We start from the raw sequence: 57,671 nt of genomic DNA, 5'->3' as shown, positions 1-57,671 counted from the left end.
GATTTTGAAATGCGGCCAATAGCCACCCCAATTAAGGGTATAAGCAATAAAATAAATAATGTTAGTTGAGCACTGATAAAAAATAAAGTAGATAAAGTAATTATTATTGTTAGCGGATCTCTTATCCAGCCTTCCAATGTGCCTACTACCGACGATTCCACTTCGCCTACATCATTGGTAAGCCTGCTCATAATATCGCCTTTTCTTTTTTCGGTAAAATAGCCAATAGGCAGTTGCAGAATTTTGCTATAAATATCTTCTCTTAAATTATTTACTACTTTATTTTTTAATGGATTTAAAATGTAAATAGATAAATATAAAAACAGGTTTTTTAATATTATAAATATTATCATTAAAACACAAATAATACCTAATGTAAAAAGTTTACCATTACTATTTATAGAGTTTAGTAAACTTGTATTAATATAGTTTATTGCAGGATTAGAACTAACTGAAGTAATACTGCCACAATCGGCACAGGCAGGATTAGTATTTGTAAAAATCAATTGTAAAAAAGGCATTAACATACCAATAGAAACAATGGAAAAAACAATGCTTAATAACGTATAAGTAAAATATAATACAATCTGCTTTTTATAAGGAACGAGGTACCTGAAAACCCTGGAATATTTTTTCATTTTTTTAAATATGCAATTAAACGGCAAAGTAACTAATTTTACAGCTATTAAAGCGTAAACATTATGTTAGAAGGTAAAAGACAAAAGCAGGTGGCCGGGCTGCTTAATAAAGAACTGAGCGATATATTTCAGCGCCAGGGTTTAAATATGATTGATGGTGGTATGGTTTCAATTGCAGGCGTAAAAATTACTCCCGATCTTTTTGATGCCCGTATTTATTTAAGTTTTTTTAAAGTAAAGGATAATGATCTTGCCTTAAAAAAAATTGAGGAACATGCCCACGAAATAAAAAAAGAATTAACATCAAGGGTAAGGCACCAATTAAGAAGCATGCCCAAACTAACATTTTACATTGATGATACTTTGGAGTATGCGGAAAAAATAGATAAGCTGTTTAAGGAAATAAATGAAGCCCCCCCTATCTCTCCCAATGGGGGAAGAAATGAAAAAGAACAAAGCGCTGATTGAAGTTGCAGCCTATTGGATGAATTATTTTTTGATTCAACTAATTAACCATTTAACCAATTAACATTGTACCTCACTTTTGCCTGGAGATATTTTAAAGCAAAAAAAAGCGCTAATGCCATTAATATTATTGCATGGGTAACGGTGGGTGTTATTGCATTTGCCACCTGCTGCCAAATTTTAGTGCTCAGTGTTTTTAATGGTTTTGAAGGATTGGTAAAATCTTTATACGCATCTTTTTATACCGATATTAAAATTGTGCCCGATAAAGGAAAAACTTTTTTTATTACCCCTGCACAATTAACTCAAATTAAACAGCAGCCCTTTGTACAAAATTTTTCTTTAATTGCCGAAGAAAAAGCATTGCTGCAAAATGGAGATGGCGCACAAACAGTAGTGTATTTAAAAGGTGTAGATGATAATTATTCCAGGGTATCGGGTGTGCCAACTAAAATCAGTAAAGGAAAATTTGCTACCGGCACAGTTGATGAACCGGGTTTAATATTAGGCGCTGGCATTCAGTATGCAGTAGGTGTAAGTTTAAACCCTGCTTTTGAAAGTGATAAGCTTACTGTTATTCTACCAAAAAAATACAGCAGCGGCAGCGACCCTTTACAATCTTTAAGCGAAGGCAATGTACTGCCCACCGGCATCTTTACCATTCAGCAGGATTTTGATAATAAATACGCCATCACTAATATTGATTTTGTAAGACAACAGATGGGGTTAGCCGAAAATGAATACAGTGCGGTGGAATTAAAATTAAAAGATAAAACAGATGTAACTGATGCCAAAGAAAAATTATCAGCCTTAATGGGCAATAGCTATAAAATACAAACATTGTATCACCAAAACATGAGCCTTTACAATACCATGAAAATGGAAAAGTGGATTATTTATGCTGTGTTTACTTTAATATTAATTGTAAGTGCATTTACCATGATAAGCGCTTTAACCATGCTGGTGCTGGAAAAGCAAAAAGACATCAGCGTACTGCAAAGCATGGGAGCCAGTCAGTCTTCTATTTTAAAAATATTTTTAAGCGAAGGTTTATTGTTAGGTGCCATTGGGGCTGCATCGGGTATTGCGATGGCGGTAATTATTTGTTTACTGCAATTAAAATTTAAAATTATAAAATTAGGGGGGGGGTCTTTTTTAATAGATTATTTTCCGGTACAATTACTTGTTACCGATTTTTTATTAGTAGCTGCAACGGCTGCATTTATTGCTTTTATTGCATCGTGGTTTCCGGCACGTAAAGCAGCGGGGCAGGCTTTTGAATTACGCTAGCAAAGAAAAAGGGTTTCTAATATTCAAAAATATTATACAGATCTTAGTTCTCCTCCATGCCTAACCGCAAGGGTTTCAATAATCCCCCAGCGTTTCCGGCAATTGTGCCAGTGCTTTAGCCAACTGTTCATCATTAGGTGCAATGCCATGCCATTCGTGGCTGCCTTCCATAAAATCAACGCCTTTTCCCATGGAGGTTTTCATAATTATTACAATGGGCTTTCCTTTACCAACAAAAGTTTTAGCATTATTTAGTCCTGCAACTACGGCGTCCATATCATTACCTTCCATTTCCAGCACCTGCCAGTTAAAGGCTTCAAATTTTGCCCTTAAACTATCCAGGCCCATAATTTTTTTAGTAGGTCCGTCAATTTGCTGGCCGTTAAAATCAATAGTTGCAATAAGATTATCTACATTTTTATGCGCTGCAAACATTATGGCTTCCCAGTTTTGGCCTTCATCCAATTCTCCATCGCCATGGAGGGAGTACACAATATTGTTATCGTTATTTAATTTTTTTGCAAGAGCGGCACCAATAGCAACACTCATGCCCTGCCCCAGCGAACCGCTGGCAATGCGTACACCCGGCAAATGCTCATGCGTTGTAGGGTGGCCCTGTAAACGTGAATTTAATTTTCTAAATGTGGCCAGTTCTTTAACCGGAAAATAACCACTACGGGCAAGGGCACTGTAAAATACCGGTGATATGTGCCCGTTACTTAAAAAAAACACATCTTCGCCAGCCGCATCCATATTAAATGCAGGATTGTGTTTCATAATATTAAAATACAGGGCAGTAAAATATTCGGTACAGCCTAAAGACCCGCCAGGGTGGCCACTTTGCACACCATGAACCATACGTACAATATCCCTGCGTATTTGCGATGCTATTTCGGGTAAACTATTCATTTGGATGATTAATTTATTATTTAGAATTAAATTTTAAACTATTTTTTCGCTGCAAACCTACTCTAAATCAATTTACAGAAAAATTAAAAAATGGCTGTTTGATTAAATGGTTAATAATAAGTTTATAATTTTTCCGTTATTTTAAAAATAATCACGGAAAAACCTTTTTTCAGCAAATTTTCCTGAAATTATATATCAGGCAACTTTTTGGCACAAAGTTGGGTCTTACCTGAAAGTTATAAGTATTTCTTTAAAATATTAAGGTTACTTAAAACATATTTAATACTTTTGCAGCATAATAAATGCCATTAAATAAATTGAATGGATAATATCTTACTTAGTGCGGCCCTGGCTTTTTTAATAACTTTTTTTGCAATACCTATTATTATTCAGGTAGCCAAGGATAAAAAATTATTTGATGAGCCTGATGAACGCAAAGTTCATAAAACAGTTATCCCAACTTTAGGTGGCCTTGGCATTTTTGCAGGCTTTATTATTGCCACATTAATGGGTGTTCCTTCAGGCATTGGTTCCGAATTACAATATTTTGCAGCAGCTGCAACAGTAATTTTCTTTTTAGGTCTTAAAGATGATATTTTGGTTTTATCGGCCAGCAAAAAATTTATAGGACAGTTAATTGCAGCTGGCATTGTTATTAAATTTGGCGGTGTACAGTTAACTAATATGCATGGCTTTTTAGGCATTTACGAAATACCTCATATTGCCAGTATTATACTCACCATTTTTACCATTATAGTTATTACCAACTCTTTTAATTTAATTGATGGAGTAGATGGACTGGCTGGCAGCCTGGGTGTACTTACTACACTTGTATTTGGTACTTATTTTTTAATTGCAGGCCAGCTAACTTATGCTGTAATGGCGTTTTCACTTTCAGGCAGTATTATTGCATTTTTAATTTATAATTTTTCTCCTGCAAAAATATTTATGGGTGATACCGGCTCTCTTTTATTGGGATTGGTGAATGCCATTTTAGTGATTAAATTTATTAACATTGCCGGCAACCCTGCCGCTGCATATCCATTAGAAGCATCTCCTGCAATTGGTTTTGCTATTTTAATGATACCTCTTTTTGATACTTTAAGGGTTTTTACATTAAGGATTTTAGACCGCCGCTCTCCTTTTAGCCCCGACAGAACGCATGTACACCACTTTTTGTTAGATATTGGCTTCAGCCACCGCATGGTAACTTTTACTTGCGTATCGGTTAATATTTTATTTATCGCTTCGGCTTATTTTTTACGCCATTTGGGCACCACAACTTTACTCGGTATTTTATTAGTTTCGGCTTTTACATTTATTGGCATTATTTATTACAGCCGTCCTAAAAACAAAACTGTGGCAAATAATAATACTGTAGCCACCAATAACAATATTATAAAGCCACGCAAAATATTTTCGCTTGCCCCCGAAAGTGTGGAGGCCGATTAATTTTTTCTTACAACAATTACATCTTTCATTTTACTTACTGCTAAACAGCTTGTAAAATAAAATTCCGTTTATTTTTTGTGCCGTTAATTTTAAATGGATACCGCAAATAACGGTACTTTTTTATAGCTTTGCAACCACCTAATATTTACAAATATGGCCGAAGGATTAGATAAAATACTCAGCGACACAGAATCATCAATGAATAAAGCAATTAACCATCTGGAAGCAGAGTTGGTTAAAATACGTGCCGGCAAAGCCAACCCCACAATGCTTGATGGTATTATGGCCGATTATTATGGCAACCCTACGGCGATTAATCAAATTGCCAACGTATCTGTTTTAGATGCCCGTACTATTTCTGTACAGCCATGGGAAAAAAATATGCTGCAGGCAATTGAACGTGCTATAACGATGGCTAATATTGGTATTAATCCTCAAAACGATGGCACAGTAATACGTTTGTTTTTACCACCACTTACCGAAGAAAGAAGAAAAGAAATGGTGAAACGCTGTAACGGCGAAGGCGAACATGCAAAAATTGCCATACGCAACATACGCAGGGATAATATTGAAGCTATAAAAAAATTACAGAAAGAAGGCCTTAGTGAAGATATTTGTAAAGATGCCGAAAAAGAGGCGCAGGATATTACCGATAAATTTGTTGGGCTTATAGAAAAACATTTAGCCGCAAAAGAAAAAGAGATAATGGCGGTATAATAGCGAATATAAAAATATACAATGTCGAATGTGACGAACAGTTCAATAAACTGCAATAATCTTCTTTCTTAAAGACATTCGATATTCAACATTATAAAATTCAACATTCACTATGCAGTCTGCAAGGGAAACATGGTTTATACTTTTATCCGTTCCCTTTTACGCAATACTTATTGGTACCGAAATTTTATTGAGCAACTGGCAGCAAAAAAAATTTTATTCTTTAAAAGAAACATTACAGAATGTTTACCTCACTTTGGTAAATGCAGGGTTAGATATGTTACTGCGCTGGCTTTTTTACATCAGCATACTTACGTGGAGTTATCAGCATTATTTTTTTAAAATCGAAAATGCTTACCTGTACTGGTTTGCTTTATTTATTGCAGAAGATTTTGCATTTTACATAGAGCACCGCATAGACCATTACTGCCGAATATTTTGGGCAGTACATGTTACCCATCATTCATCAGAAGAGTTTAACCTTACTACAGGTTTTCGTTCATCGGTATTGCAGCCGGTGTACAGGTTTTTGTATTTTATTCCATTGGCATTATTTGGTTTTCATCCGCTGGATATAGTTTTTATGTATTCCATTACTCAAACTTATGGCATATTAGTACACACACAATACATCAACAAAATGCCACGGTGGTTTGAAACTATTTTTGTTAGCCCCAGCCACCACAGGGTGCATCATGCAAGCAATATTATTTACTTAGATAAAAATATGGGCATGTGCCTTATTATCTGGGATAAAATATTCGGAACTTTTCAGGAAGAGATAAAAGAAGAACCGGTAAAATACGGACTTGCAAAACCTGTAACAAATCATAATGATCCTTTTAAAATTATTTTTCATGAGTGGCAAAATATTGGTAAAGATGTTACGAAGAAACTACCATTAAGCACACGGCTTAAATATTTATTTATGCCACCCGGCTGGAGCCACGATGGAAGCAGTAAAACTGCCAGCCAAATGCGGCAGGAATTATAATTTTAAAAAATGAATTGTAAATTCCCACGCATTATTTTAAAGAAATTTAAGTTTATGTGTAATGTTATAACTCTATATAATGACAACTAAAACTCCAACAAAAAATATTAGTCTTAAAAATACAAATGCAATTACTCCGGCAAACTCATTTACTGCAAAACAGTTTATCGAAAAATTAAAAACTTTTCAGTCGGACGCAGAGCTAAAAAAAATTCAACGGTATTTTAAATCGGATAAAGGGCAGTATGGTGAGGGTGATAAATTTATGGGAGTAAAAATGGGGCAGCTATTTGCGTTGGCAAAAGAATTTAATGGTATGCCCGTTAGCGAAATTGAAAAGCTTCTTGAAAGCGATATTCATGAGGTAAGAGCAGGAGGCGTAAGCATAATGGATAAAGAAAGCCGCACTAAAAAGATTCCCGCCAGCCGCAGAAAAGAATTTTACGATTTATACATGCGCCGCCACGACAGAATAAATAATTGGGACCTGGTTGATCTGGGCTGTTTGTACATGACTGGAAGTTACCTGTTTGATAAGCCAAGAAAAATTTTATACCAACTTGCAAAATCTAAAAATTTATGGGAACGGAGAACTGCTATTTTAACCACCTGCTATTTTATAAGGCAAGGCGATGTTACCGATACATTTAAGATTGCTGAAATATTGTTAAAAGACAAAGAAGATTTAATACACAAAGCCACCGGATGGATGCTGCGTTTTGCCGGCGATAAAGAACCAAAAAAACTGTTGACCTTTTTAGATGAATATGCTGGAGTAATGCCTCGTACTTTATTAAGGGTTACTATTGAAAAATTGCCTGCAGTTAAAAAAAAATATTACGTGGATTAAAAAAAATAGTTATTATTTTATGCCATTTTAAAAGGTAGTAAAATGCTGCTTAACAACAAGGTTGCTTATACCCGAATACTTGCGAATATAAAAATTGGTAGCTTTGTGGCCTGCAGGAGTTTGAGAAAAAGAAGAAATAGTTACATCACCTAATTTTATATTTTTCAAATAAAGTGGCCGATAGATGAAAATGCCGTATACATTTTTAACATCAGGAATAAGCAAAATGAGGACGTATAAATTTGTTTTTTCATTACTTGTGGTTATTGCAATAACCACAGCTTCTGCCAATAGCCTGCTTATATCGGGCATTTCCAAAAAAGAGAAAGAACCTGAAACAGTTTCTCATTCTCTTTTACGAAAATCTTTAAAAACATATAAAATTTCTGGAAAAGTATCACAAACTTTTCCTTACTGCGGGGGTGCAAGGCCAACAAAAGAAATACTTGAACGATTAGCTACACCTTATGTTTTTGCAAATAAAAAATTTTATATACGGAGAGGTAAAATAAACAGCACAACTGCTAAAATAATAAAAAGCTTTATTACAGACAGCAGTGGGGCGTTTTCAATTCAACTTCAACCGGGAACGTATTCTATTATTTTAGAAGAACAACTATATAAAATTAAAGAAGAACATTATAAAAAGCCAAACCAGCGGGTTGATATAAAATGTTTAAATAAATGGTGGGCAAAACCATATTATTTACTAAAAGTAGAAAATAATAATATTGCTGATTTAAAATTTAATTTCCAGCGTCGCTGTTTTATAGATAGCGACATACCCTGCATTTATTATACCGGACCGCCTAGGCCCTGATGCGGATGCGGACAGGGAAATTAATTTCCTCAAAAAGTGCTTATATAAGTTTCTAAATCAATATTTTCATGTATATCTAAGCGCTTGCGCAAACGGGTACGTGTTTTTTTAACACTGTCTGCAGAAATGCCGAGAATAGCAGCCGCTTCTTTATTGGTAAGTTTCAGTTTTATAAAAAGGAATAACCTTTCTTCTGCTTCAGTAAGTTTAGGATGTGCATTACGTAACCGGAGCAAATAACCAGGAAAAGCTTTTTCAAAATATATTTTAAAGGCAGACCAGTCTGCAGGTGTCAATATGCGCTGGTTATAAATATTTTTTTCAAAGTCATTGACTTCATCAGGTTTTTCATACCTCTCACTTTCAATAACCTTCTCTTCTTCAATAACAACTGCTTGTTCAAATTTTTCTGTTGCTGCTGATGTCTGTTCAGCTAATGAATTAGCAGCAGCAATTATTGTAAACGCTGGTTTTGATACTTTTTCTTCCAACGCTGCAAGCAGGCTGTTCTTTTCCATTAAAATACGGGTGAGTTGTTCCAGGTTACCCAGTGTATGTGCCTGTTTTCTTTTTGCTTTTCTTCTTTGTGACAGCCACGTCAGTAAAATAAAAATCAATAGCAAGCCAACCGTAATAATAGTCCATGTTCTTTTTTGAATAGTATTTTTTGCAATGGATATTTCTAACAGGCTTTTCTCCAGTGCAAGTTCTTTTTCCAGCACTTTACGGCTTGTATTCAGATTAACCATCTTTATCTGCAATTCAGCACCCCTTATACTATCATTTATTGAATAATAATCCTGCAGATATGTGAAAGCAGCATGGTAATCCCCTTTTTTATTAAAGATGATACTCATGTTTGCATAGTTATGTGATAACTGCTCATACCATCCATGCTGTTTATTGATAACTATACACTCCTCTAAAATTTTTAACGCCTTATCATATTCCCCCATCTTAACCAATAAAGCCGCAAGGTTATTTTTAGCGCCTAATTGTTTGAAAAGATTTTTACCAGTCATTATAATAGCAATTGAACTATCGAGGTATTTTTTGGCACCGGGATAATCTCCCATTTCGCTTAACAGGTTACTATAGTTACTGTAATAGGCATATAACTTATTACTATCAGTATATTTCCTTATTAATGGGATAGCCAATGCATAATAATGTTTTGCGGAATCATAGTTTTGCAACCTTTGATAAGCCAGCCCTATTTCTTTAAGGTTGAATGCAAGACAAGAGCTGTCTTTTGTTTTACTGCATTCTTGCAAAGTGAGTATAAAATTTTTGAGAGCAGATTCAATATCATTCAACTCAAAATCAAGAATTCCCCTCTTGCCATGAACAGCCGCCTGCCAGCTTAGATTTCCTGTTTGCTGTGCAATACTATCTGCACTAAACAGTTGCAGTGTTGCTTCTTCATAATAATTTTTTTCTAAATAGTCAGACCACAAATACAAATGCCCATAAAATTGCTGTTCAACATTTTTGTTTTCAATTGCTTTTTGTAAGTAAGCCTGATGTATATCTATTTTTTCTTTTATTAAAATTGTATCCCCATGTTTTACAGGATTAGCGACTGAATATTCTTTTTCGAAATTAGTTTGACAATAGCCATTGTAACTATTGATAAAAAGGAAAATTCCCAGTGCAGAAAAAAATACTTTCATATATATATTACGCAAAATTAGCGTGCAAAAATAGTCCCCTTTTTTGTCCTTACCGAATTAATAAAAATTGTCCACCATATTGTCCCTGCTATTTAGTATTAAATAATCATTACCTCTTACTTAAAAGATAGTTTGTACCGTAACTTTATAATCTACTTTCCGCTACTAAATTCACATTACTTCATTACCAATTCTATTACAATTATAAATCTTTTAAACATGAAAATTTTACAAAGAATTACTTCCGTACTGGCAGTTTTACTGCTATTGAGTTCAATGCAAATTAATGCCCAAAATGTAAAATGGCAGCAAATGGGCAATAACAAAAATGCAAATTTTTACCAGGTGCAGCAAGATTTTAATAACTATTGGCAGGGAAGAAGAATTGAAAAAGGCAAAGGCTACAAACCATTTAAAAGATGGGAGGCATATATGGCTCCAAGGGTTTTTCCTTCGGGCAATATGAATTTGCCTTTGACAGAATACACTAATTATAACCAGTGGAAAGTTAATAACCCTAATATAATATCTGCCGCAAACTGGACAGAATTAGGCCCAATAGGCTCACCATCGGGTCCTTTACCCTATACAAGAACTGGCGCAGGCAGGTTAAGCTTTGTACGCTTTGATCCCACTAACACCAACATCATGTATGTGGGTGCTCCCGACGGCGGTTTATGGAAATCAACCAATGGCGGCACAAGCTGGACAACCAATACAGATTTTTTAACCATCATCGGTTGTTCTGATTTATGTATTGACCCAACCAATACCCAAATCATGTATCTGGCTACCGGTGACCTGGAAGGCAACAGAAACAGTAATGGGGTATTTAAATCAACTGATGGAGGAGCAACCTGGAATACTACAGCAGGAGCAAACTGGCCACCATCAAATTTCTGGAAAATCAGTAAGATGTTAATGAACCCCTCAAATCCTTTGAACATGGTTGTTTCTACCAATGTTGGTATTTTTCGCACAACAGATGGCTGGGCAACATCAAATTTTCAACAGGCAGGTGATTTTAAGGACATGGAGTTTAAACCAGGCGATGCCAATACGGTTTATGCTGCAGGAAAAGAGTTTTGGAAATCAACTGATAACGGAGTTACCTGGGCACAGGTTACAACAGGTTTACCGTCCTCCTCAACCGTATCACGTATTGCCTTGGGAGTTACAACCGGCAATGATGCTTATGTATATGCTTTAATTGGTAAGGCCTCTGATAATTCTTACTTGGGTATGTACCGTTCTACCAACAGCGGCACTTCTTTTTCTCTTCGTTCTTCAACTCCCAATTTATTGGGTTATGAAACCGATGGTTCTGATGCCGGAGGACAAGCATTTTATGATCTGGCTGTAGCTGTATCCCCTACTAACGCCGAAGAAGTAACTACCGGGGGTATCAATCACTGGAAATCTGTTGATGGTGGAACTACCTGGAGTAATCTTTCTTTCTGGGCTTCAGGCGAAGTGCATGCCGACATTCATGAAATCAATTATCTGCCGGGAAGTAGTACTACTATGTTCTCTTGCAATGATGGTGGTATTTTTAAATCAATTGACAATGGAGATAATTTTGTTGACATCAGCAATAATTTAGCCATCAGTCAGGTTGTTGGCATTGGTTTATCTGCAAATGTTGCCAACACAATAGTAGCAGGCACACAAGATAATGGCACCAGTATAAAGACAGCTACAAGTTGGGCAAATATTTATGGAGGCGATGGCGGAGAATGTTTTATGGACCCTACAAATAACAATACCGTCTATATACAATATGTACAGGGAGCATTTAACCGCTCAGACGATGGTGGTGCAACCAGTAACAGCATTACAACCGGTTTACCAACAGGGTTTGATTTTTATAGCACATGGATTATGGATCCTGTTAACCCTAACAGGTTATATGCAGGAGGCGTTCCAACACTTTACACCAGTGCTAACAAAGGCGATCTTTGGACTGCATTAGGCACGCCTTCAGGCACCGGTTCTATTAAAGGCATTGCAGTGGCAGCAAGCAATCCTGCTGTTATTTACACTATTAAAGAAGATGCTGTTTCCAAATCAATCAATTCAGGAGCAGCTTTTTCCAATATTACCGGAACACTTCCGGTAGGTAGTGCAGCTTTATCAAGTGTTACCGTTTCTAATACTAGCCCAGATAAAGTATGGGTAACTTTTTCGGGCTATAGTGCAGGTAATAAAGTTTTTAAATCCATTGATGGAGGAACTACCTGGACAAATATTTCTACCGGGCTTCCCAATTTACCCATCAACACCATTGTATCTGTAAATGGTAGCAGTAATGATGCTGTATATATAGGCGCAGATATAGGTATTTATTATTTAGATAATAGTGCAGCAGGTGGTTGGGCTGCTTACAATACTAATTTGCCCAATGTAGCGGTAAGAGATTTAGAAATATATTATCCCACCAATAAGCTTAGGGCGGGTACTTATGGCAGGGGTGTATGGGAAAGTGATTTAAACATCATTGTGTTGCCAATTGATTTGGTTAAGTTTTATGTAACACTTAAAGGCAAAAATGATGCCTTGCTGCAATGGCAAACAGCTACTGAAAGTAATTCCAAAGGCTATGAAATAGAAATGGCTCAAAATAATTTGTCTTCTTATAAATACATAAGTTTTGTAGCAGGCAAAGGCAACAGTTCTACATTAACTAACTACCAAACTGTGGTACCTAATCTTGCTCCGGGCACTTATTATTTCCGCTTAAAAATGATCGACCTGGATGGTAAGTTTAAATATTCGTCAACACAAATTTTAAAGGTTAGTGCCGATGATATTGTTCGCATTTATCCTAACCCCAGTAAAGACGGTTTTGTATTTGTTGAATTAGCTACTCCTGCTAATAAAAAAATAAATGTAAAAATTACCAACGCATCCGGGCAGGTAGTTAGCAACAAGGATTTTACTAATTATGTGAATCCATTAAAAATAAAATTACCTGCAATTTCAGGAGAATACTATATTCAAATCACTACAGTAGATGGTGATATTATGGTAAGAAAATTGGTAACTGTTAAATAAAGAGTTCCCTGATTTTACACAAAGGCAACCCCCAAATAAGGGTTGCCTTTGTGTATTTTACAAAACACTTTTATAAAAAAAATTAAATCTGATTAATATATTTAAAGCAATAAATCATTTTGTAAATTTATTATACATCCGCAGGGATGGTTACGGTTAAAACGCAACCCTTGCCCGTTTGAGAAACAAAACTGGCATTTCCATTATATGATACAGCCCTGCTTTTAATATTTTCAATTCCTATACCGTTTTGTTTTACTGCAGTATTAAAACCAATACCATTATCAACAATAATCAGCTCAATGGTTTTTTGTTTTTTTGCAATGCTTATCCATATTTCTTTTGCCTTTGCATGCTTTAAAATATTATTTAACTGTTCCTGCACAATTCTTAAAATATTCAGTTTAAATTTATTGCTTACACTATTTTCGGTAAATTTTTTTAAAGCACAATATATTTTTACCGGATTTACTTCCATCATATCCGCAGCAAGTTTTTCTATTGCTTCGGCAAGCCCCATATTTTTAATAATATCTGTAATAAGCCCTTTTGATAATTTTCTGATTTCTTCAATTGCAGAAAGTGTGTATTCGGTAGAACGGTTTAAATACATCTGGCTGTTTGCTCCGCCACGTTTTGCCATTTCAACATACATTTTGGATGCACCAAGCAACTGGTTAATATTATCATGCAGTTCTTTACCAATGTCTGATCTTTCAGTTTCCTTTGCATCTTCCGCAGCTTCTGCAATCTGCAATTCTTTTAATTTTATTTCCAGTTCCAATTTTTCTTCCAGTACTTTTTGCCTTGATAAATCCTGCATGGCGCCTATCATTCTGTAAGCTTTGCCATCGGCATACCTTATGATGCTTGCCCTTACATATACTTTAGCAATAGATCCATCGGCACGGGTAACACGGTAAGCATGTTCCCAATGTGTTGCTGCAGATGCAATAGCATTACGCAGTTCTTTTGTTATTGCATCTTTATCATCAGGGTGCAGGTAATTTACCCAGTCGGTAATCATATTCCCTTTATTATCTTTTATTACATAGCCAAACAATTCCTCAAACCCATCACCTAAAAAAACTTCATTGGTTTTTAAATCCCAGTCCCATATCACATCAAAAGAAAGTTTTGCCGCAAGTAAAAAATTTTTGCGCTGTTCTTCCTGTATTATAATTTCATCTTTCAGTTTTTTTTCCAGTTGCTGCAGCCTGCTGATATCCTGAGTAGCACCTATCAATCGCACCGCCTTACCTTTTTCATCTCTTACAATACTTGCACGGCTGGTAACTTCAGCTATTGAGCCATCTTTTCGCCTGAGCATATAAGAATCGCTCCAGTTATTTTTTGAAGAAGTGAGTGTTTTAAATAATTTTTTTTCAACAATATTTTTTTCTCCGGGCAGCAGGCAGTGCAGAAAATCTGAAAAGCTTACTGTATTGTTTTGCACTTTATAGCCAAACACTTCTTCAATACTGTCGCCGGCATAAATTTCGTTGGTGGCGGTATCCCAGTCCCACATTACATCGTACGATGTTTTGGCAATATGTTTTATCCATTTATTATTTTCTACAATCCTTGCATCAGATTTTGCACGGGCAAGAATAATATTACCGGCAACTTTTTTGGCCTGCTCAGTATCAATAGTTTTTTGTTTTGCTTTAGCAATTATAATATTATCTGCAATGCTCTTTTCTTTTTTTATATCAATCTTTTTTTGTGCAGATTTAGCAAGAATAATATTATCAGCAACTAACTTTTCTTTTTTACTGTCAATTTCTTTTTGCAACAAAATTCTGGGGCTGATATCTGCAACTGTAGTAATAGCTTTTTTAATTCCATACTCATCAGTAAAAACAGCAGAAGTAATTTCGCAGGTAAATTTTTTAGCACTCTTTTTTATTGCAGTTACAAACCCAACAGATTTTCCTTCCTCGGTTCTCTGTTTCAACAATTTTTTAAACCCACTTTCTCTTATATCAAAAATATCTGTTCGGTTTTTAGTTACCAGTTCTTTTTTAGAATACCCAAAAAGTTTGCAGGCAGCGCTGTTAACGGTTATAATTTTTCCTGTATTGGCGGTGGTAATAATATTTGCCTGTACTGCATTATCAAAAGCAAGATGGCGGAGATTATCAACTGGCAAAGCTGTATTTTTTTTAAACCTGCCGTTTGATTTTTTGCTAATGCTTTGTAAATTTTTATGCATTATAATAAGGGTTAATCAGAAAGGTATTTCAATAATATGTATACCTGTTATATAATTTTAAATTTTACTTATATAATTCACAGATTTGTAAATAAAAAAGCCCTGCTTTTTACAGCAGGGCCACACATACAAAACAATACAAATTTTTATAAAAATATTTTGAACATTAAAATGTTAATCAGGTTTTTTTCCTTCTAAAAAACTGTTGATGGTGCTGATTTCTGCCTGGTTATTATCGTCGGATTTTACAGTATAGTTGCTGTAAAAATTTTCTACTTCTGCAATAGAATTATGTAATTCCATATTGCGGCGAAGGTAAGCTGGAACCATTTCAAACTCATTATTCGGATCGGCTGCATTGATGTTGAATGACAAATTACGCAGCTTCGCAATGCGTTCTATAGCCCGGCGCCTAAGTTCCTCTGTTTCGTCCTGCGGTGCAAGCTCCTCAACATTGGACATCATGATGGGCTGAGTTTGTTGTACAAGTTGCTCTTCCTCCGCCGCTTGATGGGATTTAACTACCATCTGCATGTCTTCAATCTCGGTTTCGTCGGCCTTAATTGTTATCTGCAACGGCAGTAGCTCCTCTTTAGAATTGGATTTTGCTTCTGGCTGTTCCTCCACATAAATTTGTGCAGGCTTCGCCAATTTAACCCCCGACGAAGGGGCATTGCTAGCATTTTTATTTGTTGAAATAACTGTTTGAACGCTGGTTTTAATAACGGGTTTTTCGCTGGGTACCGGAGTTGTGGGTATATCAAACGCTATTACAGGTGTTTGATCTTTAGCCGAAGATATTTCAAAAAACACAGGCGCTTCTTCAATTTTTTCCCCAAGCTTTTCCCCAGTAATTTTACTTGGTGGTTCTACTTTTATTTTTTCACTTTTAGTTTCTACCAGCTTAGGCATCATGTCATCTTCAATAAATTGTACAGCGGGTGTTTCACTTATTTCTGCAATGGCTTTATCCTCCTCTTCTTCAAATTGCAAAGTGGGTTGCTGTATTGGTTTTACAACTTTTAAAACAGGTATTTCTTTTACCGGCATCTCCAGTGTCATCACAATTTTATCATCATCCTTTTTTATTTCTGTTGTTTCAACAGTTGCCTTTTTTTCAAACGGATCTTTATGTTCAAAACCTGTTGCTATTAGTGTAATACCAATCTGGCTGCCTAAACTGTTATCGTAACCCAAACCTAAAATAACATCAGTATCTTCTCCTGCATTACTCAATAAATGATTTTGAATTACTTCTACTTCATCCATGGTAAACTCGTGTTCGCCTTCAGCAGAATTAATATTTATCAAAATCCATTTTGCACCTTTAATATCGTTATCATTCAGCAATGGAGAGTTCAATGCATTTTCAATAGCATCCTGTGCCCTGTTTTCGCCTTCGGCAGATGCGCTGCCTAAAATTGCTACACCACCATTACTCATTACAGTACATACATCGGCAAAATCCACATTAATTTGACCGGTACTGTTAATTACATCCGTAATACATTTTGCTGCAGTGGCTAATACATTATCTGCTTTTGCAAAAGCTTCTTTCATTTTTAAATTACCAAACTGGTGGCGCAGTTTATCGTTGCTTATCACCAGCAAAGTATCTACATGATTTTTCAAGAGCATCACACCTTCTTCTGCCTGTGCAATTCTTTTCTTTCCTTCATAAGCAAACGGAGTGGTAACAATCCCCACCGTTAGTATGCCCAAATCTTTACAAATTTTTGCTAAGATTGGTGCACCACCTGTACCGGTACCGCCACCCATGCCGGCAGTAATAAATGCCATCTTGGTATTTACTTCCAGTATCCGTTTTATTTCTTCTAAACTTTCTTCGGTTGCCTGCCTGCCAATGGCAGGATTTGCACCAGCGCCTAAGCCTTGTGTTAAGTGCGGCCCCAACTGAATTTTGTTAGGCACTTTACTTAATGCAATGGCCTGTGCATCTGTATTGCAAATAATAAAATTCACGCCTTCTATGTTTTGCGAAAACATATGGTTAACTGCATTGCTGCCACCGCCGCCAACTCCAATCACTTTAATGATGGAGGATTGCTCTTTCGGCAAATCAAAATGTATCATAGTTGTTTGTTTTAAAGCCCCCTAAATCCCCCAAGGAGGACTTTGAAGAACTGTTAGAATTTATACAGCACCTAATTTTCGATTATTAAACAAGGAAAAATATGTACTGAACATTAATATTGGGTTAGTCAAGAATTTTTTTTAAACGGTCATTTAATCTTTAATCATCATTGTTGTGTCACTTCCCGATTTTTATCGGGATACTATTATTTCTTTATTCATCTTTAATTATGATATGCTATCCTATGCATCTTCGAAATAATCTTCTCCATTTCCCTCCCCTCCGGGGGAGGATAGGAGGGGCTACAATTTTGCATCCTCTTCTTCTTTAAATAAATCTATCAATCCAATTTTAAAAGAATCCATAAAGCCTTTTAATGTTTTGCGCTGTTTAACTTTTACAGTTTTAGTTTCTTCCACCACATCAAGTGTTTCGTCAACAGGCTGCTGCTGCAAACTCTCTGGCACTTCTATTTTTCTAAAGCTTTCTTCAAACTGTTTATTTTTATTTTCGTAATCGTTATAGCCTTTTAATATCAAACCAATACAGGTACTGTACATAGGTTTTGCCAGTTCATCAATATGGCCTGCAGCCAAATGTTCGTTAGGGTAACCAATCCGTGCATTCAATCCCGTTACATATTCTGTTAGCTGAATTAAATGTTTTAATTGAGAACCACCACCGGTTAATATTACACCGCCATTCAGCATTCTTGTATCCAGCCCAACCTGTTTTAAATGATACGTAACAAAATCCATTATCTCACTCATACGTGCCTGTATAATTCCTGCTAAATTTTTTACAGAGATTTCTTTTGGCGCCATACCACGTAAACCCGGAATAGTGATGAATGCATTTGATTTTGCTTCGTCGCTTAAGGCACTTCCAAACTGCACTTTCATTTGCTCTGCCTGAGTTTTTAAAACACCTAAACCGGTTTTAATATCGTTGGTAATATTTTCGCCACCGAAAGGGATAACCGCAGTATGTTTTAAAATACCTTCATAAAAAACAGCAAGATCTGTTGTACCACCACCAATATCCACAATGGCAACACCGGCTTCTAAATCCTGGTCGCACATTACGGCAGCTGCAGAAGCCAATGGTTGCAATACCAAATCTTTTGTTTGCAAGCCTGCTTTTTCAACGCTGCGATTAATGTTGCGAATAGCGTTTTTATCACCGGTTATTATATGAAAGTTGGCACCCACTTTTACGCCACTGTATCCAATGGGGTTAGGAATATTTTGAAAATTATCTACCGTAAATTCCTGCGGAATAACATCAATAATTTGATCTCCTGCAGGAATATAAGTACGGTATTGATCTGCAACTAAGCGGTCAATTTCTTCCTGGCGAATTTCTTCTTCAATACTTTGCCTTACAATATCGCCACGTGTTTGCAAACTTTTTATATGATGGCCAGCAATACCTACATACACTTCTCCAATTTCTAAATTGGGGTTACTGTCGTAGCAATTTTTTAATGCCATTTCAATGGCCTTAATAGTTTGATCGATGTTTAACACCATGCCGTGTTGTACACCGTTACTGTTGGCCCTGCCAAAACCAAGTATTTCTAATTTGCCGTATTCGTTTTTACGTCCGGCAATAGCAGCAATTTTTGTGGTGCCGATATCGAGTCCTACAATGATGGGTTGTTCGTGATGCATAGTTGTATGTTTTGTTTGTACCCTATCCCCTAAAAGCAGATAAGAATGTTTGTGTATGTTTATTTAATCTTTTCGAATAAAGTTATCTAATTTTCTTATTTATATTTTATTATAAAATCATTCCCCTTTTAAGGCACAGGAGCATAATCATTTTTATTGGGCATTACCACTTTTGGTTTTGCCGGTACTGGTTTTACAACATTTGGTTTTGCATTAATAACTGGGTTGATGATTGTTTTTTTAACAGGAGTAATAGTATTGCTCTTGTTAACTGGATTGGATTTTACAACTGCAGGTTTTGCAGCTGCTGGTTTTTTAGAAGGAATTGGATTGGATGCTGCAGGTTTTGTAACCGCAGGTTTTACAATGGGTAACGGATTAGTGTTTGCCGGGATTATTACCGGCTGAGTGGTTGTTGGCTGCGGAGGTAAATTATTTATTGGGTTTGATGTTTCGTAATTATCTTCCCTCTGTATTGATTGCTGAATCATACTGCTGTCGGCAGTGTTATTATTATTATCGGGTATAATTGTTTGTACAGAATCTTCTGACTGCCTTGCGGCATTAGCTGCAATAATTTGCATTATTTGTATTGTTCTTATGGAATCGGCTGTTTTTTCTTCTGCACCTTTTATTTTTGCCACCACCTGGTTTTTAAACTGCACATTAATTACACTGTATTTATTCCAGCCGGTTTTTACCATTACATTTTTATAAAACAACTGCAGCTTGTTAAATTTTTCTTCGGCATCAGTTGCATTACCAAATACAATTAGCTGATTACCTATTTTAGGAATCATTTCAAAATTTCTTTCCGGAGTAATATCTATCTGGTCAATCATCGCCATCCTAAATGTATCTTTTTGAATGGCGATACTGATATTTTTTATATCATTTAATAAACTGCTGTCGGCTGCTGACAAAACAATATTATCTGAAGGAAAACCAGTGAACACCGGCAGCCTTGCTGAAAATTTATCGCTCAGTGGTAACATTGTTAATGCAGTATCAATATAAAAAGATGTACTATTTGTTGTAAATACTCTTGCCACCGGTTCTCTCTCCCTCAGGTTTACTTTTAAGATATCATTATTATCAAAGAACAACTCTGCATTTTTTACCCACTTACTTTTTTCAAGTTCTGTTTCAATTTTTCTTAAATCGAAAGAACCTATTGCCTGGCCAATGGGATTTGTTTTACAAACATTTTTTATTGCATTTAAAATATCATCTTCATCAACAAATTTTGGGCCGTTAGTTTTTTCAATACCTGATATTTTTATTTCAACGTCTTTACATTTTTTTAGATCATTTTTTTTAATAGCAGCAACCAGCAGCACAGTTGTACCTGCGCTTACCATTACCCATAATATGGCTAAGAGGATTTTTTTAATGCTGTATCGTTTGTGTTCGCTCATTCCGGGCCCCTCTATCTCCCCTGAAGGGGGAGGAAAAGGAGAAGATTATGTTTTATTAATTACTGTTTGTTAATATTTTTTTTATTGGTTCTACTACTGTATCTATATCTCCTGCTCCTGCAGTTATCAGTAATTCTGTTTTACCATTTTTAATCCATTCTAAAATTTCAGTTTTATGCAACACTTTTTTATTGGTGCTTTTCATTTTATTCAAAATCATTTCGCTGTTCACTCCTTCCATTGGCAATTCTCTTGCCGGGTAAATGGGTAAAAGAATTATTTCATCTGCACTGTCTAAACTTTCTGCAAATCCATCTGCAAAATCTTTGGTACGGCTAAACAGGTGCGGTTGAAAAATAATAGTGCATTTTTTATCGGGGAATAATTTTTTTGCCCCGGTCAATAATGCTTTCAATTCATCAGGATGATGTGCATAGTCATCAATAAAAATTTGCTTTTCATTTTTAACTATATACTCAAACCTCCTTTTTACCCCTTTAAAAGAACTTACTGCAGCTTTTATTTTTTCGTCTTCAATATTTAAATGATGCGCTACTGCAATTGCTGCAATCATATTTTCTATATTGTGCATACCCCCCATGTTCAACTCTACCTCATTTAATTTCCAGCTTATAGCAACAGGATTTTTATATATTACATCAAACTGATAACTGCCGTTATTCATTTTTATATTAGCGCCACAAACATTTGCTTTTACATCATCTAAATGGTACGTTAAATGATGCGATGCTTTTAATGCTGCTGTTCTGCTTAAACCGAATTTGCTCAGCAACAAACCGCCTTCTTTCACCTTTGTACTAAAATCAATAAATGCCTGCTCTACATTTTCTGCTGTACCATAAATATCTAAATGGTCTGCATCCATTGCTGTAATGATGGCAACATCGGGACTTAATTTCAAAAAACTTCTGTCGTACTCATCTGCTTCCACCACACAAACATTTTTTTCACTCGGCCAAAAATTACTGTTATAGTTAACTGCAATGCCCCCAAGAAAAGCATTACAACCATAACCGCTGTGTTGTAAAATATGTGCCGCCATTGCACTGGTTGTTGTTTTACCATGTGTACCTGCTACACAAATATTAAATGAGCTGCCTGTAATTGCACCCAGTACATCGCTGCGTTTTACAACAGCGTAATTATGTGCCAGGTAATAATTTAATTCGGCATGATCTTTTGGAACCGCCGGTGTATAAACTATTAACTGTGCATCTGTATCAATGAACTAAATATTATCTTCGTAATGCACTTTTATTCCTTCTGCTGCTAATTGCTTTGTTAAAGCAGTTTCTGTTTTATCGTAACCGCCTACTATCACATTTTTAGCATTGAAGTATCTTGCCAGTGCACTCATACCAATACCTCCAATACCAATGAAATAAATTCTGCCCCCGCCCCCTGAAGGGGAGTTATTCATCGAGTCTACAATTTCTTTTACATCTTTCATTCTGTTACAATCCCTGCTGGATTTTTTAAATACAATTCAATATTTCTTTAGCAATAATTTCATCTGCATTAGTAATGCCCAGTTTGCTGATGTTAGTAATTAATTCATGTTGTTTATTTTCACTTCTAGATAAACTGACAATTGCTGTTACCAACTTATCTAACGCCTCATTATCTTTTACCATTATGCCAGCATTTATATTAACTAAACTTTGTGCATTTGCAGTTTGATGATCTTCTGCTGCATAAGGATAAGGCACAAAGACAGCAGGTTTTTTTACCACACCCATTTCTGCAATTGCCATAGCACCGCTGCGGCTTATCACTAAATCTGCTGCAGCGTAAGCGTATTCCATTTGTGTAATAAAATCGTTTACCCAAATATTGCTTTTGCCTTCAGCCCTTTCTTTTCCCTTTTCGGCGTAAGTTTTACCCGTTTGCCAAATCAGTTGTAACTCATTTTTTTCAAACTCGCCGATGTGTTTATGTATCGCTTCGTTAATGCTTTTTGCACCCAGGCTGCCGCCAACAGAAAGAATAGTTTTTTTTTGTGGATCTAATCCAAAATAACTGACACCTTCTGCTCTTGTTAAAGTGCTTTGCGATATGGCTGATCTTACCGGGTTACCCGTTTGCATTATTTTATTCCCGGGGAAAAATTTTTCCATTCCATCGCTGGCGGTAAAAATGCGGATGGCATTTTTACCCAGCAGTATATTGCTTTTGCCTGCAAATGAATTACTCTCGTGAATAAAAGTTTTAATTTTTTTTGACTGGGCATAACGCAATACCGGATAACTTGAATATCCGCCAACGCCAATTACCGCATTTGGATGAAACGAATTAAAAATTTGCCGCACCTGGAAAAAACTTTTTACCAGCTTAAATGGTAAGCCAACATTTTTTATCAAAGAACTTCTGTTAAAACCTGCTATATCCAATCCCTTAATTTCAAAACCTGCCTGCGGTACTTTTTCCATTTCCATTTTTCCTTTTGCACCTATAAACAAAAACTCTGTTTGTGGCTGCAATTTTTTTATGGCGTTTGCAATAGCTATTGCCGGAAAAATGTGGCCGCCTGTGCCGCCACCTGCGATGATAACCCTGATGCCCCCTCCGCTCCCTAAAGGGGGTACCGTAGCAGCTTTTTCACTTTTTACTTCATTCATTTATAAAACAGTTCAAGTCTATTTTTTGCATACCCTTCAAATACTCCGCACTAACCTTCGCTAAGATCAGTTCCCCCTTTAGGGAGCGGAGGGGGTTCTAACTGCTCCACATTTCTTGCCACACTTAAAATAATACCGATAGATAAACAGGTAAACAAAAAACTGCTGCCTCCCATACTTACTAACGGTAACGTAACCCCTGTATTGGGGAATGCATTTACTGCCACTCCCATATTTGCTATCGCCTGAATTACCAATGTAAAACTTAATGCCAGCGCCAAAAATGCGCCGAAGGCAAAAGGGCATTTTCGATATAACCTTATACAGCGGTATAAAAACAACAGGTAAATAAATACCATAAATGAGGCGCCAAAAAAACCATACTCCTCAATAATTATTGCATAAATAAAATCGCTGTAAGAGTGTGGTAAAAAATTTCTTGCTTCACTGTTGCCCGGGCCTCTGCCCAACCATCCACCATTGGCAATAGCAATTTTTGCCTGGTTAATCTGGTAGGTTTTTTCTGTTTCATCGTTTTTACTGCTGTACACAAATGTTTGTATGCGGCTAACCCATGTTTTTACACGGCCTGCATCAAAAATTGCAGGTAATTCTTTTGCTTTGCGCTCTGCAGTATCGTATGTAGTTACAGCAAGTGTAAATAAAAAGATTACCGGTATCAAAGCGATTGCTATTGATAACAGCATGTGTTTTGCATTTGCCCTGCCAATAAACATCAGCATAAAACTTGTTGCACCCACCAGCAAAGCTGTAGATAAATTTGCAGGGGCAATAAGAGCACAGATAATTATAACGGGTGTAATGATGGGTAAAAAACCTTTTTTAAAATCTTTAATTACATTTTGTTTGCGGCTAAGCTGAAGGCTTAGATACATGAACAACGCCAGTTTTGCCATATCTGATGTTTGCAAAGTCATGTTAATTACCGGCAATTTTATCCAGCGGCTGCCTTTATTAATTTCTTCGCCAAAAAAAGTTGTGTAAAACATTAATGGTATAGAAATTAAAAATAAAATTTTTGCTACCCTTGCATAAATCGTATAATTAACCCGGTGTGCAAAATATATAATCACCAATCCAATAATTATAAATGCAAACTGTTTAAATAAATAACTTTCGTTGCTCTTACTGTATTTATAAGCCAATGAACCTGTACTGCTGTACACCACTAATAAACTTACTAACGTAAGAATAACCACAATACCCCAAATAACACGGTCGCCTTTGGTTTTGCTAACCAAATTGTTACTGATGTTTGGTGTAAATAATTCTTTTATGTTTATTAAGTTTGCCATGCCCCTATCTCCGCCAGCTGGCGGAGGACTTATTGGTTTTTTATTTTTGCTTTATAATTATTCTTTTCAATTTTTTTTATACAGTTTTATCTTAACAAGGTCAGACGAGACGTCAGACCTTTACAATTCCTTCACCGCTTTTTTAAATTGATTGCCCCTGTCTTCGTAATTTTTAAACAGATCAAAACTTGCACATGCAGGGCTTAATAAAACTACATCGCCTTTTGCAGCAAAATGAAATGCAGCTTCTGTTGCTTCTTTTGCCGAGGTGGTATTTACAATCAGTGGCATAATATCTCCAAATGCCTCATGAATTTTTCTGTTATCAGCACCCATACAAACAATGGCTTTTACTTTTTCCTTAACCAATTCTTTTAATAAAGAATAATCGTTGCCTTTATCTACACCGCCTAAAATTAATACCACCGGTTTTTCCATGCTCTCCAATGCAAACCATGTACTGTTTACATTTGTAGCTTTACTGTCGTTAATAAATTCTACATTTTTTATTGATGCAACAGGTTCCATCCTGTGTTCTAAACTTTCAAAAGTTTGTAACGCTTCTCTTATTTTTTCCTTTCGAATATCAACCGCAGATGCTGCTAAACTTGCAGCCATACTGTTATACTGATTGTGTTTGCCTTTTAAAGCAAAGTCTTCAATACTCATTTGCATTTCTTCGTTCTTCCATTTCAAATGCATTTTTGCGTTCATCAGGTATGCACCCTGTGGCAGTGGTTTACTCATGGTAAATGGGGCTAGTATTGATTTAATGTGATAGTTGCTGATATATTTTTTTGTTGTGGCATCATCCAGAGAATAAATAAAAACATCTCCGGGTTGCTGATTCATTGCAATACGAAATTTGCTGCTGATATAATTTTCTATTTTGTAATCATACCTGTCTAAATGATCTTCGGTGATGTTGGTCAATACTGCAACATCGGGCCTGAAAGTTTTTATATCGTCCAACTGAAAAGAACTTATTTCGGCTACGTATAAAGGTTTAGGATCTACCGCAACCTGTTTTGCAAATGAATAACCAATATTACCCACCATGGCACAATTGCCGCCGGCATGTTTGCAGATGTGATAAATTAATGCAGTGGTAGTTGTTTTTCCGTTGCTGCCTGTTATAGCAATAATTTTACTGTTGCCTTTATAGCGGTAAGCAAATTCTATTTCACTGATGATGGAAATCCCTTTTGTTCTTATCTTCTTTACCAGCTCATTTTTTTCCGGTATGCCCGGACTCTTCATCACTTCATCTGCATTTAAAATTTTTGCTTCTGTGTGGGTTGCTTCTTCAAATTCAATTTTGTTAATGGATAATTCTGTACGGTAATTATCTTTTATTGTTCCGCCATCGCTTACAAAAACATCATAGCCCTGCTTCTTAGCAAGTATAGCTGCGCCAATTCCACTTTCGCCTGCACCCAATATGACTAACCGCTTCATCATTTTACAATGTTGTTTATACATTTCGTTTTAAACGAAATAAAAAAGGTTTTTCAACAGCATAGAATTTACCAAATACTTACCCTGTGCTTTTACATAAATAAAAAAAGGTTCTTCAAAAGCATAGAATTTAACGGGTATAGGGTTCTACTGGTCATACAAAGTTTTTTCACAGATATTGATTGGTCAAAATTGAAAAACATAGAATGTCAACTGCTGACAAATTCCAGGTTGCGGTTTTTCAACAAAGCATTACCCCAGCCGCAAGGGGTTATTATTATCTTAATTTCAATGTTGCTATTGCTACTATCATACTTAATATGGTTACAATCCAAAACCTCACTGCTATTTTACTTTCGTGATAACCTAATTTTTGATAATGATGATGCAACGGGCTCATTAAAAATACCCGCCGCCCCTCGCCATACTTTCGTTTGGTGTATTTAAAATAAGTTACCTGTATCATTACACTTAAATTTTCTACCAAAAACACAAAACAAAAAATAGGTATCAATAATTCTTTACGTACAATAATAGCGAGTGCTGCAATAATTCCACCCAGTGCAAGGCTGCCCGTATCTCCCATAAAAACCTGCGCCGGGTAACTGTTGTACCATAAAAATCCAATACATGCCCCAACAAATGCTGCAATAAAAATGGAGAGTTCGCCAATGTTGGGTATGTACATAATGTTGAGGTACTCTGCAAATTTTATATTACCACTGATGTAAGCAAATATGCCCAGCCCAATACCCATAACCGCACTAACCCCGGTGGCCAAACCATCTAACCCGTCGGTAATATTTGCTCCATTACTCACAGCGGTTACAATAAATATCACAATGATGATGTATAAAATATAGGTAAGCGACTCCCAGCTTTTGGGTAATAATTTTGCATAATTAAATTCATGAGTTTTTACAAACGGTATTGTAGTAATAGGTGTTTTTACAATTGCAAAAATGTGCTTCTTGCCGTCAATTATTGTTGTATGAAAAGAATCTGTTGCTAAATGTTCGCCCCGGTTTAAAACAGAATCTTTTACAAATTGTATGTTTGGATTATAAATTTCTCTTTCCACCACCACGCTTGGCGTAAAATATAAAGTGGCTCCAACAATAATACCCAGCATTACCTGCCCAAAAATTTTAAACCTGCCGGCCAATCCATCACTATCACTTTTTTTATATGTGCCGCCTTTTGCCAGCGCTATTCTTTTTGCTCTTATTTTTAAATAGTCGTCTATAAAACCAATGGCACCCAACCAAACGGTACACAACAACATTAATCGGATATACACTTTTTCTAAATTGGCAAATAATAAAGTAGGTATTAAGATGGCCAAAATAATAATGATACCACCCATTGTTGGCGTGCCTTTTTTTGCCTGCTCACCTGCCAAACCTAAATCTCTAACACTTTCGCCTAATTGCTTTTTTTGTAAGAACCTGATTAATTTTTTTCCATAAACTGTTGTAATGATGAGGCTTAAAACCATGGCAAGCATTACCCGGAAGCTCTGGAACCTGTACAGTTCGCTGCCGGAAAACTTAAAGCCTTCGTTTCTTAACCAATCAAATAAGTGATACAACATAGTTTGTCAACAGACGATGGTCGACCGACCACAGTCATTTTAGTTTATAAATGGTACAAACGGTTGTCAGTCGCCTGTTGTCCGTTGTCATTTTTCCAGCATTTCAAACATTTCATTCAATACCTTCTTATCATCAAAATCGTACTTCACGCCTTTTATATCCTGGTATTTCTCGTGCCCTTTGCCCGCTATTAAAACAATGTCTTCTTTTTGCGCCAGGCTCACTGCTGTTTTTATTGCTTCTCTTCTATCGGCAATAGAAATCACTTTTTTTTTTGCTGCCACGTTAACTCCTGCCTCCATGTCCTTTAAAATTTCCAGTGGATCTTCGCTGCGTGGATTATCCGAAGTAAGAATTACTTTATCGCTGTACTCACAGGCCACTTCTGCCATAACCGGTCTTTTTGTTTTATCTCTGTCGCCACCGCAGCCCACCACAGTTATTACCTGTTCAATTCCTTTGCGTAATTTTTTTATGGTGGCCAGTACATTTAATAATGCATCGGGTGTGTGGGCATAATCAACAATGCCAATTAATTTTTCATTGGCACTAATCATATAATCAAATCTTCCTTCGGCACCATCAAGGCTGCTGAGTATTTGCAGCACTTCATTCTTTTCTTCGCCCAAACAAATTGCTGCGCCATACACCGCTAATAAATTGTATGCATTAAATTCTCCTATCAATCTAAAATGCACTTCTATATCATTGATGGTAAGATGCAAACCGGTTAAACCATTGTCTAAAATCTTTCCTTTAAAATCAGCCATTGTTTTAAGGCTGTAATAATATTTTTTTGCAACAGTGTTTTGCAGCATCACCGCTCCTCTTTTATCATCAGCGTTGCTTATTGCAAATGCTGATGCTGATAAATTATCGAACCACATTTTTTTTACACGGATGTATTCATCAAATGTTTTGTGATAATCCAAATGGTCGTGAGTAATGTTGCTGAACAATGCGCCGACAAATTGCAACCCTGTAATGCGGTGCTGGTGAATAGCATGACTGCTCACTTCCATAAAAACATATTCGCAACCTTCATCCACTATTTGTTTTAATAAGGCATTTAAACTTATGGCATCGGGTGTGGTATGTGTTGCAGGAATAATTTTATCTGCAATTTGATTTTGCACAGTACTTATTAAACCACATTTATAATTTAAGCCGGAAAATAATTTGAATAATAAAGTAGCAATAGTTGTTTTGCCATTAGTACCTGTTACACCAACCAATTTTATTTTTGCAGAAGGTTCGCCATAAAAATTGTGACTTATTAAACCTGCAGCAGCTGCACTGTTCTCCACTTCTATATAAGTAATACTTTCTTTTAAAACTACAGGCAAAACTTCACAAACAATTACTGATGCACCATTTTCTGTTGCTTTATCAATGAATGTATGGCCATCAGCAGCAGTTCCCTTCACGGCAATAAAGCAACTACCCTTGCTGATCTTTCTTGAATCAATCTGCAAACTGGTTACATCAATATTGGTATTGCCCTTTACAGAGCTGATAGCAACTTTATATAGTATGTCCTGTAAAATCAATTTAATACTAACGAAATGGTTTGTCCTTTTTTAAAATTGGTTGCTGCTGCTATTGATTGATTTACCACTCTTCCTCTTCCGGCTGTGGTAACTTTTAATCCTGAGTTTTCTAATAAATACACTGCATCTTTCAATCCCATTCCCACAACGTTGGGGGTTACAGAAGCGGATGATACAGTTGAACTCCACGATGTATTTAAAAAAGAAAAATTGTTTTTCATACTCGATTTTCTAAAATCGCCATTGATTGCAGAATCGCTAAACGGCATTTTTAAAAATCCAAATACTGATACCAGTTCTTTTTTCATTCCAAAAAAATTATATTGAGTGGTATCAGTATTTGCTGGTGCAGTAAATTGTTTGTTACTTAAAAAACGGCCATAAATTCTGTCGCTTATTTCTTTAAACACCGTACCCGACACATCGGCACCATAAACTAATTTAGATTCGTTACTGTTTTGTATTACTACAGCCATTGTATATTTAGGATCGTTTGAAGGAAAATATCCTATAAAAGATGCCTGGTAAATTTTATTGCCTTTGTTGTATCCTTTATTATTTAAAGCAGTTACTGCTGTTCCGGTTTTACCTGCAATGCCATAAGTATTATCCGATAAAATTTTATGCCCGGTGCCATGTACACTATCTACAACAGCCCTTAAACATTCTTTTATTTGCACCAAAGTTTCATCACTGCAAATTTTATCTACGAGCACTTTTGGCTCCATTGTTTTTACATCCACGCCATAATCTCTTACCGAATTCACCAAGTACGGTTTCATCATTTTTCCATTATTGGCAACAGCGTTGTATAACATCAGCATGTGCAATGGTGTTACTAATTCTTCGTAGCCATGCGCCATAAACGGAATGGTAGTGTTGGCCCAACTGCGGTTAGTTGGTTTTTTTATTGTGGTTTTTGCTGAGGCGGCGTCAATGTCAACACCGGTCATAACATCTAACCTAAAACGCTGCAGGTGTGCAATAAATCTAGAGGGCTGGCTGTGATAATACTGATCGGCCATTTTTGCAAATGCCACATTGCTGCTGGTATAAAAAGCTTCTTTAACAGAAATATCATGTGCCCCCATGTGAGAATCTTTAATTCTTAATCCATAAAAAAGTTTTGCACCACCTTCGCAATCAACGGTAGAATTTATAGTTACATGTTTATCTTCCAGCAAACTTATTAATGTAGCCAGTTTAAAAATTGATCCCGGCTCTGTGGCTTTACCAATACCATAATTTAAATCTTCTGCATAACTGCCATCGCTTTGTTTTCCTAAATTAGCAATCGCTTTTATTTTACCGGTTGCAGTTTCCATTACAATAGCAGTGCCATGCAGTGAGTTATTACCCACCATCATTTTCATTAAAGCATTTTCTGCTACGTCCTGCATGTAAGTATCTAAAGTGGTGATGATATCTTTTCCATTTTCCGGTTCCAGCTGTGCACCTTCCACCGGCACGTATGCACCGGCGATATAGCGCATCAATCTTTGCCCCGATGAACCTTTAAGCAAACTGTCGTAACTCCTTTCTAACCCAACATTTTTTGTACTGTCTTCTCTTGATAAACCAATAGTTCTGTTGGCTAATAAAACATAAGGGTTTATTCTTTTGTCCCTTGTATCAAAGATGAAACCGCTTTTGTTTCTGCCCTGTCTTACCAATGGAAAATTCCTTAGCTCCTTATAATCAGCAAATGAAATTTTCTTCTTCAAAATAAAATACCGGTCTTCTTTTTTATAAGCCTGCTGCAATTGTTTTTTATAAGCTGCTGCATTTTTATCTTTAAAAAGATTAGCAAGGCTTATACTCAACGAATCAATATTATCTTTAAATCTTTTACCGTTTTTTTCTCTCAGGCCTTCTGCACCAAAATCAACAAACACATCAAATATGGGCACAGATGTACTCAGCATATTTCCATCTTCGCTGTAAATAGTTCCTCTTTCTGCATCAATGGGTAAATATTTTAAGTGCAAATTTTTTCCCAAATCTTTCCAGTAATTTCCTTCTATGCGCTGAATGTAAAATGCCCTGCCCAGTACCACTGCACCTAAAAGTATCATCCCTATAAAACAGAGATACACCCGCCACAATATGTCTTTTTTTATGTCCATTGGCCCAACCCCACCTATCCTCCCCCGAGGGGAGGGAAATATTAGAGATTATGTTTTATTTTTTTGTTACCAGCATTTGTTTTCTATGGCATCATCGTTGTGTCACTCACTTATACCGCATACCGCTATTGAACTTTAATTATGTTTTATTTTTTCTCTATTTAATCTTCGCTATTTTCCGCCTCCATTTCCCTCCCCTTGGGGGAGGATAGGTGGGGCTGTCAACACCACCGGCGGCGCCACCAATTCTTTTAGCCCCAATGGTTCTACTGCTTTTGCCAGTTCGCTTGCCTTGCTTCTAAAAATCACTTCGCTCTTTACTGTTTTATATTCGTACTCTAATTCTTTGATGTGCTTTTCTGTTACATTTATTTTTCTAACTAACTTATCTGCGTAATGGCCGTTATAGATGTACAATACCGCCAGCACTGACAAAAACAAAAAGAACGGGATATTTTTAACTACCCATTTATAACTCAGCAACCTCCGCCACTCAATTTTTTGAGTAAGTGATGGTTCAGTTATTTTTTTTTCGCCCTGCATTAATTTTTATATTTTTTTTTGAAACTTTTATTTTAATTCGGCCACCCTCAGCTTTGCACTTCTGCTGCGGGGGTTTTGTTTTTGTTCTGCCGCTGCAGCAACAATTGGTTTTTTGGTAATGATGATAAAAGGGCTTTCGGGTTTAATGCCATACACATCATCTGCTTCAGTTTCGGAAAAACTTCCGTAACGAAAAAATGTTTTCACTATCCTGTCTTCCAAAGAATGAAAGGTGATAATTGCTGCTCTTCCGCCGGGCTTTAACAGTGTGGGGGTTTGCTGTAATAATTCTTTTAATGCGCCTAACTCATCGTTGACTTCAATACGCAGTGCCTGAAATACCTGGGCAAAGTATTTTTGAGGGTTTCCTTTTACCGCAGTATGCACAGCATGTTTAAATTCGTTAATGGTACGGACAGGTGCTACTGCTCTTTGCTGTACAATTATTTTAGCAAGCGTTTTCGAATTGGTTACTTCGCCATACTGTTCAAAAATTTTATGCAGCTGTTGTTCTGTAAAATTTTTCAGCACATCGGCAGCAGTAATTTTTTCACGCTGGTCCATTCGCATATCCAGTGCAGCATCAAAGCGAATAGAAAAACCTCTTGCTGCTTCATCAAACTGGTGACTGGATACGCCAAGGTCTGCCAAAATACCATCTACCTTAGTAATTTTCTGCAATCGTAAAAAGCGTTGCAGGTGCCGGAAATTTTGCGGAATAAAAATTATCCGTTCATCGTCAGGCACATTATTTTTTGCATCAGCATCCTGGTCAAAAACATAAAGCCTGCCATTTTTATTTAGCTGTTGCAAAATTGTTCGGCTGTGTCCGCCGCCACCAAATGTGGCATCCACATAAATACCATCCGCTTTAATTTGCAATCCTTCAATGGCTTGGTTTAGCAAAACGGGCGTGTGATAGTTGATTGGTTGATTGGTTGATTGGTTAATTGGTTTTGATTCGTTTTCTTTTTTCATACTCATCAACTAATTAACCATTAAACTAATTAACTACCTTGTTCATCACCTCGTTAGCCAAATCGCTAAAGCTTTGCGGTGTAAAAGTTTCAAAGAACTGTGTATACTTACTTTTATCCCAGATCTCAATTTTGTTTACGGCACTCACCAGCACAATATCTTTTTCCAGGCCTGCATGTTCGCTAAGGTTTTTGGGCAGCAATAATCTGCCTGCCGAATCCAGTTCTAACTGAATGGCGCCGTTTAAAAAATAGCGGCGAAATTCTCTAACTTTAGGATCAAAATCGTTCAGTTTGCTTATTTCAGAAAATATAGGTTCCCAGCTTTGCAATGGGTATAACGTAAGGCATTTTTCAAACCCCCGGTTAAGCACAAACTGGTTGGCACTCTTATGCGTAAGCTGTTTTCTAAAACCAGCCGGCAGCAAAAAGCGACCCTTTAAATCCAATGTAGCTTCATATTCACCGAGGAAACCTATCATTTTCAATTATTTAGCACTGCTTAAACAGAAACTTACACAAAATAACACTTTTTCCCACTTCGCCACCATTTTTTAGATAAAGTTTTTTATCCACATGAATTATAGGCAAACAGGGCTTGGGTTTGAGAGAGCTTTATAAGGATTTAAATGTGCGTTGGGTGTGGATTGATGTGGATAGGTGTTGATAACCCAATTTTAAAATAATATTTTAGTTATGTCAACTACAGGATACTCAGGTACACCACTTTTAAAAAAACTGGGCATCAAACCCGAAATGAAAATTTTGTTGGTAGATGCGCCGGATAATTATTTTGATCTTTTAGAAAATAATATTGCTGCTCAAATAATTACTGGCAATCAAACTCCTGACTTTATTCACTTGTTTGCAAAAAATATTTTAGCTTTTGAAAATGGAATGAAAAAAGTTTTGCAATGCGTTAAAAATAATTCAGCAATTATTATTTGGGTATCGTGGTATAAAAAAAGCGCAGGTATAGCCACTGATATAAATGAAAACTTTATAAGAAATTTTGCTTTACAAAATAATCTAGTTGATATAAAAGTTTGTGCCGTAAGTGATTTGTGGAGTGGATTAAAACTGGTGGTACCTGTTGCAAAGAGATAAATTACATCGCAGCCAGCGGCATACTAATAACAAACGTACTCCCCTTTCCCAACACACTCTCTGCCTTAATTGTACCATGATGCGCCAGCACCATAATTTTTACATAACTCAGCCCCAGGCCAAATCCTTTTACATTATGGATATTGCCGGTATGGGCACGGTAAAATTTTTCAAAAATGCGGTTTACGGTTTCTTTGTTCATGCCAATGCCGTTATCTTCAATTTTTATTTTTAAATGGTTGCCGCTATTCTCCGTAGTTAGTTTTATCTGTAAATTTTCTTTTGAATATTTTACCGCATTATCTAAAAGGTTATTTATTAAATTGGTAAAATGTACTTCGTCGGCAAGTATCAAATCTTTTTCTGCATTTAACTTCACATCAAGTGTACCCTTTTTTTCTTCTACCTGTAAAGTAATATTATTTAATGCACTGGTAATTAAATCGTGTGCCGAAGATTTTTTAAGATTCAATTGCACTTCCTGCTTATCCAGCAAAGCCGCCTGCAGTATGGTTTCCACCTGCTTGTTCATGCGTTTATTTTCTTCTTTAATTATATGGGTAAAGTAATTGGTTTTTTCTTCGTTGCCTTTTACCTTATCATTTTTTAACGCATCTACTGCCAGCGAAATTGTAGCCAGCGGTGTTTTAAATTCATGCGTCATGTTATTAATAAAATCTGATTTTATTTCACTTAATTTTTTTTGTTTCAATAATGTTCTGATAGTAATAAAAAAAGCGGTGGTAATAATTAAAGTGAACAAAATAGCACCAATAATAAACCAGTACATTTCTTTCCAGATAATACTTTTTTGATTGGGTATAATTACACAAAGCAATTCTTCATTCACTAAATTTTCGTAGTTGCTGCCGCTGGGTGGTTGTAACGCAATTACATGGTTTATGTTATTGGCAGAGTCAACATAAAGTTTATAATAATTATCAGTAAGTAATTGCCTGCCGCTTATGGAGTTTTCGGTAATGGCAAATTCAAAAGGGTAATGCTTAAGATTTTTTTGGTTAAATGCATTTCTTATAATCTGAGAAATTTCTTCTTTTGAAAATCTTTGTATTACTGATGATTTAAAATATTGTAACCTGTCACCGGGAAAAAGCATATCGTTCCTGTTGGCAAAAGGTATAATGGTATTTTTGCCCTGCGATAATGTTTCGCCAGCTATTTCCAAAGCGTGGATAATATTTTCTTCCACCTGCTTATCCTTAGCATCTCTTGCACTTTTTATCCAGAGAAACTGAAAAAAAATCAGCCCCAGCAGTGATAAAAAAATCAGTATGGTTATAATAGGGAAAATTCTTTTCATCTATGCAAAAATATATCAGTTAGAGGGTGTAAAATATGGTAAAACTGCCAAACTGTAAATTTAACGAAGGTTTAGTTTTTTTTAGGTGCCTGGCGCTACCAGTTATCTGGAAATATAAAAGCTTATCCGTAGCGGCCTTACACCAAATATCTTCAATAAATTTTACTTTTCTCTTTTGTAATTTGCAATTAAACCTTACTTTAGGAATATGATTGACCCAGGCCCAGGCATATTATTAATTGCAGACCCGTTTTTAAAAGATCCCAATTTTTTAAGAACGGTAGTGCTGTTGTGCGATCATAAAGAAGAAGGCAGCTTTGGTTTTGTGCTGAATAAAAAAATTGAGCAAACACTTGATGAACTGCTCAATAATTTTGATGGCTTTCCTTTACCTGTTTTTTATGGAGGCCCGGTGCAAACAGACACTATTCACTTTGTACACCAATACCCCGATTTAATACCCGAAGCTTTTAAAATAGGCGATGGTATTTACTGGGGCGGCAATTTTGAAACTGTTACTGCATTAATAAAAAATAACAGTCTTGACCAAAAAAAAATAAAATTTTTTATTGGTTACAGTGGCTGGAGCGATGGGCAACTGAATGATGAAATGAAAGAGAAAAGTTGGCTAACAGTTGACGCCACAAAAAATTTAGTATTTAATACAAAAGATAACGAAGTATGGAAACGCAGCCTGATACATTTGGGCGGCGATTATGAAATGATGATAAACTTTCCGATTGATCCGCAATTGAATTGAGGTTTAGATGTTTAGAAAGTTTAGGAGTTTAGTAATCATTCTGCAAAATCTAAACTCTCTAAACGTCTAAACCACTAAACTTAAAAGCCTCCAATTACTTCAGCAAATAATTCACTCAACTTTGCATCAGCCTTACCAGCCACTGCAATTATTTCTGCAATATCAACAGGCTGCAAATTATCAGGGTCGCATTCATCAGTAATTACACTTATAGCAGCACAGGGCAAACCAACATGGTTGGCAACAATTACTTCGGGTACTGTACTCATGCCTACCATATCGGCACCCATATTTCTTAAATGCCTGTACTCCGCCCTTGTTTCTAAATTAGGACCTGCAACAGCAACGTAAATACCTTCTTTAACTGGTATAGATAATTTTTTTGCAGCAATCAAAATTTTATTGTTCAAATCTTTATTGTAGGGGCTGCTCATATCAACAAAACGGTTTCCAAAAGCGGCATCGTTCAATCCACGTAAAGGATTTTCGGGTTGCTCATTAATATGATCGGTCAATAAAACCAGATCGCCTTTTTTGTAAGCAGCATTCATACCCCCTGCTGCATTACTCAATAATAAATATTGTACACCTAATTCTTTCATCACCCTTACCGGAAAAGTTACCTGCTGCATAGTGTATCCCTCGTAATAATGAAACCTGCCCTGCATGGCAATTACCGGTACATTATTCAACAATCCATAAATTAAATTGCCTTTATGAAACTCTACCGTTGCTTCGGGAAAATTGGGTATTTCATTATACGGAACTGTAATTTTTATATCAATCTTATGTATAAATGCGCCAAGGCCGGTGCCTAATACAATACCTGCTAAAGGTTTTCCTATACCCTTATTATGTAAAAATGCCGCACATTCTTTTATCATTTTTAAAGAATACTCCATAACTAAATCTTTATTGGGTGAATGTACGTAAATTGGTTTTAAACTGTTTTACATTTATATATGAAATTTCTTTCTGCAATATTTATTTTTTTATCAATAAACAGCTTTGCCCAAACCGGTTACAAAACCGGCGATGCTGTTGCCGATCTGCAGGTTAAAAAAATTCTCAATTATAATACCCCTTCCTCTACTCTAAAAAATTTAAAAGGCAATATTACTATTATAGATTTTTTTGGTACCTGGTGTGTGCCTTGTATTAAGGCTTTACCTGAACTTACCAGTTTTAAAAATAAATTTGCAGCAGATGTAAATATTTTTTTGGTTTCAAACGAAACAGAGGATAAACTAAACAAATTTATCAGCAGCCGTAAACCTTTTGCTTTGCCCCTTGTTGTTGATGAAGGCAATATTTTTACCAATGCTTTTCAACCACCATCTTATCCTTACACTGTGGTGCTGGATAAAAATTTAAAAGTAATTTCAATTACCAATGCTGCAGACCTTACAGAAGCCATGCTGCAAAAATTTATTGAGGATGGAAAAATTACGACGGCAACACAAACTGTTATAGTTAAAAGTGAATCTAAAACTGAATTAAAAACTGATACAAAAATGCCTGTTTTTACTGTCAGTAAAAACACACTGATAAAACTTTCGCAGGATTTTATGTATGCTGCCAAATTAAATGAAGATGTTACAGCATTTATTGATCAGCTTAAAAATTTATCTTTTGATGAGCTGACAAAAAATATCAGCAATGATGAGGAGAAAAAATCTTTCTGGATAAACCTATACAATGGTTACGTAAATTCATCGCTGCATAAAAACCCAGATCTGTACAAAGACAGGGGCGAATTTTTTTCTGCAAAAAATATTATTGTTGCCGGCAAAACATTCAGTCTTGATGTAATAGAACACGGCATCTTAAGAAGAAGCAAAATAAAATGGAGCCTCGGGTATTTTAATAAATTATTTCCCAATAAAACCGAAAGGGCATTACGTGTACGCCACTTAGATAACCGTATTCATTTTGCTTTAAACTGCGGTGCCAAAAGTTGCCCGCCTATTGCATTTTATAATGCCGAAAATATTAACCAGCAATTAGAGCTGGCCACCAAAGCCTATTTAACCGGAGAAGCAAATTATAATGTAACAGAAAATAAATTATATCTTCCTGCAATTATGGGATGGTTTAGAAGAGATTTTGGTGGAAAGAAAAAAATGATCCGGCTTGTTAAATCATTAAATATTGTTCCCGAAAAAGCTAACCCCTCAATAGCATTTAAACCTTACGACTGGACACTGTATTTAGAAAATTATAAACTGTAACACATGAGCGACCATTATTACAATGCAGCCGACCTTGCTAAATTTGGTAATATCGGCGAATACCAAAAAGATTTAGCCGATAAATTTTTTGCCTGGTACGGTGCAGCCTTTGCCGATAGTGCCCTTACTGCAAAAGAAAAATCGTTGATCGCCTTAGCCGTTGCACATGCCGTGCAATGCCCGTACTGCATTGATGCCTACAGCAGCGATGCTTACGAAAAAGGATACAGCGAAGCACAAATGATGGAAGCCGTACACATTGCCGCAGCCATAAAAGGTGGCGCTGCATTGGTGCATGGTGTGCAAATGATGAATAAGGTTAAGGAGATTGCGATGTAAAACCCCTGTCCCCTAAAGGGGAACTAAGATTGTTACATTAAAATTAAATTTATAAAATAATAATTTTATAAATTTTTATTTTGCTGACAAGCGGCATGAATATTACCCAACATCGTTGTGTCACTCACTTGTACAGAATAACATTATTGAACTTTTATCGAAGCGATTGAAATAAACGAAGTAAAAAATAAATTATACACTAACAAATTAATTTTCCCTTTTGGGAACAGGGCCAATGAAATCATTAAAAGCACAGCACAATATTCTTGCAGATGCACATGAACAAATAGAAATATTAGAGCATGGTGTAAATCATGATGATGCATTCAGGTTAATTCCATTTCAACAAAAATTGGAAGCCATTGGATTGTATCCATTGCTGCCAACTGCATTAGAAGTTTTTCAAATTAACGTAGGCAAAATGTGCAACCAGGTTTGCAAACACTGCCATGTAGATGCCGGGCCGGACCGCAAAGAAATAATGACAAAGGAAACCATGCTGCAATGTGTAGAGGTAATAAAAAATAATCCTTCATTTACCACAGTTGATCTAACGGGTGGCGCACCCGAAATGAATCCTGATTTCAGGTTTTTTGTAAACGAAATAAAAAAAGCTAATCCTCAAATAAAAATAATTGTACGGTGCAATCTTACCATCATCCGTGCTAACAAAAAATATTACGACCTTCCCGAATTTTTTAAACTGCATAATATAGAAGTAGTTTCTTCTTTACCTTTTTACACCGCCGACAGAACAGATAAACAAAGAGGGGATGGTGTTTTTGAAGATAGCATTACCGCCTTACAAATGCTAAATGCCGTTGGTTATGGAATGGAAGGCAGTGGCCTTACTTTAAATTTAGTGTATAATCCAGCCGGTGCATTTTTACCACCATCACAAACAGCTTTGGAAAAAGAATTTAAAACTGCATTAAAAAAAGATTTCAATATTTCTTTCAATGCGCTTTTTGCCATTACCAATTTACCTATCAGCCGTTATTTAGATTATCTATTGCAAAGTGGCAATTACGAAAAGTATATGGAAAAATTGATTGCTGCATTTAACCCGGTGGCAGCAAGTAATGTAATGTGCCGCAATACGCTTTCCATTGGTTGGGATGGATTTATTTACGATTGCGATTTTAATCAAATGCTGGAGTTAAAAGTGGATTGCAGCAGCAGGCACATTGCACAATTCAACAGTACCACATTACAAAACCGTTCTATTGTGGTTAACCAGCATTGTTTTGGTTGCACGGCGGGTGCAGGCAGCAGTTGCGGTGGTGCGGTTGCAGAATAAATCCTGTTTCAACTTATTAACGTAAATAAAAAAAACATACGCTGCAACAAAATACTGTCATATTAATATTCAGCCGTTCGGCAAAATCAGAAAGCATTTGTAAAAAACTGCATACCGATCATAAAAAAAATATACAACTCCACCAGGCACTTTATAATAAAACGATTAGTATCACAAAAGAAACAAAGCTTCCATTTATTATAATAGACGAATTACAACAGCAGGGCAGCAATTTTGGAGAAAAATTTTGTAATGCTGCTGAATATTGTTTTGACAAAGGTTATACTAATTTAATTACCATTGGCAGCGATTGCGCCACATTATCCGCAACAGATATATTAACAGCCAACAGTCAATTACAAAATAATACCAATGTTATCGGGGCCGACAACCGTGGTGGATTTTATTTACTGGCGCTGCAAAAAAAATATTATCAAAGAGGTATTTTTTTAAACTTAAACTGGTGCAGCAGCCAACTCTTTAAAAATATTACTGCTCATTTTAAAGATAATTTAAACGCCTCTTTTCATATCCTGCAGTATAAACAAGATATAAATAATGCCGGTAACCTGAATGCTTTACGTAAACAGGCTCTACCTGATAATTTTATAAAGTTGTTAAGTCTTTTATCAATCAGCATTTATAACAGGTTTTATTCAACTACTCTTTTATTGCAACAGTTTTTTTACAATAGCCCGGCCTTACGTGGCCCGCCCACTTTTTCAATACTCTAATTATTACGTCAGCGTAAAATTACTTTCACTTTAAAGGTGAAAAATCAAAGCCTTTCACAAAAAAATCAGCCCGGATTAAATGCAAAAGTTTATCATTACTGTATCAGTATTTTTTATTGTTATTAATTTAGCTGCTCAAATAACAACTTCGGGTATTAAAGGCACTGTTGTTTTATCAACAGATAAAACAAAGTTTGCCAACGCTACCATACAAGCTGTTTTAGAAACTACAGGCGAAAAATATACTGCCATTACACAAACCAATGGCAATTTTATTATTACCAATATGAAAAGTGGCGGGCCCTACACGGTTATAACATCTTTTATTGGTTATACTACAGATACTATATCCGATGTTTATCTTTCTTTAGGAAACTATTATGTGGCCGAGGTGGAATTAATAAGCAAAACCACTTTGCTTAATGAAGTAATGGTAGCTGCAAATAATAAAAAGAAAATTAGTTTTGGTAACAATATTACCGGTACACAATTAGCACAGTTGCCCACTTTAAACCGCAGCCTGCAGGATTTTACAAGGCTAACTGCACAGGCTAATGGCAATAGTTTTGCAGGAGCCAATTACCGCTATAATAATTTAAGTGTTGATGGCGCATCGCTCAATGATGCTTTTGGTTTTACCGAGCCTGCAAGCGGAGCTGCCGGTTCATTAGCAACAGGCAACCCCGGTGGCTTAGCAAAAACACAACCCATAAGTTTAGAAGCCATACAAGAAGTACAGGTAGAGCTTTCGCCTTTTAATGTAGTGCTGGGCAATTTTACCGGCGGCAGTGTAAATGCAGTAACAAAAAGTGGTACTAATAAAACAAATGGCTCAATTTTTTTTAGTGGCCGCAATCAAAATATTACAGGTAAAAGTGCCGATGAGAACCGCACTAAAATTGAAAAATTTTACGATTATCAAACTGGTTTTAGAATTGGTGGCCCTATAATAAAAAATAAATTATTTTATTTTGCTGCCGCAGAAATTGCCCGTAAAAGTGAGCCAGTAGGTTTTGCACCGGGCAGTGCAGGTGCAGCTATTCCGTTTGCTGTTGCAAAAGCAATTTATGATACGTTATTAAAAAGATTCAATTACAATTCCGGCTCTTACGATAAAATAGATTTACAAAGCCAAAGCAATAAAATATTTTTAAAATTAGACTGGAATATAAATACCATTCACAAATTAAGTATCAGGCATAATTATGTAAAAGCCTTTGCCGATTATGGCGAACGAAGTGCCAACGTTCTCAATTTTGGCAGCCAGGGATTTAAACACCACAGCACCACTAACAGTACTGTTATGGAAGTACGCAGCAATTTTGCAAAAAATTTATCTAACAACTTAATAATTGGCTATACACAAACCGATGACTACAGAGAAACGAATGGTGTTTTTTTTCCGCATATTGAAATTACTTATAACACCGCTAACACTATTTATGCCGGCACATACAGAGAAGCGGCAGTGTATGGCCTTACACTAAAAACTTTTGAATTTACCAATAACCTTACTTACAACCGCGGCAAACACAATTTTACTTTAGGCATACACAACGAGTTATACAGCGTTAATTACAAATTTCTTACTGCGTTTAATGGCAGGTGGGCTTACAGAAACGTTGATGATTTTTATGCCAATAAACCAAGCCGCATAAGAGGCGTTTATAATTTACAAAACAACGATTACGAATATAACAAAGCCACACCGTCAGCAAATTTCAGGGTATTTTTATTAAGCCAGTACATACAGGATGATATTGCAGTAAATAAAAAATTACAACTTACTATTGGGTTGCGTACCGATGCAACTTTATACCCTGACAGACCGGCTACCAATTCAATTATTACTGCAACAAAAGAATTTGCAAATTATCAAAATAAAAATTATGCCAGGCCGCAGTTGGCTCCACGTTTTGGTTTTAATTGGGATGTGCTGGGCAATAAAAATTTAATAGTCAGGGGAGGGTCAGGTATTTTTAATGGCCGTATGCCTTTTGCATGGTTAGCGTATCCCTACTACAACACCGGTACCACTTATGGTAATATTGATTACAGGCCAACTGGTGTAGTGCCATTAAACAGCGATGTGGCACAAGTTGCAGCAATGTATCAACCCGGTATTAGAGAAATAAATTTATTGGATAATAATTTTCGTTTGCCAAAAGTAATGCGGAGCAGTTTGGGTATTGATGTAAAAATTAAAAATGATTGGAGTTTTACTATTGATGCAACTTACACAAAAACCTTATACGATATTTTATATAAAACAGTAAACTTAAGAGACAGTACGGCAGTATTAAAAGGTACGGGTGATAATCGCCCCGTTTATTTAGGCAACGGCAATCAACAAAAATATAATGCCGCATTTACCAATGTATTTTTATTAACTAATACAAAAGATGGCTACAGGTACAGCATTACAGCATCGGTAGCAAAACGTTATAAAACATTCAGGGCAAACACTGCTTATACTTATGGTGTATCAAAAGATAAAGCGAATGGTGTAAGGGTTTCGCCGCAGGCAAATTGGGAATTTAACCAAACCATACATCCAAATAATCCGCAGTTATCATATTCTAATTTTGATTTAAGGCACAGGAGTATTTCTACATTTCAATTTAATAAAAAATGGAAAAAGGCTGCCACCTTTTTTACATTGGTGTACATTGCACAATCGGGTAGCCCTTACACTTATACTTACATTGGAGATATAAACAGGGATGGTTCGCCAAATAATGATTTAATTTACATACCACAAAATATCAGTGAAAGTAATTTAGCCGATATTAAAGATGGAGCCGGTAACATAACTAATTCTGCTGCCAATCAATGGAGCCAATTAGATACCTACATCAGTAACGATAAATATTTAAGTAAACGCAGGGGAAAATATGCCGAACGTAACGGCGCAAGAACACCCTGGAATAATCAAATGGATATTAAAATTGTGCATACACTGATGATTGGTAATAAAAATAATGCACAGGCTGTAAGTTTTTCGCTGGATGTTTTTAATATTTCTAATTTAATTTCAAAAACATGGGGCAGGCAATATTATGTACCCAATGTATTAAACAGCAGTTATCAATTATTAACCGTAGCAAGAGCAAATACTGCAACTGCACCGGAACTTAATTTTAATAATACCACTACTGCACCCTGGCAGTACGATCCAATATTATCAAGAACGCAGGGGCAGTTGAGTGTACGTTATAATTTTTAAACTATTAATTTAATAAAACAAACAAAATGAGCACCTCTTATTTAGAAACCACCAAAGATGTTTACAAAGCAGCAGCAGAAAAACCTGATGTAGGATTATGCTGCACTACCACGCCTGTTTGGCAATTGCCCGGCTTGGATATGCCGGTAATTATGCAACAAATGAATTATGGTTGCGGCAGTACCGTTAACCCCAGAGATTTGGTGAACAACCCTAAAATTTTATACGTTGGTGTTGGTGGCGGAATGGAACTGTTGCAGTTTGCCTATTTCAGCAGGCAAAAAAATGGTGTGGTGGGTGTAGATGTGGTGGATGAAATGTTAGCCGCCAGCAGAAGAAATTTTGATGAGGCAGAAAAATTAAATCCCTGGTTTAAAAAAGAAATGGTTGATTTAAGAAAAGGTGATGCGTTGAATTTACCTGTAGAAGATAACAGCATTGATGTAGCAGCACAAAATTGCTTGTTCAATATTTTTAAGCAGGACGAATTAAAAAAAGCATTGAGCGAAATGTACCGGGTACTTAAACCACGTGGCCGTTTGGTAATGAGCGACCCCACTTGTGAAACTGAAATGCCCGAAGCATTAAGAGAGGATGAAAGATTAAGGGCATTGTGCCTTAGCGGTTCGTTGCCATTAAAAGATTATATCAAAATGATTACCGACATTGGTTTTGGTACAGTAGAGATAAGAGCGAAAAGAGCGTACAGAATTTTAGACCCTAAAAATTACGCTACCGATAAATTAATTTATATAGAAAGTGTTGAAGTATGTGCTATTAAAGATCCGATGCCTGCCGACGGGCCTTGTGTTTTTACAGGCAAAACGGCCATCTATTATGGCAGCAAAGAATGCCTGGATGATAATAAAGGTCATGTATTATTTCCTAATCAGCCATTGGCAGTATGCGATAAAACTGCAGGTGCTTTAGCGAATTTAAACCGGGATGATATTTTTATTTCTCCCTCTACATTTTTTTATGATGGTGGTGGATGCTGTTAAATAGTATCGTTATCTTTTTTACACAACCGCTGACTGGGTTGAATAAACCCCGACGGCGGCTTTTAGCCCCGTCGGCGGTTCACATTTTTTTTAATTATTAAAATGAAATCTGCTTTAATCATATTCGTTCGCAATCCTATTTTATCTAAGGTAAAAACAAGATTGGCAGCAACCATTGGTGATGAAAAAACATTGCTGGTGTATAAACATTTATTACAACATACCAAAAGTATTTCGCAGCTTGTTGCTCCAACAAAATTTGTTTTTTACGCTGACTATTTAAATGAAGATGATGTATGGAATAGCTATGAAAAAAGATTGCAAACTGGCAATAATTTAGGAGAAAGAATGAAAAATGCTTTTGAGGAAGTATTCAGCCTTGGGTTTAATAAAATTTGCATAATAGGAAGCGATTGTTACGAATTAACCAGCCGGGTAATTGCTGAAGCTTTCGAAAATCTACAAACCTGTAAAACAGTAATTGGCCCTGCAATTGATGGCGGATATTATTTGTTGGGTATGCAACATCCCTTTAAAGATATATTTAGCAATATAGAATGGAGTACAGAAAAGGTTTTTATTGAAACGATAAATAAGATAAATATGCAAAGCTTAACCTGTCATTTGCTTACATCCCTTAATGATATTGATGAAGAAAAAGACCTGCGTCAATCTTCAATTGCTTATTTACTGGATAAATAATTATCTTCCCTTTTAAATAAGGAAGTATTGCTGTATTCATTTGTAAAAATAATTGCCCGGCTTGCAATAAAAATTTATTGCAGAAATATTACTATTAATAAAGAAGAAATATTACAACAGAACGGCCCGTTATTACTTGCCGTAAATCATCCCAACTCATTTTTAGATGCTATAATTTTTTGTACGCTGTTTGATAAACCGGTTTACTCATTGGCAAGAGGCGATGCCTTTAAAAATAATTTTTTTGCAAAAGTTTTGTACAGCCTTAAATTATTGCCAGTGTACAGGGTAAGTGAAGGGGTAGAAAATTTAGAAGAGAATTATAAAACTTTTGAAGAATGCAAAAAAATTTTTAGGCAAAATGGCATTGTATTAATTTTTAGCGAAGGCAGATGTATTAACGAGTGGCATTTACGTCCGCTTAAAAAAGGTACGGCACGCCTGGCCATCAGCAGCTGGCAGGATGGCATTGACCTTAAAGTATTACCCGTTGGTATTAATTACAGCTCCTTTAAAAAATTTGGTAAAAACCTGCACATTTTTTTTGGTGATTTTATTACTGCAAAAAATATTGATGATGCTAACGGTCACGGAAAAAATATACAATCATTTAATGCCAGTCTTTTACAGCAACTGCAGCCATTTGTTTTTGAAATTGACACACATAACAAACTTGAATTGCATAAAATATTATATGTACAGCAGCCGCCGATAAAAAAAATACTATTGGGCATACCAGCTGCAGCTGGTTATATTATTCATGCGCCATTTTATTATTTTGTAAAGTGGCTCGGTAATACACTAATAAAAGAAGAAGGACATTTTGATTCTAAAATGGTGGGGTTGTTATTTTTTTTATACCCGGTTTATTTAATGCTGCTAATTACTTTGTGCTATTGCATTACTAAAAACTGGATGAGTATTTTACTTTTTTTAATACTGCCTTTTACAGCCTGGGCATATGTGCAGTTAAAAAAACAAATGGATTAATTATTTTACCCTGCTAAACCGTAAGCACTTTACCAACCAGTTAGGTAAACATTTTGCAGGGTCTCTTTTTTTTAAATTAAGATACAAACCAATTTTTTTTGCTACAGGCACTTTATGTGTTTCCACATATTCTATCAAAGTGCCGTCGGGGTCTTCGTTATACGCAAAGTGGCCCGATGCTTCTCCCATATCAAAACCATTACAACTGTTAACCGTTAATGGATATTTTTTTTCGGCACAAATTTTTTCGTGGGTATCCATACCATTAATATCAAAACAAACATGTATAAAACCCAAATCTCCCCAATGGCGGTTAGCATAAATTTTTTGAGGAGTAAAATTTTCTGCTTTTATCAGTTCTATTTGTACCGGGCCTAATAATTTTCCAAAGGCACCGGTTGGTTTCCATGGCTTACTTAAAATTACACGTTTGCATTTTCTTTCGCTGCCATGCAATCCTTTCCAGTCTTTAAACACCGCCACATCATTAAAAATTTCTTTACTAAAGCCTAATACATTTTTATAAAAGTCAATAGCTTTTTCCATTGCAATAACGCCGATAGTTACACCGCATACCGCACCGGTAAGTTTATTGTCGTTAGTAAACCAGTAATCATCTTCAATAATTTCAAAAATATTATTCCAGGGATCTTTAATGTAAAAATGTTTTTTACCGCCGGGACTTATGGCTATTGAAGAAATTATATTGACGCCGTTATTTTTATAAAAAGTATGGGTGGCACCTGCATCTTTACACCTTATTTTAACGGCAAAAATGCCTGTATCGCCTAAGCCAATTTGCCAACCGCCAGCTTTAGGAATTTTATTGGTGTACTGCCAAATTTCAAATCCTCCGCCCCCTTGTAAATTCATGGCCAGTATTGCATAACGTTCCTCTGCAATGCCGCCGGTATATTGTTTCATTAAGGTGGCAGTGGCTGCATCTTTAAATACAACAATATCTATCCCAAATATTTTTTTGTACCATACAAAAGCTTCATCAGCATCAGCAACGCCAATACCCACTTGCTGAATGCCATTAATGAATCTTTCCATTTTTTTAATTACGTAAAATACCGGGATACAGATTATAAAATTTATACCTGCTGGTGGTATTATTTTTTCAACATTAATTTATACTGATCCACTATTTGCTGTTGCGATGCACCGCTTTTAAAAAGTTGTATGGCTTTTCTGTTGGCCATTTGTACCTGCCACCAGCTTCTGCCTTCGTATTTTCTGATGCTTATAAGAGTGGTTTTATTAAAAATTTTATAATGGCCTTTTTGTTTTGCCCTTGCAGTTAAATCATATTCCTCCATTATCAGCATATCGTTTTTAAATCCATCCAATGCAGTAAATAATTTTTGGGTGATAAAAAATGTTTGGTCGCCACCATAGCAAATAAACCAATCGAACCTGGTAAAAAATGCATTGAATTTATATATCCATTTTTTACTGTTGAATTTAGTTTGATAGCGGCCGCAATCAAAATTATTTTTTACAGCTTCAATAATATCCGTTGCAAAACTTACTGGCGGAAAAGTATCGGCATGTACAAAATATAAAATATCGCCACTTGCTTTTGAAGCGCCATAATTCATTTGAGCCGCTCTGCCTTTTTGTGGTGATGTAAAAGTTATTGCACCCGAAGATGAAGCAAGTGCAATGGTTTCATCTGTACTGCCACCATCAGTTACAATAATTTCGGCAATTGAATTTTTACTGTTACTTTTTAAATAATTAATTAAAGCAGCAATGTTTTCTGCTTCGTTATAAGTTGGAATTATTATGGAGATTTTATTTATCACTGTTAACACGAATATACACTAATAAAAAAACCATCCCGCCAAATAGCGGGATGGTTTTTTATGGGGCTGGAAGCAGGAGCTTCCAGTTACAATTCTTTTGCACCTTCTACCAGCACAGTTACTTTATTATTTAATACTTCTACAAAGCCGCTTTGTATGGTGTACAATGCTGTTGCAGATTTATCTTTTAAAATTTTAAGGTTGCCGTTTTTTAAAGCACTTACCATTGGTGCATGCTTATCCAATACTTCAAACGAACCACTGATGCCCGGCAGTTGAACGCCGTAAACTTCACCGCTAAAAATTTTGCTTTCTGGTGTTAATATTTCTAAGTTCATGCCCCCTGCCCCCCTGAAGGGGGAACTTGGTTTGTTAGTTAATTAAATTAATTGCTATAGTGCTAAATTCAAATGTTTCAAATAACACTTCTTCTTTCCTCAGTGCTCAATAATGGTATTCTGTACAAGAGTGCGACGCCAATGAAGCTAAATAGAAATTCTAAAGCTGGGCTCAAAATTTGAAATAACAAAATTAAGAGCTTTTAAAAAATCTAATGATGCGACTACCTTAGTTCCCTTTAGGGGACAGGGGCTACGCCTGCGCCGCTGCCATCAACTTCTTACCTTTTTCCATTGCATCTTCCAACGTACCTACAAGGTTAAACGCTGCTTCGGGATATTCATCCACTTCGCCATCCATAATTGCATTGAAACCACGGATGGTATCTTCTATTGGCACCAACACACCTTTTAAACCGGTGAACTGCTCGGCCACAAAGAAAGGCTGACTTAAAAAACGTTGTACTTTACGTGCTCTTGATACTATCAATTTATCTTCATCACTCAATTCATCCAAACCAAGAATGGCAATGATATCCTGTAATTCTTTATAACGTTGTAAAATTAATTTTACCCTGTCAGCAGTATTGTAATGCTCTGCACCTACAATAGCAACAGTTAAAATTCTTGAAGTACTGTCTAAAGGATCAACCGCAGGATAAATACCCAAATCCGCTATCTTACGACTCAATACTGTTGTAGCATCCAGGTGAGCAAATGTTGTTGCCGGAGCCGGATCGGTTAAATCATCCGCAGGTACATATACTGCCTGTACCGAAGTGATAGAACCATTTTTTGTAGAAGTAATACGCTCCTGCATCAATCCCATTTCGGTTGCTAACGTGGGCTGATACCCTACCGCACTTGGCATACGGCCAAGCAAAGCAGAAACCTCGGAACCTGCCTGTGTAAAACGGAAGATATTATCTACGAAAAATAAAATGTCTTTTCCCTGCCCGGTGCCATCCCCATCACGGAAATATTCCGCAATAGTTAAACCGCTTAATGCCACACGAGCCCTTGCTCCCGGCGGTTCGTTCATTTGTCCGAATACAAAAGTTGCTTTTGATTCTTTCAAATCTTCCATATTTACAGCGCTCAAATCCCATCCGCCTTCTTCCATACTATGCTTAAACTTATCGCCGTAATTCATGATACCTGCTTCAATCATCTCTCTCATCAAATCGTTTCCTTCACGGGTTCTTTCTCCCACACCTGCAAATACCGATACACCACTGTATGCTTTTGCAATATTATTGATCAACTCCTGAATTAATACTGTTTTACCCACACCGGCACCACCAAACAAACCAATTTTACCACCTTTTGCATAAGGCTCAATTAAATCAATAACTTTAATACCGGTAAATAATATTTCACTGGCAGTACTTAAGTTTTCGAATAATGGCGGCTTATTATGAATAGGACGGCCACCAACTTTGCTTACTTGTGGTAAACCGTCAATAGCGTCGCCAGTTACATTAAATAAACGGCCTTTAATTGCATCACCAACTGGCATTGCAATAGGAATTCCGGTATCAATTACCACGGTACCACGTACCAAACCTTCGGTACCATCCATTGCAATGGTGCGTACACTGTCTTCACCCAAATGCTGCTGCACTTCTAATACCAGAGTATCGCCGTTTTCACGTTTTAATTCTAATGCATTTAAAATTTCGGGGAGTTTGCTGTCTTTATCAAACTGTACGTCAACTACCGCACCGATTACTGATTTTACTTTACCCGTATTGGCCATAAATAATATTTTATTATAATGAGGTGTAAATTTGAGCGGCAAAGGTAAGGGATGGAGATGGAAAACTGAAATTTGAAGTTTGAAATTTCGTATTTAAAATGAAGAGTTTTTAGCTGGAGCCTCTTCTTTTAATTATATGCAGGCAGATAGGTAAAAAGCTGGTTACTTTTCTTTTAAAAACAATCCTTTTAATATACCGAAGCTGTCAATTTGAAGTTGTAAAGGCGTAATTTTATTTAATATATGGTGCTAAAGTTAAAAAAAATTATATGGGTTTCGTTTGTTAGTGCTAATATTATTGCCGTACTTTTTTATCTGCTGGCCTGCCTGGTACCTTTTTTGGATGCTGGTAAACATTGGTTTATAGCCTTACTGGGCCTTGTTTTTCCCATGCTGTTTTTTGCAGTGTTATGCTTTTTTATTTACTGGTTGATAAAAAAAAGCCGTTGGGCATTTTTTTGTGGTGCTGCACTTTTATTGGGCTGGCAACAAATTTCGGTGTGCTTCAGTTTTAATACTGCCAAAACTTTTAACGTTGCTAAAAAGCCTGAAACCTTACGGTTATTAAACTGGAATTTATCCAGCTGGGGCGAAACCGACCGGGTAAAAAAAGTAAATAATATGTATGCTATGATTGACCTGATAAAAAAGCAGGATGCAGATGTATTGTGTTTTCAGGAATACCTGTATTATAAAAATATGAGGTACCGTGATTCTATCAATGCTGTTTTAAAAGAAGCAGGTTATCAATATGCTTATTTTGCAAAAACCAATTACACCGAAAGGTTTTATACTTCAGCTGTATTAACGGCTGTAGTTATTATGAGCAAATACCCTTTTGCAGATACTGCCCAATTTATTTATAACAAAGATGATTTTGCCGAACCGCTTATTTATGCAGATATAAAAAAGAACGATCAAATAATAAGGGTTTTTACCGCACACCTGCAATCGCTAAGGTTTGAAAATAATGAATACGATGCCCTGCATATATTAAAAAATCCCGGTAGGGAAAGTATAAACCAATCCAGATCGATTGTGTGGAAATTAAAACAGGGCTATAAAAAAAGATCGTTGCAGGCAGAATTTTTAAATAAAAAAATAAAAGAAAGCCCTTACCCTGTAATACTCTGTGGCGATTTTAACGATGTTCCTAACTCCTACGCTTACTTTACTGTTAAAGAAAATCTTCAGGATGCATTTATAAAAAAGGGAAGTGGTTTCGGCAGGACCTTCCGTTTTATTTCGCCTACTTTAAGAATTGATTATATACTGGCAGATAAAAAATTTGAGGTAACACAGTTTAGTAAAATTGAAGTGAATTATTCGGATCATTATCCAATAATTGCAGATATTAAAATTGCAAATGAATAAAATTTTATTGAATAATTCTAAATACCAGCGCTGCAATTACGCCTCCAATAATTGGCCCTGCAACAGGTATCCAGCTATAGCCCCAATTGCTGTCTCTTTTGTTTTTTATAGGTAAGATAAAATGCATTATTCTCGGGCCTAAATCTCTTGCAGGATTTATAGCATAACCTGTTGGCCCGCCTAATGATAAACCAATACCCAACACCAGCAATGCTACAGGCAAAGCATTTAATGCACCTAAAGAAATGCCCACATCATTAATTTTTCCGCCTGCAATTGAAAAGGCACCAAACACTAATGCAAATGTGCCAATGATCTCGGTTATTAAATTATTGGGGGTACTTTTTATTGCGGGAGCATTGCAAAAAACAGCCAATTGTCCATCAGCATCTGTTGTTTCGTTAAAATGCTGCCGGTACGATAACCATGCTAAAAAAGCCCCCGTCATTGCACCGAGCATTTGCGCCGCAATGTAAACCGGAACTTTTGTCCAGTCGTTTATTTTAATTGCATCGGCAATGGTAACGGCTGGGTTTAAATGCCCTTCGCCACCAAGAGAAGTACAAACATATACTCCTACAAATACTGCAATAGCCCAGCCAAATGCAATAACTATCCACCCGCTGTTATTACCTTTTGTTTTATGTAACACTACATTGGCATTAACACCATTACCCAATAAAAGTAATAAAGCAGTGCCGGTAAATTCTGGTAAAAATAGAGACATAAGAAAAGAGTTGATGGTTAAAAGTTGAAAGTTAAAAACTATTTCATTTTGCTACCTGTTACAAATATGATAGTGCACTCAAGATAATAAATATTGTTTTGCCAGTACATTAAAATTATTTACTTGCTGCAACTCCCACTCATTATTTTTATTCATTTGCTTTGCCATTATTGTTGCCACAATTGGGGCTGCTTCTATTGCAGCCTGTGCATTTAAAAATAAAATCCTTGTTCTTCTTGCTAAAACATCTTCCACCGTTTGTGCCATTTCATTTTGTATGGCCCAAATAATTTCAGCTTTTAAATTGGGCAGCGCAGCATGAATTAATTCAGCCAGTGCTTGATCTTCTTTACAAAGATTTTTTATTTGCACGGCATCAGCACCGTAAAAATGTAAAGGATCATTTTTATCAATATTATTTATCCATCCATGAATTTTTAAATTTTGGGTACCACATTTTATTTCAGGAAGTTTTGCAACAGCCATAGCTTTTTTTAAAACATCGTTCGCCATTTTGCGGTAAGTGGTCCATTTACCGCCAGTGACAGTTACCAAGCCGCTTGTGCTTACAAGTATAGTATGATCACGTGGCATTAATGCAGTTTTATTACCGGCGCCTTTTTTTACCAAGGGCCGCAAGCCCACAAAAACACTTTGTACATCAGCCCGTTTTATTGCAACATCCAAATATTTATTAATGTGCTGCATAATAAATTCTATCTCTGCTTCCAACGGTTTTGGTTCTAAAGAATGACTTTCTATTGGCGTATCGGTAGTTCCCACCACAACTTTATCATGCCACGGCACAGCAAATAAAACCCTGCCATCAGCAGTTTTGGGTATCATCATTGCATCGGCACCGGGAAAAAATTTTTTATCCAGCACCAAATGTATTCCCTGCGATGGACTTACAATTTTATCTGCAGTGGCATCATCCATTTGCAATACTTCATCTGCAAAAACACCGGTGGCATTAATAACAACTTTGCATTTTAAATTATAGTCCGTTCCATTAATTTCATCCTTAATAATTACGCCACAAATTTTTTCTGATAAATTGCTGCCGGAGTTTGTAACCCCCGAATGGGTTTTTAAAAGTTTAATCACCTTACAATAATTTAAAACGGTTGCGCCATTTGCTGCAGCAGTTTGTGCTAAATTAATGGCAAGCCTTGCATCATCAAACTGGCCGTCTTTATAAACAATGGCACCGCTTAAATTTTTTATATTAATTGTAGGCAGTAATTCTTTTGTTTTTTTTGAGTTGATAATTTTTGTTTTGCCCAACCCTAAATTACCAGCCATTAGATCATAAATTTTTAACCCAACGCCATAAAATATTTTCTGCCATAAACCGTAACACGGCAACACAAAAGAAAGATTAGAGGTAACATGCGGTGCATTTTTCAACAGTAAGCCTCTTTCCATTAATGCTTCTCTTACCAATTTAATATTGCCCTGTGCCAAATACCTTACGCCGCCGTGTACCAGTTTTGTGGAGCGGCTTGATGTGCCTTTTGCAAAATCATGTTGTTCTACCAATAAAATTTTGTACCCTCTTGTGGCAGCATCCACAGCAGTGCCGAGGCCTGTTGCGCCACCACCGATGATGATAATGTCCCATTCGGTGGTAGCGTAAAGATGTTGCAGCATTTCGGGTCTGTTCATACAAAATGTAGAAGATTCTATTAACCGCCGTCAGGGTTTACAACCGCTGACGGGGTTTGCGAAAAGTTATTATTATTTAAAGTTTATTTAGTATTACTAATCGTTGTATCCACCGCCTTTTGCCAACCCTTCGTCAATGCATTTCTTTTTTCTTCTTCCATGGATGGTGTAAATGTTTTATCAATCAACCATTGCGCCTGTATCTCTTCGATATTTTTCCAGTAACCCACTGCAAGGCCAGCAAGGTAAGCTGCACCTAATGCTGTAGTCTCTGTAATGGTTGGCCGCAAAACTTTGGTATTTAAAATATTACTTTGAAACTGCATTAATAAATCATTGGCCGTTGCACCTCCATCCACCCTTAATTCTTTTATAGAAATTCCTGCATCGGCTTCCATGGCTTTCAATACATCCATAGTTTGGTAAGCAATACTTTCTAACGCCGCCCTTGCAATATGGCTTGCATTGCTTCCTCTTGTTAGCCCAACAATAGTGCCTCTTGCATCCTGGTTCCAGTGCGGAGCACCAAGACCGGTAAATGCCGGCACCACATACACACCTTCATTACTGTTAACCTTAGCCGCTAATGCCTCCACGTCAGATGATTTATTGATGATACCCAATCCATCCCTTAACCATTGCACTACCGCACCCGCAATAAATACACTGCCTTCCAAAGCATAATGTGTAATACCATTTACTTTCCAGGCAACGGTAGTTAATAAATTATGGTTAGAGGTTACCGGTTTTTCGCCAGTATTCATCAGCATAAAACAGCCTGTGCCGTAAGTATTTTTTACCATACCGGGTTGTGTACACATTTGCCCGAACAAGGCGCTCTGCTGATCGCCTGCTATACCTGCAATAGGAATATTTTTTGCGGATAAAATATTTTGTGTATGGCCATACACTTCGCTGCTGCTGCGTATTTGTGGCAACATATTGCCGGGTATATCAAATATTTTTTCCAGTTCTCCATCCCATTGCAGTGTATTAATATTACACAGCATGGTACGGCTTGCATTGCTAACATCTGTTGCATGAATTTGTCCTTTGGTTAAATTCCACAGCAGCCAGGTATCAATAGTACCAAAACATAATTCGCCATTATTTGCTTTTGCTCTTGCGCCATCTACATTATCTAAAATCCATTTTATTTTTGTGGCAGAAAAATAAGCATCTATAACCAACCCGGTTTTTTCTTTTATGGTGCTTTCTAAATTTTTACTTTTTAATTCATCGCAAAAAGATGCAGTTCTTCTGTCCTGCCACACAATAGCATTGTACACCGGTTTGCCTGTTGCTTTTTCCCACACTACAGTTGTTTCTCTTTGATTGGTGATACCAATAGCGGCAATATTTTCTACCGTTAACCCAGCTTTTGAAATGGCTTCGGCAGCAACACCCAATTGTGTACTCCAAATTTCATTGGCATCATGCTCTACCCAACCCGGTTGAGGAAAAAATTGTGTAAACTCTTTTTGTGCCACAGCTATTATTAATCCCTGTTGATCAAAAATAATGGCACGGCTGCTGGTAGTTCCCTGATCGAGAGAAAGAATGTATTGATCCATAGCAAGTAGTATTTTTTTTCAAGGTAACTGAATTTTTTAAATCATTAAAATCAATGGTAAAATCCTAAAATAAAAAAAGCTGCAAGTATAAACCTGCAGCTTAAAATTCTTATAAAAAAATCAACCTCTTCTTTTCTTGCGCTTTTCTTTTCTGTCCTCAACAGCTTCTGCATTACTTCCTTGCACTGCGGCCCCTCTTCTTTGTACCCTGGTATTTTGTGTTTTTCTAACATGAGTATTTCCCCTTGGTCCTGTTACCACTGTACGTTTGGTTGTACGTGTAACGTTATAATTGTTACGGGCAACAGTAGTTCTTGTTCTTACTGTAACAGACGAAACCCTGTATGGTGCATAAATCCTGTGCGCTGCCACTACCCTGTGTGTACGCACTACAGCATAATGGCGGTGGTAATAAACACGGCGTGGGTTAAACACATGCCATGCATACGGACGCCACGGCCTCCAGTAATTTGGGTAATGCCTCCATCTCCATGGCGAAACCCATGGCCTGTAAACCGGGCCGTAAACAAAACGAACACCTGGCCAGAAAAAAACATTTACCACAATACGGTTGGTTTCAAAAAAATTGGCGCTTGGGCCTTTCCCCAAACCTCGATTATTATCTTCATCAACTTCATCTCCTTCGTCGGATGCTTCTACAATTGTTTGCTCGCCAAAAATATCTTCATCACCAACTATTTGCAGCACCGCAGTGGTGTCGCCTGTTTTTTCCAGTTCTATCACCGCAATATCCTGATTTTCTGTTTCGGATATCGCTACCTGCAAAACAAAAGCATGTACATCTTTGTCGGCCTTGTCAATCACTTTTATATAATCAATATCACCATCTCCATTAAGATCGAGGTTGTTTACGTTTTTGTCTTCGGTGTTAATTAGTTTTTCAAATTCTTCAGGAGAACCAGACTGTTTAAACATTTCCAATGCGCCTTGTAAACTAAAGTTGTCGCCGGGCATTCCCGTTGAATCCTGCTGGGCATTAGCACTAAAAGACAATGCTGCAAAAAAAGTAATACTAAGTAGTAGCGATCTTAAAACTTTCATAAAAATAAATTTAGTGAGGTTTTGACTTTAACAATTAGTAAAGGTTTAGTGTACCAAACGTTTATTTTAAATATCTATTATGCCTCAATTTTAATTTGCAACAATGTTGCAGCAATTGTTTATCTTTGTTTTGTGCTGAAAAATAATAAAATATGGATAAAGAAAATAGCAGCCAGTTTTTTGCTGTTGTTATTATTTTCCATCACTGCAATTCAGCTATCGCATTCTCATACTTATAATACAACGGTACAGGAACACAAGAAAGATTTTGTAAAAAAAGATGCTGGCGGCATTTATTATAAAGCTTTATCAGAAAGTAAATGTTTTATTTGCGAATACCAGCTTACAAGAGATGCAGATATAAGCTATTCGCAATCGCCTTTAAATTATCCTGCGCTATTTAACAACTCCATACCTGTACCTTATTGCACTATTTTATCAGCTGCACATACAGTTTTTGAGAACCGTGGCCCGCCGCATACTGCCTGATTTTTTCCGTCAATTTTTTGTAACAGTTATTACTATCTAAGATAAGTGTTACTCATTCACAAACATTACTCTTATCAAACGAACAATCCGCTTAGTAGGAATTTGTTATTGCTGATAATTAAAAATAAATAATTAAAGATGAAAAAAAGTATTCTTCTTATAGCAGGCAGTATTTTTTTATTATGCTGTGCCAATGCAAAAAATAATTCTTCAACTCTACCATCAATAAAAAATTTAAAAGTATTAAAAGGTACGTTTTACGGAACAATAACAGATGCTAAAACCGGTAAAGGCGTTGCCGGCACAAGTGTTTACATTAATGATATAAAGTCAGGCACCTCTTCCGATAACAACGGTAATTTCTCCATTAAAAATATTCCCGAAGGAAATCATTTAATAGAAGTATCACATATTGGTTACACTACCATTGCAGAAAACATAATTGTAAGTGGCGATACGAAAAAAGATTTTGTGCTGGGTGAATCGGTAGTGGAAAATAATGCGGTAGTGGTTACAGGTGTTAGCGGTGCCACTCAATTAAAAAAAGTTCCTTTTGCAGTTTCAGTAATGCGTAAACAGGATTTTTTACAAAATACTTCAACCAATATTATAGAGTCGCTTACAAAAATTGGTGGTGTATCAACTTTATCAACCGGGCCTGCCATTTCCAAACCTGTAATAAGGGGATTAA

At 36.3% G+C, this 57,671-nt stretch carries 50 protein-coding genes (1 of these 50 running past the window's edge); 21 read left to right on the top strand and 29 right to left on the bottom strand.

What is annotated here, in order from left to right; all coding sequences use genetic code 11:
* Window positions 1-638, bottom strand: partial view of an ABC transporter ATP-binding protein gene (locus ACY651_RS19045; RefSeq protein ID WP_462255091.1) — the 5' end (the start) only. The gene continues 1,189 nt to the left of window position 1, outside the view; the window shows 638 of its 1,827 coding nt (coding positions 1-638); the start codon lies at window positions 636-638; its stop codon lies off the left edge, out of view.
* A 63-nt stretch (window positions 639-701) separates the two neighbouring features.
* Here ACY651_RS19045 and rbfA point away from each other — a divergent pair, with 63 nt between their 5' ends.
* Entirely contained in the window at window positions 702-1,106 is a 405-nt protein-coding gene (rbfA, locus tag ACY651_RS19040; RefSeq protein ID WP_462255090.1) for a 30S ribosome-binding factor RbfA, read from the top strand.
* A gap of 63 nt (window positions 1,107-1,169) precedes the next feature.
* Entirely contained in the window at window positions 1,170-2,393 is a 1,224-nt protein-coding gene (locus ACY651_RS19035; RefSeq protein ID WP_462255089.1) for an FtsX-like permease family protein, read from the top strand.
* A gap of 75 nt (window positions 2,394-2,468) precedes the next feature.
* Here the strand turns inward: ACY651_RS19035 and ACY651_RS19030 are convergent, their stop codons facing one another.
* Window positions 2,469-3,302, bottom strand: coding sequence for a transketolase (locus ACY651_RS19030; protein ID WP_462255088.1), 834 nt, complete (start codon window positions 3,300-3,302; stop codon window positions 2,469-2,471).
* Between the two features lie 321 nt (window positions 3,303-3,623).
* Here ACY651_RS19030 and ACY651_RS19025 point away from each other — a divergent pair, with 321 nt between their 5' ends.
* From ACY651_RS19025 to ACY651_RS19010, 4 genes are all read left to right on the top strand, one after another.
* On the top strand, window positions 3,624-4,754 hold the full coding sequence (locus ACY651_RS19025) for an MraY family glycosyltransferase (RefSeq protein ID WP_462255087.1): 1,131 nt from the start codon (window positions 3,624-3,626) through the stop codon (window positions 4,752-4,754).
* A 153-nt stretch (window positions 4,755-4,907) separates the two neighbouring features.
* Window positions 4,908-5,471: a ribosome recycling factor gene (frr, locus tag ACY651_RS19020; protein WP_462255086.1), complete on the top strand. Its 564-nt coding sequence runs from the start codon at window positions 4,908-4,910 to the stop codon at window positions 5,469-5,471.
* 112 nt (window positions 5,472-5,583) lie between these two features.
* Window positions 5,584-6,465 carry a sterol desaturase family protein gene (locus ACY651_RS19015; RefSeq protein ID WP_462255085.1) on the top strand — a complete coding sequence of 294 codons (882 nt, stop codon included), beginning with the start codon at window positions 5,584-5,586 and terminating at the stop codon, window positions 6,463-6,465.
* A gap of 79 nt (window positions 6,466-6,544) precedes the next feature.
* Complete coding sequence (locus ACY651_RS19010; protein ID WP_462255084.1) at window positions 6,545-7,315, top strand: DNA alkylation repair protein; 771 nt, start codon at window positions 6,545-6,547, stop codon at window positions 7,313-7,315.
* Window positions 7,316-7,342: 27 nt separating this feature from the next.
* Here the strand turns inward: ACY651_RS19010 and ACY651_RS19005 are convergent, their stop codons facing one another.
* Window positions 7,343-7,483: a hypothetical protein gene (locus ACY651_RS19005; RefSeq protein ID WP_462255083.1), complete on the bottom strand. Its 141-nt coding sequence runs from the start codon at window positions 7,481-7,483 to the stop codon at window positions 7,343-7,345.
* Window positions 7,484-7,541: 58 nt separating this feature from the next.
* Between ACY651_RS19005 and ACY651_RS19000 the strand changes: the two genes are divergently transcribed.
* Window positions 7,542-8,135, top strand: a complete 594-nt coding sequence (locus ACY651_RS19000; RefSeq protein ID WP_462255082.1) for a hypothetical protein — start codon at window positions 7,542-7,544, stop codon at window positions 8,133-8,135.
* A 29-nt stretch (window positions 8,136-8,164) separates the two neighbouring features.
* Here ACY651_RS19000 and ACY651_RS18995 read toward each other — a convergent pair whose 3' ends face one another.
* Window positions 8,165-9,808, bottom strand: a complete 1,644-nt coding sequence (locus ACY651_RS18995) for a helix-turn-helix transcriptional regulator (protein ID WP_462255081.1) — start codon at window positions 9,806-9,808, stop codon at window positions 8,165-8,167.
* A gap of 219 nt (window positions 9,809-10,027) precedes the next feature.
* On the opposite strand from ACY651_RS18995, the gene ACY651_RS18990 reads away from it, so the two are divergent.
* Window positions 10,028-12,862, top strand: a complete 2,835-nt coding sequence (locus ACY651_RS18990) for a T9SS type A sorting domain-containing protein (protein ID WP_462255080.1) — start codon at window positions 10,028-10,030, stop codon at window positions 12,860-12,862.
* A gap of 130 nt (window positions 12,863-12,992) precedes the next feature.
* Here ACY651_RS18990 and ACY651_RS18985 read toward each other — a convergent pair whose 3' ends face one another.
* From ACY651_RS18985 to mraZ, 15 genes are all read right to left on the bottom strand, one after another.
* The gene (locus ACY651_RS18985) at window positions 12,993-15,077 is read right to left on the bottom strand and encodes a PAS domain-containing sensor histidine kinase (protein WP_462255079.1); all 2,085 of its coding nucleotides are present in this window, start codon (window positions 15,075-15,077) and stop codon (window positions 12,993-12,995) included.
* A gap of 174 nt (window positions 15,078-15,251) precedes the next feature.
* Entirely contained in the window at window positions 15,252-17,171 is a 1,920-nt protein-coding gene (ftsZ, locus tag ACY651_RS18980; protein ID WP_462255078.1) for a cell division protein FtsZ, read from the bottom strand.
* A 303-nt stretch (window positions 17,172-17,474) separates the two neighbouring features.
* Entirely contained in the window at window positions 17,475-18,845 is a 1,371-nt protein-coding gene (ftsA, locus tag ACY651_RS18975) for a cell division protein FtsA (protein WP_462255077.1), read from the bottom strand.
* A 128-nt stretch (window positions 18,846-18,973) separates the two neighbouring features.
* Complete coding sequence (locus tag ACY651_RS18970; RefSeq protein ID WP_462255076.1) at window positions 18,974-20,263, bottom strand: cell division protein FtsQ/DivIB; 1,290 nt, start codon at window positions 20,261-20,263, stop codon at window positions 18,974-18,976.
* Window positions 20,264-20,318: 55 nt separating this feature from the next.
* The gene (locus ACY651_RS18965) at window positions 20,319-21,368 is read right to left on the bottom strand and encodes a UDP-N-acetylmuramate--L-alanine ligase (protein ID WP_462255100.1); all 1,050 of its coding nucleotides are present in this window, start codon (window positions 21,366-21,368) and stop codon (window positions 20,319-20,321) included.
* Between the two features lie 144 nt (window positions 21,369-21,512).
* Entirely contained in the window at window positions 21,513-21,734 is a 222-nt protein-coding gene (locus ACY651_RS18960; RefSeq protein WP_462255075.1) for a Mur ligase domain-containing protein, read from the bottom strand.
* A gap of 25 nt (window positions 21,735-21,759) precedes the next feature.
* Complete coding sequence (gene murG, locus ACY651_RS18955) at window positions 21,760-22,902, bottom strand: undecaprenyldiphospho-muramoylpentapeptide beta-N-acetylglucosaminyltransferase (protein ID WP_462255074.1); 1,143 nt, start codon at window positions 22,900-22,902, stop codon at window positions 21,760-21,762.
* 50 nt (window positions 22,903-22,952) lie between these two features.
* Window positions 22,953-24,218: an FtsW/RodA/SpoVE family cell cycle protein gene (locus tag ACY651_RS18950; protein ID WP_462255073.1), complete on the bottom strand. Its 1,266-nt coding sequence runs from the start codon at window positions 24,216-24,218 to the stop codon at window positions 22,953-22,955.
* 120 nt (window positions 24,219-24,338) lie between these two features.
* Complete coding sequence (gene murD, locus ACY651_RS18945) at window positions 24,339-25,679, bottom strand: UDP-N-acetylmuramoyl-L-alanine--D-glutamate ligase (RefSeq protein WP_462255072.1); 1,341 nt, start codon at window positions 25,677-25,679, stop codon at window positions 24,339-24,341.
* 274 nt (window positions 25,680-25,953) lie between these two features.
* Complete coding sequence (gene mraY, locus ACY651_RS18940; protein ID WP_462255071.1) at window positions 25,954-27,270, bottom strand: phospho-N-acetylmuramoyl-pentapeptide-transferase; 1,317 nt, start codon at window positions 27,268-27,270, stop codon at window positions 25,954-25,956.
* An 87-nt stretch (window positions 27,271-27,357) separates the two neighbouring features.
* Window positions 27,358-28,821, bottom strand: a complete 1,464-nt coding sequence (locus ACY651_RS18935) for a UDP-N-acetylmuramoyl-L-alanyl-D-glutamate--2,6-diaminopimelate ligase (protein WP_462255070.1) — start codon at window positions 28,819-28,821, stop codon at window positions 27,358-27,360.
* A complete protein-coding gene (locus tag ACY651_RS18930; protein WP_462255069.1) occupies window positions 28,818-30,947 on the bottom strand; it encodes a penicillin-binding protein in 2,130 nt (709 codons plus the stop codon). Before ACY651_RS18930 ends, ACY651_RS18935 begins: the two co-directional genes overlap by 4 nt.
* A 171-nt stretch (window positions 30,948-31,118) precedes the next feature.
* On the bottom strand, window positions 31,119-31,490 hold the full coding sequence (locus ACY651_RS18925) for an FtsL-like putative cell division protein (protein ID WP_462255068.1): 372 nt from the start codon (window positions 31,488-31,490) through the stop codon (window positions 31,119-31,121).
* A 27-nt stretch (window positions 31,491-31,517) separates the two neighbouring features.
* A complete protein-coding gene (rsmH, locus tag ACY651_RS18920) occupies window positions 31,518-32,468 on the bottom strand; it encodes a 16S rRNA (cytosine(1402)-N(4))-methyltransferase RsmH (RefSeq protein WP_462255067.1) in 951 nt (316 codons plus the stop codon).
* 25 nt (window positions 32,469-32,493) lie between these two features.
* A complete protein-coding gene (mraZ, locus tag ACY651_RS18915; RefSeq protein WP_462255066.1) occupies window positions 32,494-32,949 on the bottom strand; it encodes a division/cell wall cluster transcriptional repressor MraZ in 456 nt (151 codons plus the stop codon).
* A gap of 214 nt (window positions 32,950-33,163) precedes the next feature.
* On the opposite strand from mraZ, the gene ACY651_RS18910 reads away from it, so the two are divergent.
* On the top strand, window positions 33,164-33,574 hold the full coding sequence (locus ACY651_RS18910) for a hypothetical protein (protein ID WP_462255065.1): 411 nt from the start codon (window positions 33,164-33,166) through the stop codon (window positions 33,572-33,574).
* A gap of 1 nt (window position 33,575) precedes the next feature.
* On the opposite strand, the gene ACY651_RS18905 is transcribed toward ACY651_RS18910, so the two are convergent.
* Window positions 33,576-34,895, bottom strand: coding sequence for a sensor histidine kinase (locus tag ACY651_RS18905; protein ID WP_462255064.1), 1,320 nt, complete (start codon window positions 34,893-34,895; stop codon window positions 33,576-33,578).
* Between the two features lie 208 nt (window positions 34,896-35,103).
* Between ACY651_RS18905 and ACY651_RS18900 the strand changes: the two genes are divergently transcribed.
* Complete coding sequence (locus tag ACY651_RS18900) at window positions 35,104-35,655, top strand: YqgE/AlgH family protein (protein ID WP_462255063.1); 552 nt, start codon at window positions 35,104-35,106, stop codon at window positions 35,653-35,655.
* Between the two features lie 80 nt (window positions 35,656-35,735).
* Here the strand turns inward: ACY651_RS18900 and ACY651_RS18895 are convergent, their stop codons facing one another.
* Window positions 35,736-36,557, bottom strand: a complete 822-nt coding sequence (locus ACY651_RS18895; RefSeq protein ID WP_462255062.1) for a purine-nucleoside phosphorylase — start codon at window positions 36,555-36,557, stop codon at window positions 35,736-35,738.
* Between the two features lie 60 nt (window positions 36,558-36,617).
* Between ACY651_RS18895 and ACY651_RS18890 the strand changes: the two genes are divergently transcribed.
* The 8 genes from ACY651_RS18890 (at window position 36,618) to ACY651_RS18855 (ending at window position 46,178) form a co-directional block, all read left to right on the top strand.
* Complete coding sequence (locus ACY651_RS18890; protein WP_462255061.1) at window positions 36,618-37,886, top strand: DUF547 domain-containing protein; 1,269 nt, start codon at window positions 36,618-36,620, stop codon at window positions 37,884-37,886.
* Between the two features lie 3 nt (window positions 37,887-37,889).
* A complete protein-coding gene (locus ACY651_RS18885) occupies window positions 37,890-38,225 on the top strand; it encodes an arsenosugar biosynthesis-associated peroxidase-like protein (RefSeq protein ID WP_462219270.1) in 336 nt (111 codons plus the stop codon).
* A 235-nt stretch (window positions 38,226-38,460) separates the two neighbouring features.
* On the top strand, window positions 38,461-39,525 hold the full coding sequence (gene arsS / locus ACY651_RS18880; protein ID WP_462255060.1) for an arsenosugar biosynthesis radical SAM (seleno)protein ArsS: 1,065 nt from the start codon (window positions 38,461-38,463) through the stop codon (window positions 39,523-39,525).
* A 41-nt stretch (window positions 39,526-39,566) separates the two neighbouring features.
* On the top strand, window positions 39,567-40,259 hold the full coding sequence (locus ACY651_RS18875; protein ID WP_462255099.1) for a DUF2064 domain-containing protein: 693 nt from the start codon (window positions 39,567-39,569) through the stop codon (window positions 40,257-40,259).
* 79 nt (window positions 40,260-40,338) lie between these two features.
* Window positions 40,339-43,485, top strand: a complete 3,147-nt coding sequence (locus ACY651_RS18870) for a TonB-dependent receptor (RefSeq protein ID WP_462255059.1) — start codon at window positions 40,339-40,341, stop codon at window positions 43,483-43,485.
* 26 nt (window positions 43,486-43,511) lie between these two features.
* Window positions 43,512-44,486, top strand: coding sequence for an arsenosugar biosynthesis arsenite methyltransferase ArsM (gene arsM, locus ACY651_RS18865; protein ID WP_462255058.1), 975 nt, complete (start codon window positions 43,512-43,514; stop codon window positions 44,484-44,486).
* A gap of 102 nt (window positions 44,487-44,588) precedes the next feature.
* On the top strand, window positions 44,589-45,188 hold the full coding sequence (locus ACY651_RS18860; protein ID WP_462255057.1) for a TIGR04282 family arsenosugar biosynthesis glycosyltransferase: 600 nt from the start codon (window positions 44,589-44,591) through the stop codon (window positions 45,186-45,188).
* A gap of 27 nt (window positions 45,189-45,215) precedes the next feature.
* Window positions 45,216-46,178 carry a 1-acyl-sn-glycerol-3-phosphate acyltransferase gene (locus ACY651_RS18855; protein WP_462255056.1) on the top strand — a complete coding sequence of 321 codons (963 nt, stop codon included), beginning with the start codon at window positions 45,216-45,218 and terminating at the stop codon, window positions 46,176-46,178.
* On the opposite strand, the gene ACY651_RS18850 is transcribed toward ACY651_RS18855, so the two are convergent.
* From ACY651_RS18850 to atpD, 4 genes are all read right to left on the bottom strand, one after another.
* On the bottom strand, window positions 46,179-47,234 hold the full coding sequence (locus tag ACY651_RS18850; RefSeq protein WP_462255055.1) for a VOC family protein: 1,056 nt from the start codon (window positions 47,232-47,234) through the stop codon (window positions 46,179-46,181). It lies immediately after the preceding gene.
* A gap of 59 nt (window positions 47,235-47,293) precedes the next feature.
* On the bottom strand, window positions 47,294-47,989 hold the full coding sequence (locus ACY651_RS18845; RefSeq protein ID WP_462255054.1) for a TIGR04283 family arsenosugar biosynthesis glycosyltransferase: 696 nt from the start codon (window positions 47,987-47,989) through the stop codon (window positions 47,294-47,296).
* 86 nt (window positions 47,990-48,075) lie between these two features.
* Complete coding sequence (gene atpC, locus ACY651_RS18840) at window positions 48,076-48,327, bottom strand: ATP synthase F1 subunit epsilon (protein WP_462222411.1); 252 nt, start codon at window positions 48,325-48,327, stop codon at window positions 48,076-48,078.
* A gap of 253 nt (window positions 48,328-48,580) precedes the next feature.
* The gene (gene atpD / locus ACY651_RS18835; RefSeq protein ID WP_462255053.1) at window positions 48,581-50,086 is read right to left on the bottom strand and encodes a F0F1 ATP synthase subunit beta; all 1,506 of its coding nucleotides are present in this window, start codon (window positions 50,084-50,086) and stop codon (window positions 48,581-48,583) included.
* Between the two features lie 243 nt (window positions 50,087-50,329).
* On the opposite strand from atpD, the gene ACY651_RS18830 reads away from it, so the two are divergent.
* Window positions 50,330-51,460 (top strand): endonuclease/exonuclease/phosphatase family protein, encoded by a 1,131-nt coding sequence (locus ACY651_RS18830; RefSeq protein WP_462255052.1) that lies wholly within the window; start codon window positions 50,330-50,332, stop codon window positions 51,458-51,460.
* 4 nt (window positions 51,461-51,464) lie between these two features.
* On the opposite strand, the gene ACY651_RS18825 is transcribed toward ACY651_RS18830, so the two are convergent.
* The 4 genes from ACY651_RS18825 to ACY651_RS18810 all read right to left on the bottom strand — a co-directional run bounded on the left by ACY651_RS18825 (window position 51,465) and on the right by ACY651_RS18810 (window position 56,491).
* On the bottom strand, window positions 51,465-52,187 hold the full coding sequence (locus ACY651_RS18825; RefSeq protein WP_462255051.1) for an MIP/aquaporin family protein: 723 nt from the start codon (window positions 52,185-52,187) through the stop codon (window positions 51,465-51,467).
* A 78-nt stretch (window positions 52,188-52,265) separates the two neighbouring features.
* Window positions 52,266-53,855, bottom strand: a complete 1,590-nt coding sequence (locus ACY651_RS18820; protein ID WP_462255050.1) for a glycerol-3-phosphate dehydrogenase/oxidase — start codon at window positions 53,853-53,855, stop codon at window positions 52,266-52,268.
* 83 nt (window positions 53,856-53,938) lie between these two features.
* Entirely contained in the window at window positions 53,939-55,429 is a 1,491-nt protein-coding gene (gene glpK / locus ACY651_RS18815) for a glycerol kinase GlpK (protein WP_462255049.1), read from the bottom strand.
* A gap of 120 nt (window positions 55,430-55,549) precedes the next feature.
* On the bottom strand, window positions 55,550-56,491 hold the full coding sequence (locus tag ACY651_RS18810) for a hypothetical protein (protein WP_462255048.1): 942 nt from the start codon (window positions 56,489-56,491) through the stop codon (window positions 55,550-55,552).
* A gap of 21 nt (window positions 56,492-56,512) precedes the next feature.
* Here ACY651_RS18810 and ACY651_RS18805 point away from each other — a divergent pair, with 21 nt between their 5' ends.
* Together ACY651_RS18805 and ACY651_RS18800 are read left to right on the top strand one after the other, a co-directional pair.
* Window positions 56,513-56,980 carry a hypothetical protein gene (locus ACY651_RS18805; protein WP_462255047.1) on the top strand — a complete coding sequence of 156 codons (468 nt, stop codon included), beginning with the start codon at window positions 56,513-56,515 and terminating at the stop codon, window positions 56,978-56,980.
* Window positions 56,981-57,118: 138 nt separating this feature from the next.
* Window positions 57,119-57,671, top strand: a 553-nt coding sequence (locus ACY651_RS18800; RefSeq protein WP_462255046.1) for a carboxypeptidase-like regulatory domain-containing protein, incomplete at its 3' end; no start/stop codon positions are given.

This window comes from Ferruginibacter sp. (assembly GCF_031391665.1).
Taxonomy (GTDB): Bacteria; Bacteroidota; Bacteroidia; order Chitinophagales; family Chitinophagaceae; genus Ferruginibacter.
The sequence above is the reverse complement of the archived record's forward strand: the minus strand, read 5'-3'. Positions and strand labels throughout refer to the sequence as shown.

Excerpts from the sequence above, each read along its gene's own strand:
- ACY651_RS18825 (WP_462255051.1), bottom strand. The coding sequence starts at position 52,187 with ATGTCTCTATTTTTACCAGAATTTACCGGCACTGCTTTATTACTTTTA.
- rbfA (WP_462255090.1), top strand. The coding sequence starts at position 702 with ATGTTAGAAGGTAAAAGACAAAAGCAGGTGGCCGGGCTGCTTAATAAA.
- ACY651_RS18990 (WP_462255080.1), top strand. The coding sequence starts at position 10,028 with ATGAAAATTTTACAAAGAATTACTTCCGTACTGGCAGTTTTACTGCTA.
- ACY651_RS18830 (WP_462255052.1), top strand. The coding sequence starts at position 50,330 with ATGGTGCTAAAGTTAAAAAAAATTATATGGGTTTCGTTTGTTAGTGCT.
- atpD (WP_462255053.1), bottom strand. The coding sequence starts at position 50,086 with ATGGCCAATACGGGTAAAGTAAAATCAGTAATCGGTGCGGTAGTTGAC.
- ACY651_RS18885 (WP_462219270.1), top strand. The coding sequence starts at position 37,890 with ATGAGCGACCATTATTACAATGCAGCCGACCTTGCTAAATTTGGTAAT.
- arsS (WP_462255060.1), top strand. The coding sequence starts at position 38,461 with ATGAAATCATTAAAAGCACAGCACAATATTCTTGCAGATGCACATGAA.
- ACY651_RS19030 (WP_462255088.1), bottom strand. The coding sequence starts at position 3,302 with ATGAATAGTTTACCCGAAATAGCATCGCAAATACGCAGGGATATTGTA.
- ACY651_RS18820 (WP_462255050.1), bottom strand. The coding sequence starts at position 53,855 with ATGAACAGACCCGAAATGCTGCAACATCTTTACGCTACCACCGAATGG.
- ftsA (WP_462255077.1), bottom strand. The coding sequence starts at position 18,845 with ATGCATCACGAACAACCCATCATTGTAGGACTCGATATCGGCACCACA.
- atpC (WP_462222411.1), bottom strand. The coding sequence starts at position 48,327 with ATGAACTTAGAAATATTAACACCAGAAAGCAAAATTTTTAGCGGTGAA.
- rsmH (WP_462255067.1), bottom strand. The coding sequence starts at position 32,468 with ATGAAAAAAGAAAACGAATCAAAACCAATTAACCAATCAACCAATCAA.
- ACY651_RS18925 (WP_462255068.1), bottom strand. The coding sequence starts at position 31,490 with ATGCAGGGCGAAAAAAAAATAACTGAACCATCACTTACTCAAAAAATT.
- murG (WP_462255074.1), bottom strand. The coding sequence starts at position 22,902 with ATGAATGAAGTAAAAAGTGAAAAAGCTGCTACGGTACCCCCTTTAGGG.
- ACY651_RS18910 (WP_462255065.1), top strand. The coding sequence starts at position 33,164 with ATGTCAACTACAGGATACTCAGGTACACCACTTTTAAAAAAACTGGGC.
- ACY651_RS19000 (WP_462255082.1), top strand. The coding sequence starts at position 7,542 with ATGAGGACGTATAAATTTGTTTTTTCATTACTTGTGGTTATTGCAATA.
- ACY651_RS18890 (WP_462255061.1), top strand. The coding sequence starts at position 36,618 with ATGAAATTTCTTTCTGCAATATTTATTTTTTTATCAATAAACAGCTTT.
- murD (WP_462255072.1), bottom strand. The coding sequence starts at position 25,679 with ATGATGAAGCGGTTAGTCATATTGGGTGCAGGCGAAAGTGGAATTGGC.
- arsM (WP_462255058.1), top strand. The coding sequence starts at position 43,512 with ATGAGCACCTCTTATTTAGAAACCACCAAAGATGTTTACAAAGCAGCA.
- ACY651_RS19025 (WP_462255087.1), top strand. The coding sequence starts at position 3,624 with ATGGATAATATCTTACTTAGTGCGGCCCTGGCTTTTTTAATAACTTTT.
- ACY651_RS18900 (WP_462255063.1), top strand. The coding sequence starts at position 35,104 with ATGATTGACCCAGGCCCAGGCATATTATTAATTGCAGACCCGTTTTTA.
- ACY651_RS18985 (WP_462255079.1), bottom strand. The coding sequence starts at position 15,077 with ATGCATAAAAATTTACAAAGCATTAGCAAAAAATCAAACGGCAGGTTT.
- ACY651_RS18810 (WP_462255048.1), bottom strand. The coding sequence starts at position 56,491 with ATGAAAGTTTTAAGATCGCTACTACTTAGTATTACTTTTTTTGCAGCA.
- ACY651_RS18905 (WP_462255064.1), bottom strand. The coding sequence starts at position 34,895 with ATGAAAAGAATTTTCCCTATTATAACCATACTGATTTTTTTATCACTG.
- frr (WP_462255086.1), top strand. The coding sequence starts at position 4,908 with ATGGCCGAAGGATTAGATAAAATACTCAGCGACACAGAATCATCAATG.
- ACY651_RS18930 (WP_462255069.1), bottom strand. The coding sequence starts at position 30,947 with ATGGACATAAAAAAAGACATATTGTGGCGGGTGTATCTCTGTTTTATA.
- ACY651_RS19010 (WP_462255084.1), top strand. The coding sequence starts at position 6,545 with ATGACAACTAAAACTCCAACAAAAAATATTAGTCTTAAAAATACAAAT.
- ACY651_RS18960 (WP_462255075.1), bottom strand. The coding sequence starts at position 21,734 with ATGAAAGATGTAAAAGAAATTGTAGACTCGATGAATAACTCCCCTTCA.
- ACY651_RS18895 (WP_462255062.1), bottom strand. The coding sequence starts at position 36,557 with ATGGAGTATTCTTTAAAAATGATAAAAGAATGTGCGGCATTTTTACAT.
- ftsZ (WP_462255078.1), bottom strand. The coding sequence starts at position 17,171 with ATGATACATTTTGATTTGCCGAAAGAGCAATCCTCCATCATTAAAGTG.
- mraY (WP_462255071.1), bottom strand. The coding sequence starts at position 27,270 with ATGTTGTATCACTTATTTGATTGGTTAAGAAACGAAGGCTTTAAGTTT.
- glpK (WP_462255049.1), bottom strand. The coding sequence starts at position 55,429 with ATGGATCAATACATTCTTTCTCTCGATCAGGGAACTACCAGCAGCCGT.
- ACY651_RS19015 (WP_462255085.1), top strand. The coding sequence starts at position 5,584 with ATGCAGTCTGCAAGGGAAACATGGTTTATACTTTTATCCGTTCCCTTT.
- ACY651_RS18970 (WP_462255076.1), bottom strand. The coding sequence starts at position 20,263 with ATGAGCGAACACAAACGATACAGCATTAAAAAAATCCTCTTAGCCATA.
- ACY651_RS18850 (WP_462255055.1), bottom strand. The coding sequence starts at position 47,234 with ATGGAAAGATTCATTAATGGCATTCAGCAAGTGGGTATTGGCGTTGCT.
- ACY651_RS18950 (WP_462255073.1), bottom strand. The coding sequence starts at position 24,218 with ATGGCAAACTTAATAAACATAAAAGAATTATTTACACCAAACATCAGT.
- ACY651_RS18995 (WP_462255081.1), bottom strand. The coding sequence starts at position 9,808 with ATGAAAGTATTTTTTTCTGCACTGGGAATTTTCCTTTTTATCAATAGT.
- ACY651_RS18870 (WP_462255059.1), top strand. The coding sequence starts at position 40,339 with ATGCAAAAGTTTATCATTACTGTATCAGTATTTTTTATTGTTATTAAT.
- ACY651_RS18860 (WP_462255057.1), top strand. The coding sequence starts at position 44,589 with ATGAAATCTGCTTTAATCATATTCGTTCGCAATCCTATTTTATCTAAG.
- mraZ (WP_462255066.1), bottom strand. The coding sequence starts at position 32,949 with ATGATAGGTTTCCTCGGTGAATATGAAGCTACATTGGATTTAAAGGGT.